The following is a 56,537-nucleotide window of genomic DNA, read 5'->3' as shown; positions in this document are numbered from 1 at the left end:
ATGCCGGTGAAGCTGGTGCGCCGGTTGTTGCCCCAGGCGTCGTGCAGCCGGTTGCCGGAGAACTCGTCGTGCCAGAAGACGGTGACGATGGGCGGCGCATGCACCTCGGGCAGGATCTTGACGAGTTGGAACAGCTTGTCGGTCTGCGCGGTGACCGAGGTCGCGCCCAGGCCCATGCCCGACTCGGTGCTGTCGCAGAACAGCTCCAGCGTCAGCTTCTCGGCGTTGCCGCGGATGAACTGCGACAGCGGCGCGTCGAGCCCGGGCACCGCGATCTCGGCGAGCTGCACGCCCTTGTCGAAGGTCAGCTCGGTCGGGTTGAACGCGACGACGTGCTCTTCGTAGGCGTTGGGCCCGACCTGCACCATCAAGGTGAGTTTTGCCGGAATGGTCATGACGTCCCCCTCGTCACCCGGTCCAGCGGGCTGTCGTGCATCGACAGTTCGCGGCGCACGCGGCCCTCGTGTTCCAGCATCTCGCGCACCAGCGGCAGCAGCGCGCCGGCCAGCGCGCGCAGCATCGCGGCGTCCTGCCAGCCGCCGCCGTCCCAGGCCTGGACGTGGCTGGTGAGCTGGCCGATGCGCAGGTCGGTCTCGTCCATCAGAAGAGCCTCCGGACGGCGCCCGCCGCGCCGGCAACCGCGTTGGCCAGGGCCGCGGCGCCGCCGAGCGGCGTCAGCCCCTCGTGCACCAGCGTCAGCGACTCCATCGCGACCAGCGACTGCTGCGCGTTCAGCGACGGTCCGCTCCACTTGACGGGCAGCGCGCGGCGGAAGCTCCAGACCATGAACGGCCGGTGCTCCGCGTCGCGCAGCGTGATGACGCCGTCCTTGCGCCTGCCGATGCCCTGCGCGAAGCCGGCGCACCAGTCGTAGAGGTCGGTGCGCTTCGTCACGCCTTTCTTCAGCGTGATCTCCCCGTACTTCATGCGCTTGGGGAACTTCAGCACGAGGCCGTTGTTGCCGCCCTCGGGAAAGTCGTCGGTCTCCAGCTGCATCTCCAGGCCGCTGCATTCGGCGAAGCCGGCCAGCGGGTCGGCGACCAGCGGCGACAGCGCGACCGTCGTCAGCAGCCGGCCGGTGCCGGCCGCGGCATCGGTCAGCGAGAGCTGGAAGTTGCACCCGAGCACCGGGTCGACGCGGCCGGCCATTCAGGTCTCCCCGCTGCGGGCGTACAGCTCGAGCTGGCGCGTGCCCGCCTGGCGGCCCACACGCAGCACGATGAACTCGGCCGGCGCCGCCGGCGCGATGCCGACCTCGGCGACGAGCCGCCCGTGGTCGCGCTCCGCCGGCGGGTTCAGCGATTCGTCGCAGCGCGCGTAGAAGCTCGTCGCCTCGCTGTCGCCGGCGAACGCCCCCTGGGCGTGGAAGAGCCGCAGGATGGCGAGCAGCGTGGCCTCGATCTGCGCGCGCAGCGCGGCGTCGTGCGGCTCGGAGACCGTCCAGCGCAGCGCCACGTCGCAGGCCTTGCGGATCGTCAGGATCAGCCGCACGACGTTGATGAAGCGGTACGACGCGTCGTGCGAGAGCGTGCGCGCGCCGCAGAGCGCGGCGCCCGGTGCACGCTCGACGCGCAGCGTGTTGACGGCGGCCTCGTTCCACAGCGCGTGCGTGGGGTCGTCGACGGCGCGCGACAGGCCGACGACGTCGGCCAGCGTGCGGATCGCCGGCGCGCGCTGCACGCCTTCGGCGAGGTCGGTCGCGGCGATGACGCCCAGCACGTGGCCGCAGCCGGGCACCAGCCGCGTCGTGCCGCCCGGCCGCGGGTCGGCCACGCGCAGCCACGGCGCATACAACGCGGCGACCCGGCTGTCGAAGCGTGCGCGCCAGGCGATGGTGTCGCTGCGCGAGCGCTCGGGCAGCGCGAGCGGCTGCGGCACGCCGAGCAGCACGAAGCGGTCGCCGGCGGCCTCGGCGAGCGCGACCAGCGCCGACTGCACACGTGCCACATCCTCGTCGGCGAACGGGCCGGGCACCTCGCCGGCCACCGGCGCCAGCGGCGCGCGGCGCGGCGGTGCCGGTGGCGGGCAGCCGGTGCAGGGGTCGGGCGGCGGCGGTTCGGGCAGCCACCGGCCGGGCAGCGGTGCGGGCCGGATCAGCAGGTCGGGCATCGCGACCAGTGCGATCTCGTCGATCGCGGCCAGCGCACGCAGCCCGCGGGTCTTGCGGCGGCGGACGAAATCGCTGTCGGCGGGCGCGGCCTCCTCGCCGACGAACTCGTCGGCCAGCAGGTCGGCCAGGCCGTCGCTGCCGCCGGCGAGCGGCAGCGTCTGGCCGGGCACGACGGCCAGCGGCAGCGGCGGCTCGCCGGCATCGCCGAACGGCAGCGCGACGACCGGCGGCGGCGGCCGCGGCACGTCGGCCGTCCCCGTGCCGGCGGGCGCGGGCGGCAGGCGCAGCACCGCGCCGATCCAGCGCGGATGCCAGGGCACGGCGTGCAGGTCCGCATGGCTCGCGACGACCTCGCCGCGCTCGCGCACGACGAGCCCGTAGGCCACGCGCACGAGCCGCAGCGGCTGCGCCGGGTCGATGCCCGACAGTGCACGGTGGCCGGGCCGCCGCAGCGCGGCGTCGGGGTGGATCCAGTGCAGCGTGCGGGTGTCGGCGTCGAGCCGCGCGACCACCCGGTGCAGCACCACCGGGCCCTGCTCGATGCGCACCAGGTCGGCTTCGCCGAAACCCGCCACCGAGCCGGCCACCGTGGCGCGGCCGGCGTCGACGGCCCGGCCGGCGGTCACCACCGCGCCGGAGGCCAACCACTGCAGCGTGAGCGTGTTGCCCCAGCCGCCGGGCGACGAGGCGGCCAGGCGCAGCGCCGGCGTGCCGGCCGCGTCGGCGAGGTCCGCGGACGCGGCGCGGGCCGTGTTCGGCGCCTCGGTGCCGTCGTCGCCGAAGCCGCGGTGCGCGACGCGCACCACCCACAGCCGCCGGCCCCCGTTCTCGAAGAAGCCGCGGGCGGCCCAGGCGAGGTAGCCGCCCTCGACGAAGCCGCCGAAGTGGGCATGGAACTGGCGCATCGACTCCACCGGCAGCGGCGTGTCCAGCGGGCCGCGCTCGGCGATGCCGACGAGCGCGGCGACGTCGGTGCGCAGCACGACCGGCGGCACGCGCGCGGCGTCGCCGTGCTCGAGCGTCACGCCGGGGCGCAGCAGCGACTGCATGGCGGGCCTTGCGCGGTGGGGGTCAGGCGCCCTGCGACTCGAGTTCGAGCGTGAGGCCTTCGTGCACCACGTCCATTGCCTCGATCGCGACCTCGTTGCCCGCGGCCTTGAGCATCGGGCCGTCGATCTTGTTGATCCATGCGTTGACGAAGTTCCAGCGCATCACCGCCTCGCGCGCCTCGTTCAGCAGCACGATGCTGCCGTTGTAGCGCTCGTCGGCGCCGTTGGCGATGCGCGCGTACCACTGCCAGAGGCGGTCGTCGGGCGTGTAGCCGCGGCGCATCGTCAGGTTGCCGTTCTTGCGCAGGCCGGCGAGGCGGCGCACGTGGTTGAAGCGCTCGTTGCCCTCGCGGTACTCGACGACGTCGCCGTCGACGGCGATGCCGCTGACCTCGCTGAAGCCGACGACGGCCAGGCCGATGAAGTGCACCTCGAAGTTGAAGGTGCGCAGCGGGTCGATGCGGATCGTGGCCATGGCCGGCCCTCCTTCAGCGCTGTGCGTCGGCCGTCCACAGGCCGATGCGGAAGATGACGAACTCGGCCGGCTTGACCGGCGCGACGCCGATCACGCAGACGAGCCGGCCGTTGTCGATGTCGTCGCGGGTCATCGTCGTCTCGTCGCACTTGACGAAGAAGCCTTCCTCGGGCTTCGTGCCCTCGAGCGCGCCGTCGCGCCACTGCGTGGTCAGGAAGTCGGTGATCGCGCGGCGCAGCGCCGACCACAGCGGCGGGCCGTTGGGCTCGAACACCACCCATTGCGTGCCGCGCTCGATCGAGTCCTCGATGCGGATCAGCAGCCGCCGCACGTTGACGTACTTCAGTGCGCCGTCGCTGGTGATGCAGCGTGCGCCCCAGACGCGGATGGCGCGGTTCTGCGGCCGGAAGTCGCGGATGACGTTGATGTTGACCGGGTAGGGGTTGAGGATGTCCTGCTCCGCCTTGGTGAAGTAGCGCGACAGCCCGGTGATGCCGCGCACCACCTCGTTGGCCGGCGCCTTGTGCACGCCGCGCTCGTTGTCGCTGCGGGCGTAGATGCCGAGCACGTGGCCCGAGGGCGGCACCGGCAGCTGCCGCGCGACCGCGGCCGAGGCCGGGTACGGGTCGGGGATCAGCGGCCAGGGGTGGTACAGCGCCGCGTACGAGCTGTCGAACTGCTGGCGGTGGTTCTGCACGTCGACCAGCGTGTCGGCATGCGGCGCCGGGCCGTCGAGCACCGCGAAGCGGTAGCGCATCAGCTCGCAATGGTCGATGACCGCCTGCTGCAGCAGGGCGCCGGTCTGCCCCGGCACCGCGACGAGCGACACCGTGAGCAGGTTGCGCAGGGTCTGCAGGCCGGTGCGGCGCGTCGGCTCGTTGCTGTCGGCGCCGACGTACATCGCGTCATCCATCGCGGGCACCTGGTCGTCGCCGAGCGAGAGCGCCAGCCGCGCCGGCCGCACCAGGCCGGAGGGCAGGCGGTCCTCCAGCGGCTCGGGGCCCAGGCGGATCGCCTCCCGCGCCGCCGAAGGCGCCGGCGCCGCGAGGTCGCGCACCCGCACGTAGGCGGAGCCGCCCTCGCTGCGGCGGTCGGCGCGGCGCACCGGCTCGCCCGCGTCGTCGGTGTCGCTGCCGGGCGTGAAGGTGATGCCGACCAGGCGCTCGACGTAGCGGCTGTGCCGCGGGTCCATCGACACGTTGCGGAAGACCTCCTGGTCGAGCAGTTCGTCGTCGCGCGAGGGCGTCGTCGGATCGGGGCGCCGGCGCAGCATCACGAACAGCGCGAACTCGCGCGACTGCACGCGCACCCGATGGCCGAGCAGCGCCGCGGCGCCCACCGCGGCCATGTGCGCGGCGGCGAGCCCCGGCGCGTCGAGCAGCGCGAGGCGCGTCGCCCGGTCGACGCGCCGCACCTTCAGCAGGCCCGGCACGGCGCTGCCGTCGGGCTGGTGCATCTCCAGCACGGTGCCGGGCTCGACGCCGGTGATCGAGGTGAGCTGCAGCGACGAGAACATGCCGGGGCCGGGCGGGGGGTTGGCGTTCAACACCTCGGTGCTGGCGGCGAGGCCGGCGGCCTCGTCGCGCGCGCCGATCAGCAGGCGGTTGCCCCAGGCGCCGGGGTCGATCGCCTGGATGTCGAACAGCGGCTGGCGCTCCAGCACCGGCAGCCCGGCGGCATGGCTGAAGGCCAGCGGCGCGGCCAGCGTGATCTCGCGCGGGGCGGCGGCCGCGAAGGCGGCACCGGTGCGGGCATGGGCGCGGCTGCCGTCGGGCAGCGTGAGCCGCAGCACGTCGCCGGCCGCGAAGCCGGTGCCGTTGCTGACGAGCAGCGCCTGGGCGCCGGCGGGCGCGTCGAGCACGACGATGACGGCCTGGCGTGCCGGGTCGACCTGCACCACCTGGCGCCGCAGCGGGGTGCCGGCGGCGTGGGCGGACGCGAGCGGGCGTTCGAGCAGCACCGCGCCGGCGTCGGGCGCCGGGCCGCGCTCGCCGGGCAGCGCGCGCACGGCGACGACCTCGTCGGTGCCGAGGACCAGCACGTCGCCGGGTTCGAGGCCCTGGCGGTCATCGAGCGCGAGCGCCACCGCGCCGGGGCCGGCGGCGGCGGTCAGGGCCTTGGCGGCGAGGGTCACCGTGCCGACCGGCGCCCAGGGCAGGGCGCTGCGCAGCGTCACTTCGGCCGCGGCCGTGTCGATCGCATCGACGAAGCGCGTCTCGAACGCGACGCCGTCGCTGAAGGTCAGCGCCATGCCCGGCGCGAGGTGGCCCACGTCGTCGAGCTGGACGGTCTGGTTGCCCGGCTGGACGGCCACGACGCTGCGGTCGTCGGCCGCGAGCGTCACGCGCTGGCCCAGCGTGCCCGCGGCCGCGGCGGCCTGCAGCGGCGGCGACAACGGCAGCGTGGCGAGCTGGCCGATGGAGGCCGCCTCCTGGTTGTCGTTGCCGAGGTCGACGATGACGGCGTTGCTGCCGGTGGTGAAGGCGGCCGGCAGCGGGGAGACCGCCGGGTAGGCCAGCACGTCGCCGACGTTGGCGGGCACGGCCAGCGTGCTGGCGCTGCCGCCGGCGGTGTCGACGAAGATCGCCGCGGTGCCGGCCGGCACGTCGGTCTGCAGCGCACGGGCGAGCCAGACGCGTGTGGCCGTCGCGCTCTCGGCGGCGGCGCGGCGCACGAAGACGAAGTCGGCGACCCCGGCGGCGCCGACCTGCAGCAGCCGCCAGTTCGCGGCGGGCGAGCCGTCGGGCAGCAGCCCCGCGAGCGTGGCGACGTCGCCCGCTTCGAGCACCAGCTCGGCCGTTCCGGCGGCCGCGTCGCCGACGGTGGCGAAGGTGGCCTGACCCGCGGCGGGGAAGGCGGCGTCGTCGGCCGCGGGCGCGAGCGCGACGATCGCCGCGCCGGCCGCATGGCCCTGGCGCAGCGGCGAATCCAGCGCGACATGCCGCGCCGCGGCACCGATCGACTGCACCTGCAGGTATTCGCTGCGGCTGCCCTGGCCGATGCGCACGGTGTCGCCCACGGCGAAGTTGGCCGGGGCCAGCGCGTACAAGGCCGGCGGCGTCGCGGCGCTCGCGCTGCCCTGCTGCGCGGCGCGCAGCAGCACCGTGTCGCCCGGGGTGGCGGCGGCCGGGTCGGCGAACATCATCGTGCGGCGCGCGCCGGCGGCGCCCTCGGGCAGCACGCGGGTCACCCACAGGCGCTTGCCGCCGTTGGTGAAGAAGGCCTCGACGGCGTGCGGCAGGTGGTGGTGGGTGTGCCCGGCATCGGTGAACTCGGCCGCCGGCAGCGTGCCGCCGAACACCCGCGCGAACTCGCCATTGCTCGTCACCAGCTGCGGCGTGTGGAGCGGCCCGCGTTCGGTGACGCCGACGACGCCGGCGGTGCTGGTGCTGACGCCTTCGATCGGCTTGGGGCCGGCGACCTCCTCGACATAGACACCGGGGGACAGGTATTCGGCCATGGCGGGCTCCGTGGGTCTCGGTGGGGCGTCAGTCGAGCGCCAGCGCCAGCGCAGGCGCGGCGCGGTCGACGGCGAAGAGGGGCCGGGCGTCGGCGACCGCCGCGTGCCGGACGAGCAGCCGCACGAGCGCGATGCGGCCGAGCGGGGGCAGCGCGAAGTAGCCGTCGGCGTCGGTCGTCGCCTGCGGCAGCGCGGCCCGGCCGTACTCGGGGACGGCGGCGCCGTCGTCGATCTCGATCCAGGCGCCGTCGGCCATCGGCGGTGCGGCGGCGGTGAAGAGCGTGTCGTCGTGCGGCTGCGCATCGCGTGCCAGCACGGCCGTGCTGGCCGGCGGCTGCGGCACGGCGGCGGCGCAGCGCACGCCGTCGCGGTGCAGGCGCGCGGCGGGGTGGGCCAGCGTCACCCAGGCCGGCAGGTCGGGCGCGCTCACGGGCTCGACCGCGGCGATCGTGATCAGCTCGGTCGCCGCGGCGGCGTCGATGTCGATCGCCAGCAGCCCGCCGGCCGCGAGCCCGTCCGCGTCGGCGAGCCGCAGGCGCACGGCGCCGGGAACGAGCGGCGCCAGCAGCGCCTTGGCGGCCGGCTGCAGGACCACCGTGCGTTCGCGCAGCGCGGTGCCGGCGGCGCGCGGCGCGGCCAGCGGCGGTGCGACGGCGAACAGGTTCGGCGGCTCGGCCAGTGCCGGCGCGATCCAGAAGGGCGGCGGCGGGTGCGGCCAGATCGCATCGACCTCCACCGTCGCGCCCGCCAGCGGCAGCGGCTGCGGCGCGGTGTTGTGCATCACCCGCCCGGTGATGGCCACTGCCGGCCGGTGCAGCGCGACGTCGCCCAGGTCGACCGGCGCGAAGTCGGCCGGGAAGCCGGCGACGGGCCCGAGCATCACGCGCAGCGTGCGCGGCAGGTAGCCGGCGCCGCGCACCTCCAGCGTCAGTTCGGCCGCGGTGGCGGCCAGGCCGGGCAACACCCGCGCCGGCTGCGCGACCAGGCCGACGAGGCCGTCGGCGGCGGCGCGCACCGCGATGTCGGCCCGCGGCGTGCGCAGCGACAGCGGCACCGCGACCGGCTGGCCGTCGATGTCGTCGACCAGCCGGGCCCGCAGCAGCGCCCGCGTGCGCTCGCCGGGCAGGCCGCTGCGGTCGGGGCTGAAATGCCAGCCGCGGCCGTCGGCGCTGACGAGGCGCCCGGCCATCACGCCCCCTCGCGCCGCGCCACGCCGATCTCGCCGAGCAGCGAGTCGACGGGCACTGTCGGGACCGGATCGAGGCCGGCGTGCACCGGCACGACGCTGACCTCGTACGAGACGCAAAGCTGGTAGGGCACCTCCAGCGCGTCCCACACCCGCGTGATGTGGTCCAGCGGCAGCGGCTCCAGCCGCACGAAGAACTCGTGCGTGCTGCCCGCGAGGCCGTCGATCAGCAGGTGGCCGGCGAGCCGCGGCGCGTCGTGCAGCACCTGCAGCGCCTTGCCGAGGATGAGCTGCTCCAGGTCGCTCGCCTGCGTGCGCTGCACATGGTCGACCCGCGGCGTGAGCAGGTAGTGCAGGCGCAGCGGCAGCGGCCGCGACGGCAGCCGGTCGGGCGCGGTGCGGCGCACCGGCTGGTTGAGGGTGTCGGGATCGCGCTCGACGAGGTAGAGCCACAGCGAGATCCCTTCCTGCTCGCGCCCGGCGAATTCCTCCGGGTTGTGCAGGCCCACGACGAAGGTGCCGATGGCCTGGGGCGACGGGTCGAGCGGATCGAAGAAGGGGGACAGGTCGACGTCGTCGCGCAGCGCGCGCTCGAGCAGCGTGCGCAGGCTGTTGCTGCAATCCCGCAGGGCCGACTTCATCGTGCGGCTCCGTCACGGGGCGTCCTGCGGCCCGTACCACAGGCGCTCGCCGGAGGGCAGCGCACGCCACGCGAGCAGGCCTTCGCCGGCCAGGCGCTCGAGCGCGCTGTCGAGCACGTGCGGGGGCAGCGCCGGGAAGGTGCCGCCCAGCCACCACTCGGCGATGCCCTGCGCCGTGTCGGCCGCACGGGGGTGCTGCCGCAGATGGCCCCGGAGGGCCTCGCAGACGGCATCGACGAGGTCGGGGGCGGCAGGGGAAGGCGGGGCGCAGGGGTCATCGGCCATCAACGAAAAAGTGTTCGTGGCCGTCCTGCTCTGCCAGGACCGTGCCAGCGCGCGGCGCCACGCGGCCGCCGAGGGAGCGGCGTGCCGCGGGCGTTGCCGGGGCGGGGCGGCGGCGACCCGGGTGCGGGAGGGCTGCGCCGGCCGGCGCCGGGGTGGCGTGGGCGGGCGGGATGCAGCCCGGGGGCGGGGCGGCCGCGGCCCGGGCTACAGTGCCGCGCCGCCTTGCCGCTCCTGCCCCGTCCCATCTCCATGACCCTCGCCGACGTGCGTGCCGCGCTGGACGCCGAACTGGCGGCCACGCCCGAGTTCTACGACTTCAAGGTGCTGCGCACCGAGCGCGACGGCGCGCTGTGGCGTGTGACGCTCGAGCCGGGCTACGTCTACGCCGAAGGCCAGCGGCCGGGCCAGGCCTCGGCGCAGGCGCTGCTGGACGACAGCCTCGACGGGGCCTCGGCCTGGTGGGGCGCGCCGGCCAAGGGCGGCGCCAGCGTGCTGGCCGTGCTGCCCGAGGACGACCAGCTCGTACTGCAGAACGCCAGCGCGCCGCCGCCGGGCCCCGACCACCTGATCCGGCTCTATCCCACCCGCTTCCTGAAGTCCGTGGCCGACGCCTGGTGGGACACGCCCTGGGCCGAGCGCGCGGCGGCCTGCCTGCCCGACCTGTCGCGCCCGCAGCCGGTGGACGACGGCCCGGCGCTGAGCGGTGCGCCCTTCCGCTGGCTGCGCCCGGCGCAGCGCGCGGCGCTGTCGCTGGTGCGGCACAGCAGCGCCTTCCTCTGGGGCCCGCCCGGCACCGGCAAGACCACCACCCTGGGCGTGCTGCTGGCCGAGTACCTCGATGCCCGGCCCGAGGCGCGGGTGCTGCTGCTGTCCACCACCAACCAGGCGGTCGACCTGGCGACGATCGCGGTCGACAAGGCGCTGCAGAAGGGCCGGCGCGAGCGCTGGCGCGGCGGCGTGCAGCGGCTGGGCACCCGCTTCGACGCGGCGTCCTACGCCGGCCGCGAGCACCTGATCCCGAGCGACGACCAGGGCCTGATCGACCGGCTGGCCCGCGCCGAGGCGGCCCGTCCCTCGCCGCGCGATGCGGTGGCGCTGAAGGCCTGGGCCGACCGGGTGGCGGCGCTGCGCGACGCGCTGCGCGCCGCCTCGCTGCAGGTGCTGCGCCGCTGCCGGCTGGCGAGCATGACGACCACGCGTGCCGCCTTCACGCTGAAGACGCTGCGCGAACTGGCGCCCGACGGCGGGCCGCCCTTCGACCTGCTGGTCTTCGACGAGGCCAGCCAGGTGAGCCTGGCGCATGCGCTGGCGCTCATGCCGCTGGGGCGTGCGCGGCTGTTCGCCGGCGATCCGCAGCAGCTCTCCCCGGTGGTGCGTAGCACCGACCGGCTGGCCCGGCGCTGGCTGGGCCGCTCCGCCTTCGCCGAGCAGCCGCGCGGCGGGCCGTCGGTGGCGCTGCTGGACGAGCAGTCGCGCATGGCCGGGCCGATCTGCGAGCTGGTCAGCGACCTGTTCTACGACGGGGCGCTGCGGGTCGCCGACGATGCCCGGGCCTCGGCCGGCTGGCAGGCGGCGCGCGCGCGGGCGCTGGACGGCATCGGCGCCGCGACCCACGTGCACGTGCACCGGCTCGCGACGGACGGCGCCTGGTCGGCGGCGGAGCGCGGCCCGGTGCGCCGCGAGTCGGCCGAGGCCATCGCCGCGGCGGTGGCCGCCGCGCTGGCCGGCGGCGAGGACGGCCAGGCGCCCTGGCAGCCGCACGAGCTGATCGTGCTGACCCCGTTCCGTGCCCAGCGGGCGCGGATCCGCCAGCGGCTGCGCGCGCTTGGCGTGAGCGACGATGTACGTGTGAGCACCGTGCACCGCGCCCAGGGCAGCGAGGCGCCGGTGGTGCTGTTCGATCCGGTGGACGGCGCCCAGCCCTTCCTGCAGACCGAGGATGCGCGCCGGCTCGTCAACGTGGCGCTGAGCCGCGCGCAGGCCAAGGTGGTGGTCTACCTGTCGCCGGCCGACGCGGCCAACCCGCTGCTGGCGCCCCTGCTGCAGCGGCTGCGGCTGGCCGGCGATGCGCGAGCGGCCGTGCCGCTGCTGGAGCTGGCCCGGCAGCCCAACTTTCCCGCCAACGCCCTGGGCCGGCGCGTCAGCACCGGGCGGCACGTGGGGGAGGTGTCGCGCCTGGCGCCGGACGGCCGCCAGTTCTGGCTGGTCAACGAACGCACGGGCGCGGAGCAGTTGTTCGACGTGGGGTTCTGGCGGGCGCGGGCGGGGCGTTGAGAAGGCGGGGCGCCGCACCCAGGACGTGCGCTGCAGACGGCGCAAGCGCAGCCGAAGCGACGACAGGCACGCTCAGGGTTTCCTCGGGGCTGCGGACGCGGCGGTGCAGCCCCGGCAGTGCGCGCTGTCAGAGGGGTGGAAGGTTGGACGGCCATGAAAGTGCTCGAAGGCAAGAGGGTGCTCGTCACGGCCGGTGCGGCGGGCATCGGCCGCGCGATGGCGCTGGCGTTCTGCGATGCCGGCGCCCGGGTGGAGGTGTGCGGCATCGGCGGGCCCACGGCCCGGGTCGAGCAGATGGACTTCGATGCCTGGTAGGCGGTGCTGCGCCTCAACCTCACCGGCACCTTCGCCGTGCCGCGGCCAGCGGCCGCAGCGCCGAGGAGGAGCGGATGCTGGCGCTGGCCAACCAGTCGATGAAGGCCTTCACCACGGCCGAGCAGGTCGCTGCCACGGCCGTGTTCCTCGCGTCGGATGCCGCGCGTTCCATCTCGGGACAGGCGATCCCGGTCGACGGCGACTCGCAGAATGCCTCCTGAGCGGCGCGGCGCGATGGAAGCGGGGGGGCACTGACGCTTTTTATGCCTTTGAGGGCACGCTTCCAGCGTGATACTCCCCGCGATGGGGAGCCGCCTGGTCATCGTGCGTTGCACGCCCTGCTTTTGATGTCTCGAGAGGAACGGTCTGTGCAAGAGGAGTCCGCGTCGGTGGGGGTCGGTTATGCGCGGCATGCGGACGCGAAGACGGTCGCGCGCAGCGCCGCGCGGCAGGCGCGCGAGCAGCTCGGCGCGGACCGCAGGCCGGGCTGGGTGCTGGTCTTCGCGGGCGGGCAGCACGATGCCGCCGAGCTGCACCAGGGCCTGCAGCAGGAACTCGGCGCGCTGCCCGTCGTGGGCGGCTGCGGCGCGGGCGTGATCTCCGGCGAGGCCGCGGGCACCTCGGGCTACGAATGCGGCGTGATGCTGTTCCCGGACACGCTGGCACCGCAGGCCATCGTCGGCGTCGACGGCCTGGACCGCGACGAAGCCGAGGCCGGGCGCCGGCTCGGCGCCGAGCTGCGGGCGCTGGAGCTGAGCCCCGACACCACGCTGCTGCTCTTCTACGACTCCGTGCACAGCGCGCCGCCGCCGGTGCTGCACGTGGGCAGCCGGCTGCTGGACGGCCTCTACGAGGGCCTGGGGGACTGTGCGCCACAGGTCATCGGCGCCGGCACGCTGACCGACCTCGGCCTGTCGGGCAGCTACGTGTTCGACGGCCGCCGTGCCTGCCGGCACACTGCCGTGGCGGTCGTGCTGCCCCGGGCGCTGCAGGGCCACGTGGCGGTGATGCACGGCTGCACGCCGGCGAGCGACTTCCTCGAGATCACGCGCCTGGAAGGCCCGCGCGTGCTCGAGCTCGACGGCCGGCCGGCGCTGTCGGTGGTCGAGGAGCGGCTGGGCATCCCGCGCAGCGAGCTGATCGCGCGCCAGCCGCTGCCCTCGCTGACGCTGGGCGAGAAGCACAGCGACCCGTACGCCCCGTTCAACGAGAGCCAGTATGTCAACCGGCTGGTGATCGCGGTGGACCCTGCCGACGAGGCGCTGGTGCTGTTCGAGGCCGACTTCCACGCCGGCTCGCGGGTGCAGCTGATGTCGTACGAACCGTGGCGGATGATCGAGTCCGCCCAGGAGCAGACGCGTGGCCTGCTGGCCGGCCTGCCGCCGCAGGCGCCGGCCTTCGGGCTGTACATCGACTGCGCCGGCCGCTCGATGGCCTTCAGCGGCATGGAGGAGGACGAAGCCGCCCCGGTACGCCAGCAGGTGGGCGCCCTGTGCCCGTTCCTCGGCTTCTATTCCGGCGTGGAGATCGCACCCTTCCTGGGCCGCGCACGCCCGCTGGACTGGACGGGCGTGCTGGTCGTGTTCACCCACCGCCCCTAGCAGCGCCGCGATGCGTGACCCGGCCCGGGAGCTCGACTTCTACCGGCATCAGTGCGACGAGCTGGGGGGCCGGGTCTTGCGCCTGCAGGGCGAAGTCACGCAGGCGCGGCGCGATGCGCACCGCAGCCGCTCGCTCGCGCTCATCGTCCAGCAGCTGTACGGCTATGCGCACGACAGCGAGGCCTCGGGCGGCACGCTCGAAGAGGTCCTGCTGATGGCGATCGTCGACCGCCTGCAGGTGGATGCGGCCGGGCTGGCGCGCCGGCTGCCGGGCGGGCAGGCCTGCGAGGTGGTGCACGGGATCGGCCTGTCGGCGGGGCTGCGGCTGCCCGCGCCGCCGGCCGGCGCCGCCGCAGGCGGCGAGGGCCTCCTGGGCGCCGTCGGGCTGGCGGCCGGCCTGTGCGTGTCGGCGCCGCCTTCCCCCTGGGTGCTGCTGCTGGGCGACCGGCTGCCGCGCGGCGGGGCGCACCGGCTGGAGGCGGCGGACCAGGCGATCGTCGAGGCCGCGCTGAAGGTCTATGTCGGGCTGGTGGCGAGCATGGAGGCGCAGCGCACGCTGCGCGCCTCGGAGGCCAACTACCGCATGCTGTTCGAGGGCGCGCTCGACGCGATCCTCGTGCTCAAGGGCGACGACCTCACGCTGATCGACGCCAACCAGCCGGCGCTGGAGCTGTTCTCCTGCACGCTGGAGGAATTGGGCGCGCGGCCGGCCAACGCGTGGCTCGTGCCGGCCGACCCGGCGGTGTGGCGGCCCGTGTGGCGGGCGGCGCTCGCGGGTCGCTCGCGTCGCGTCGAGGCCCGGGTGCGCACCGCGACGGGCCGGCTGCTGTGGACCGAGATCCACCTGAAGCGCGTCGCGTCCAGCCACCGGCACCTGCTGGCCGTGGTGCGCGACATCTCCGACCGCAAGCGGGCCGACGATGCGCTCAAGCGCATCCAGGAGCGCCTGGACCTGGCTCTGGAAGGCGCCGAGATCGGCCTGTACGACTTCAACCTGCTGTCGGGCGAGGTGGTGGTCGACGAGCGCTACCAGCGCATGCTGGGCGGCGGCGACTGGCCGATGCCGATGACCAAGGACCAGTGGCTCGAACGCATCCATCCCGAGGACCGGCAGACCGTCATGCGCATCGGCGACGAGACGCGCAGCGGCCGCCGCCTGAAGATCGAGATGGAGTACCGCATGCGCCACCAGTCCGGCGACTGGATCTGGGTGCTCGACCGCGGCAAGGGCTTCGATTGGGATGCCAACGGCCACCCGCGCCGGGCCGCCGGCACCTGCGTCGACATCACCGAGCGCAAGATCAACGAGGCGTCGATCCACCGCCTGGCGTTCTTCGACCCGCTGACCGACCTGCCTAACCGGCGGCTGTTCCTCGACCGGCTGGCCAACGCGCAGGCCTCGGCGCAGCGGGGCGGCTACCACGGGGCGGTGCTGTTCGTCGACCTCGACCACTTCAAGCACATCAACGATGCACGGGGGCACGAGGCCGGCGACCACCTGCTGCAGGAGGCCGCCGCGCGGCTGCTGCCGCTGCTGCGTGCGGAGGACACGGTGTCGCGCTTCGGCGGCGACGAGTTCGTGATCCTGCTGGTCAACCTCACCCGCTCGGGCGCCGAGGCGCCGCAGTTCGCGCACATGGTGGCCGAGAAGGTGCGGCAGGCGCTCAGCGAGCCGTTCCGCCTGCCGGAGGGCGAGTTCGTCATCGGCGCGAGCATCGGGGTAACGCTGTTCACCGGCACCGCGATCAGCGTGCACGACATCCTGCGCGAGGCCGACACCGCGCTCTACCGGGCCAAGGCCAGCGGGCGCAACTGCGTGCGCTACTTCGAGCCCTCGATGCACGCGGCGGTGGCCGCGCGCTTCGACCTGGAGGTCGAGCTGCGCCATGCGGTGGACCGGCAGCACCTGCGCGTCTTCCTGCAGCCGCAGGTGGATTCGCTGGGCTACATCGTGGGCGCGGAGGCGCTGCTGCGCTGGGACCATCCCAGCCGGGGCCTGATCTCGCCGGCGGCCTTCATCCCGCTCGCCGAGGAAACCGGGCTCATCGTGGCGATCGGCCAGTGGGTGATGCAGGAGGCCTGCCGGCTGCTGGCGCGCCTGGTCGCCGCGGGGCGGGTGATGCGGATGTCGGTCAACGTCAGCCCGCGGCAGTTCCAGCAGGCGGACTTCGTCGACGGGGTGCGCAATGCGCTGGCGGCCACCGGCGTCGAGCCGTCGCTGCTGGTGCTGGAGATCACCGAGGGGCTGATCATCGACGACACCCAGGGCACGGTGGTCAAGATGAAGGAGCTGAAGTCGCTGGGCGTGCAGATCTCGATCGACGATTTCGGCACCGGGTATTCGTCGCTCTCGTACCTCAAGCGCCTGCCGATCGACGAGCTGAAGATCGACCGCAGCTTCGTGCGCGATGCACTGCGGGACTCGAACGACGCGGCGCTGATCGAGGCGATGCTGGCCGTGAGCCGGCACCTGGGGCTGATCGTGGTGGCCGAGGGCGTCGAGACGCTGGGGCAGCACAAGTTCCTGAAGGCACGCGGCTGCAACTGCTACCAGGGCTACTTCTACGGCATGCCTGTGCCGGCGGAGGAATTCATCGACGAGATGCTGCGGCGGGGCGGCCTGCCGATCGCCGACTGCGCGCGGGTGACGGAAAGCAGCTCCCGGCTCTGAGCACCGCGCCGGCGGGCCGTCAGTGCACGGGGTCGTGCTCGGCGGTCGTGCCGGTGGCCGGGCCGGCCTCTACGCCGTGCGCCCCGGCGGTGCAGGCGGCGGCGGGCGTCGAGGGGGCCGGGACACCCTCCGGCCGTACGCAGTTGCGGCCCTGCGCCTTCGCGGTGTAGAGCGCCTGGTCGGCGCGTTCGTACACCGACTCCCAGGCCTCCCCGTCCACGTCCGCGACGGCCCACCCGACGCTGACGGTGACGCCCTGGTCCGTGCCCAGCACGGGCGTGGCGGCGGTCGCGCGGCGCAGGCGCTCGGCCACCGTGGCGGCGTTGGCCGCGCTGGTCTCGGGCAGCAGCACGCAGAACTCCTCGCCGCCCAGGCGGCCCAGCACGTCCTGGTCGCGCAGCGCCGCCTGCCAGCGCGAGGCGCACACCCGCAGCACCAGGTCGCCGCCGGAGTGGCCGTACCGGTCGTTGATGTGCTTGAAGTGGTCGATGTCGAGCGCGAGCACGGCGGCCGTGGCGCCGCGGCGCTTCGCCCGGTCCAGCTCGCCGCGTGCCGTCTCGATGAAGGCGCGGCGGTTCACGACGCCGGTCAGTTCGTCGGTGGCGGCCAGGCGGCGCAGGTGGTGCTGCGCCGCCTCCATCGCGCGCCGCGAGCTTTGGGCGCGGAGCAGGAAGGCCGTGACGCCGAGCACCACCAGGCTCAGCAGCCCGCTGAGCACCAGCACGATGCGCAGGCGCGCGTAGTAGGCACCGAAGATCTCGTCCAGGCCGCGGGTGACCAGCACCGTGACCGGGAAGTCGTCGAGGCGCTCGTAGCTCACGAGGCGGGCGACGCCGTCGGTGGCCCCGCCGTCCGATACATAGGCGCCGCGAGCCTGCCGGCCGTAGTGCGCGTTGAACTGGGGCGTGTGGGACAGGTCCAGGCCGAGGTAGGCCGGGACCAGCGGGGCCCGCGACAGCAGGATGCCGTCGGTGCGCATCAACACGATCGAGCCGCCGTCCTTGAAGCGGATCCGCTCGTGCTCGGCGGCCATGCGCTCGATGTCGACCGCGGCGAAGACGACGGCCATGCGCGGCCCGGGCAGGTGGTCCGCGGCGGGGTGCGGGGGCGCGGTCAGCGCCCGCGACACCGGCACGTCCCGGCGCTGCGTGACGCGGCTCGTGACGGGGGCGCCCACGTGCAGGCCGTCGGCCGACAGGCCCTGGCCGAGGGTGTGCGCCGTGACGTAGCTGCGATCGGCGACGTTCGCCCGCGGCCGGCCGTCGGGGGAGGGCAGGTAGTGGAGGCCGCCCGCTTCGTCGACCAGCCGCAGGTCCATCGCGCCGCGCGATGCACGGCGCATCTCGTCGACCAGCGTCATCAGCCGCGGATCCCGCAAGGGGTCGGCGGTGGGGTGCGTCTGCAGCCAGAGGTCGATCGTGCGCAGGTCGCTGTCGATGGTGCGCAGCACGCCGGCCGACTGCTCGGCGACGGCGCCGGCCATCAGCGCCAGCTCGGCGCTGCGGTCCGCCAGCAGGTGCCGCTTCTGTTCCGCGATGAACCAGAGCGACACCGCCCAGGACCAGGTCAGCAGCGCCAGGATCACCAGCAGCATGCCGTGCCGCTGCAAGCGGGCGAGCAGCCGCGCCGCGGCGCGGCGCGCGGACGGTACGGAGGGCATGCTCGGGAGGGGAATCGCCACGGAACGACGTGCGATGGACTTCGACTTCCCCCGTATCGGCATCTTCCCTGGGCGGGCGCAGGGGGGGATTTGCCCATTCGTGCGTAGGCGTTCGCCCCGTGCCCACCCGCCGGGCGGCGGCACCGCCCTCCCGGCGGACCGCCGGCAGGATCGTCAGTCCTGCTTGCGGATGCGGACCGGGCCGCGCTTGGGGGCCGCGGGCGCCGCCGGCTCGGCCGCCGCGTCGAGGCCCAGGCTGGCGGCCAGCGCCTGCTCCGGCGTGGCCTCGGCGCCGGCCGAGGCGGCCTCGGCGGCGGCCTCGTCGGCCTTGATCACGCGGGTGTAGGGCGCCAGGATCTGCACCAGCTGCGCATAGACCTTGGCGTTGCCGGCGACGACCTCGCGCTGGTAGAGGTAGTCCGACTCGCCGGTGAAGTTGCCGATCAGGCCGCCCGCCTCGGTGATCATCAGCGAGCCGGCCGCGATGTCCCAGGGGTTCAGGCCGGTCTCGAAGAAGCCGTCGTAGTAGCCGGCGGCCACGTAGCAGAGGTCGAGCGCGGCAGCGCCTGGGCGGCGCACGCCCGCGCAGCTCTGCATGATCTCCTCGAACATCTTGATGTAGCGCTTGAAGTTGTCGCCGCGGCGGAACGGGAAGCCGGTGCCGATCAGCGCGTCGGACAGCCGGGTGCGGCGCGAGACGCGCAGGCGCTTGTCGTTCAGGAAGGCGCCGCGGCCCTTGGAGGCGTAGAACAGGTCGTTGCGGCTCGGGTCGTAGACCACGGCCTGCTGCACCACGCCGCGGTGGGCCAGCGCGATGGACACCGCGTAGACCGGGAAGCCGTGGATGAAGTTGGTGGTGCCGTCGAGCGGATCGATGATCCAGACGAACTCGCTGTCCTTCGCGCCCTGCGAGCGGCCCGATTCCTCGGCCAGGATGCCGTGGCCGGGATAGGCCTGCAGCAGCGTGTCGATGATGACCTGTTCCGCCGCCTGGTCGACCTCGGTGACGAAGTCGTTCGGACCCTTGTGGTTGATCTTCAGCAGTTCGAGGTCGAGCGAGGCCCGGTTGATGATGCTGCCCGCCGCGCGTGCCGCCTTGATGGCGATGTTGAGCATGGGGTGGAGCGTTTGCGACATGGGCGACCTATCGGAATCGTGGCGGAAGACGTGGGGACGTCGAAGGGGGCGGCAGCGGGGGCAAAGAGCGGCGCAGCGCGGACAATCCAGCCCCCGCTGCGGGAAAACCCGTCGATTTTAGCTGCGTGCCCCTGCCGATGACCACCGACCCGACCCGTTTCATCCTCGTCAACACCAGCCATCCCGGCAACGTGGGCGCGGCCGCGCGGGCGATGAAGGTCATGGGCTTCTCCGACCTGGTGCTGGTGCAGCCCCGGTTCGGCGACGTGCTGAGCCAGGAGGAAACGGTCGCGATGGCCAGCGGCGCGGCCGACATCCTGGTGCGCGCGCGCATCGTGGCCTCGATCGACGAGGCGCTCGACGGCATCGACCACCTCTGCGCCACCGCGATGACGCCGCGCGATTTCGGCCCGCCGACCCATGCACCGCGGGCGCATCTTCCGGCGCTGGCCGCGCGCGGCGCGCGGCTCGGCTTCGTCTTCGGCAGCGAGCGCTACGGGCTGCCCAACGAGGTGGTCTACCGCTGCCACGCCTGCCTGAGCATCCCGACCGACCCGGCCTACGGCTCGCTGAACCTCGCGCAGGCGGTGCAGGTGATCGCGTACGACTGGCGGCAGGCGCTGGGCGGCTTCGGCGTCGTGCCCCGGGCGCCCGCGGCGGCGCCGGCCGACGCCGCCGCCGTGCAGGGGCTGCTGTCGCACTGGCGGGAGGTGCTGGAGGCCATCGGCTACCTGGATCCGGCGGCCCCCAAGAAGCTGATGCCGCGCCTGAACCAGGCGGCCAACCGGCTCGACCTCACCGCCGACGAAGTGCACATCCTGCGGGGCATCGCCAAGACCGTGGCGCGGCTTGTCCCTCCCGCCGGCTGATATTCGCCGCACGCATACACTGGCTCGATTTCCACCTATCCGACGCCCATGTTCAGCCGATTGCGTGAAGACATCGCCTGCATCCTCGAGCGCGACCCCGCGGCGCGCTCGACGTGGGAGGTGCTCACCTGTTACCCCGGCCTGCACGCGCTGGTGCTGCACCGGCGGGCGAACTGGTGCTGGCACCACGGCTTGAAGTGGCTGGGGCGCTTCGTGTCGCACATCGGCCGCTTCCTGACGGGCATCGAGATCCACCCCGGCGCCACGGTGGGCCGGCGGGTGTTCATCGACCACGGCATGGGCGTGGTGATCGGCGAGACCGCGGAGATCGGCGACGAATGCACGATCTACCAGGGCGTCACGCTCGGCGGCACCTCGCTGTCGCGCGGGGCCAAGCGGCACCCGACGCTGGGCCGGGGCGTGATCGTCGGCGCCAATTCTCAGGTGCTCGGGGGGTTCACGGTGGGCGACGGGGCCCGCATCGGCTCGGGCGCGGTGGTGGTCAAGCCGGTGCCGCCGGGTGCCACCGCGGTGGGCAACCCGGCGCGCGTGATCCAGGCCGACGCCGAGGCCGCGCGCGAGGCGGCGGCCGCGCGCATGGGGTTCTCGGCCTACGGCGTGACGCAGGGCGACGATCCGGTGGCGCAGGCGATGAAGGGGCTGATCGACAACGCTTCGGGCCACGAGCACCAGATCGCGCTGCTGTGGCAGGCGATCGAGAAGCTGTCTTCGCGTTCGCGCGAGCTGCCCGGCGCCGACTGCGTGCCGCAGGACGCCCAGACCACCGAGCGTTTCGACGCCGACGGCCTCAACCGGCTCGTCAAGTGACCCGGGGCCCGGCGCCGCCGGGCCCTTCCGCTGCGCCTACAGCACGAACAGCAGCGGCACGCCCAGCAGCCACAGGCCTCGCCAGTCGCGCTCGATCTCCAGCTTCAAGGTGCCGCTGAATGGCGTGACGAAGCCGTCGGGCTCGACGCTGCGGTAGCGGAAATAGTAGGTGCCGGGCTGCTCGGGACGCGGCAGCGTCCAGTTCGGCGCATCCAGCTCCGCCCGCACGACGCCCTGCGTGAAGCCCTCGTCGCGCGCGAGTTCGACCTGCTGCCGGTCCTCGGGGCGGCCGGTCCAGCGCAGGTCGAGCTGCCGCCCGTCCGACGACAGCCCGCCGCCCGCGGCCGGCGGGGCCGCGCGCACCGTCAATGCCTGCGGGTCGCTCCACGGGCCCTGCGTGCGGCGCTCGCCCTGGGGCGGCCGTACGCTGGCGATGCGCCAGTGGTAGTTGCCGGCCTGGGGCAGGTGGACGGCGATGCGGGGCCCGACGATCTGCGGATCGGCAAAGACGAGCTGGGTGAAGGCCGCGTCGCGGGCCACCTGCAGGTGGTAGTGCTGCGCCTCGAGCGATTCCGCCCAGGTGAACCACACGGTGCCTGCGCCGACCTGGCCGCCTGCGCGGGGTGCCGAGGGGGCGGGCGGCTCGGGCCGGGCGGCCAGTGTGAAGCGGTGCGTGCTGTCGAGCCCTTCGATGCCCGACGCGTCGACACGCCGCACACGCAGCGACCAGTCGCCGTCGGGCAGCCCGGCGATGCGGACCTCGGCGCCGGCGGGCAGGCGTTCGTCGCTGACGATGCGCTCGAAGCGCTCGTCGTGCGCCACCTGCACGCGCAGCGCCGTCGCCTCGCCGGGCACCGCGAAGCGCACGACAGGGCGCTCGAAGGTGCCGGGCAGCTCGCCCAGCGCCGGGCCGGGCGGCAGCGGCCGCAGCACCGCGGCCGCTGCGGGGCCGCCCACGGCGGCGCCGTAGTGCATGGCGACGTCGACGCCGGCCTCCGGCCGGCCGGCCGGATCGGCGCGCACGAGGCCTTCGAGCACCTCGGTGCGGGTGCCGAGGTCGTCGCCGTGGTGCACGCGGTACTCGGTGCCGCGCACGCCGATCACGGCGGTCGGCGATTGCACTTCGAGCGGCTTGGCGCGCAGCAGCCGGGCGGCCAGCACTTCGAGCGACCCGCGCACCAGGCGCATGGTGCCGGCGAAGAAGCCGTCGTCGTCGGGGCGGGCCCCCACGCGGGCGCTCTGCGCGAGCCCTGCCTCGCTGGCCGGCTGCACCCGCACGCGGGAGCCGTCGTCCAGTTCGACGACGGCGGAGGCGTTGCCCGCCGTGGTCAGCGCCTGGCCGGCGCCCAGGATGGTGCCGGCCGAGGCGGGGCGGCCGTCGACGCGGACATCGCCCTCGACGCCCACGAGCCGGGCCGCCACCGGATCGGTGCGCAGCAGCCGCTGCGGCACGTTCAGCACCTGGCCGGGGTAGATGCGGTTGCCGTCGGGCAGGCGGTTCAGCCGGGCCACCTCGCGCCAGGCCGCGGGGCCGGCAAACACCTCGTTCGACAGGCGCCACAGCGTGTCGCCCTCGCGCACCTCGATCGGCAGCGTCGCTTCGGCGGCCGCGGCTGCCAGCGGCAGCAGCGCCAGCGCCAGGATCGGCAGGGCGCGCCTCATGCGGCGGTGCCTGCCTGGCGCAGGGCCGACTTCGGGCGGAACGCGCGGCACACGGCCGGATCGGTCTCGATGTACGGACCGCCGATCAGGTCGACGCAGTAGGGCACCGCGGCGAAGATGCCCGGCATCGGTGGCTCGGCCTGCGGCAGCCCTTCGAGCGTCTCGGCGATGGACTTGGGCTGCCCGGGCAGGTTGATGATCAACGCCTGCTTGCGGATGACGGCGACCTGGCGCGACAGGATCGCGGTGGGCACGAAGCGCAGGCTGATCTGGCGCATCTGCTCGCCGAAGCCCGGCATCACCCTGTCCGCGACGGCCAGCGTGGCCTCGGGCGTGAGGTCGCGCGGCGCGGGGCCGGTGCCGCCGGTCGTCAGCACCAGGTGGCAGCCGCGGTCGTCGACCAGCTCGCGCAGCGCGGCGCTGACGGCGGCCTCTTCGTCGGGCACCAGCCGCGTTTCCCAGTCGATCGGGTTGCGCAGCGCGCGGCCCAGCCAGTCGCGCAGGGCAGGAATGCCCTTGTCTTCGTAGACGCCGGCCGAGGCGCGGTCGCTCACCGAGACGAGGCCGATCTTGATGCTGTCGAACGAGGTCATCGCAGGGTGCTCCTCAAAGGCATGGGATTCGCCGTGCTGCGCGAGCGCCGGCGGCGGCGGATCAGTCGTCCTGCGCGGAGCGCTGCGTCTTGACGAACTGGAAAAGCTCGCGCCAGGCCTTGCCGTGCCGTTGCTCCGGCGGCAGCACCGCCTCCTTGCGGGCAGCGCGGATCAGGCTGCGCAGGTGCTGCAGGTCGGTGCCCGGCGACTCGGCCATCCAGCGCGTCAGCGCCTCGTCGTCGTTGACCAGCTCGAGGCGCCACTGCTCCAGCCGGTGCAGCTCCAGCGTGCTCTGGGCGCTGCCGAGCTGGGCCGCCGCCACGGCCTCGCGCAGCGGCTCGGTGTCGGTCCGGCGCATCAGCTTGCCGACGTACTGCAGGTGGCGCCGCCGGCCTTCATGCGACCGGATGCGGCGGGTCTCGCGCAGGGCCTCCAGCAGGGCCTCCGGCATCGGCACGCCGGCCAGGCGGTCGTCGGGCAGCGCCGCCAGGGCCTCACCCAGTCGTTGCAGCTCGTGCGCCTGCTTCTTGAGCAGCGTCTTGCTGGGGCGCTCGTCGGCGTCGGAAAGGTCGGTCGTGTTCGGTGGCATGGGCAGGCAGGAAGCGGCCTCTATGATAATTTGCGACCACCCATCCTCCACACACCTCATGTCCGATCACCGCGCCACCACCGCCAAGGGCTTTGCCTACACGCGAGAACAGTTCCAGCAATGCGTGGAGGATGCTTTGGCGATGGCGCGCAAGCTGGGCGCCAGCGACGCGGGCGCGGAAGCCTCGGAGGGCACGGGCCTGTCGGTGTCGGTGCGCAAGGGCGAGCTCGAGAACGTCGAGCGCAACCGCGACAAGTCGCTGGGCGTGGCGGTGTACCTCGGCCGCCGGCGCGGCAACGCCAGCACCTCCGATTTCTCCCAGGCCGCGATCGAGCGCACGGTGCGTGCGGCCTACGACATCGCGCGCTTCACGGCGGAGGACCCGGCGGCCGGCCTGCCCGACGAAGCCGACCTCGCCACCGCGCAGGAGGCGTCGCGCGACCTCGATCTCTTCCACCCGTGGGATGTCGACGCCGAGGCGGCCGCCGAGCTCGCCCACCGCTGCGAGGCCGCGGCGCTGGCCACCGACCGGCGCCGGATCACCAACTCCGAGGGCGCCGGCGTGTCGGCGCAGCAGTCGCACTTCTTCGCCGGCAACTCGCGCGGCTTCCGCGGCGGCTATGCCAGTTCGCGGCATTCGCTGTCGGTGGCGCCGATCGCCGGCCGCGGCGACGGCATGCAGCGCGATGCGTGGTACACCTCGATGCGCTCGGCCGGCGAGCTGGCGTCGCCCGAGGCCGTGGGCCGCTACGCCGCCGAACGTGCGCTGTCGCGGCTCAAGTCCCACAAGATCCCCACCTGCGAGGTGCCGGTGCTGTTCGAGTCGCCGCTGGCCGCCGGCCTGCTGGGCGCGTACGTGCAGGCGACCAGCGGCGGTGCGCTCTACCGCAAGGCCAGCTTCCTGGTCGACTGCCTGGGCAAGCCCGTGCTGGCCGACCACCTCGACGTGCGCGAGGATCCCTTCATCCTGCGCGGCAAGGCCAGCGCCCCCTTCGACGACGAGGGCGTGCGCACCCGGGCGCGCACGGTGGTGGAGGCCGGCGTGGCGCAGGGCTACTTCCTGTCGAGCTACTCGGCACGCAAGCTGGGCATGCGCACCACCGGCCATGCCGGCGGATCGCAGAACCTCACGCTGACCAGCCGGCTCACCCGTCCCAAGGACGACCTCGACGCCATGCTGCGCAAGCTGCACCGCGGCCTGTTCGTGATCGAGCTGATGGGCCAGGGCGTCAACTACGTGACGGGCGACTACTCGCGCGGCGCGGCCGGCTTCTGGGTCGAGAAGGGCAAGATCGTGCACCCGGTGGAAGAGGTGACGATCGCCGGCCACCTGCCGCAGATGCTGCGGCAGATCGTGGCGGTGGGGGCGGATGCCTACACGATGGGTGGCAAGACCACCGGCTCCATCCTGATCGAGAAGATGAAGGTCGCCGGCAGCTGACGGCGGCCGGGGCGCGTGGCGCGCCCTGCCGCCGGCCGCGCTCAGCCCAGGGCCTGGGCCTGCAGGAAGAGCCGGGTGCTGCGGGCGCCGCTGCGGCAGAACGCGAGGATGGGCCGCGGCAGCTCGGCCAGCAGCGCGGCGAAGGCCGCGATCTCCTCGGGCGACTGGTAGCCGCCGTTGACCGGCAGGTAGCGGTACTCCAGCCCCGCGGCACGCGCGGCAGCCTCGATGGCGGCGCTGGTGGGCTGGTCGGCACCGCCCTCGAAGTCGGGGCGGTTGTTCACCACGCTGCGGAAGCCGGCCTGGGCGGCCTGCGCCATCGCGTCGGGCGTGAGCTGGGGCGCGACGCAGACGTCGGGCGCCACGGGGGATGCGGGCAGTGTCATGGGGCCAAGCTTACTTGCTCAGCGCGGCTTTGACAGCCGCGGACACCAGTCCCATGTCGGCCTTGCCGGCCAGCCGGGCCTTCACGGCGCCCATCACCTTGCCCATGTCGCCGGGGCCCGCGGCACCCAGCTCGGCCACGATCGACCCCACCTCGGCGGCGATTTCCTCGGCCGTCAGGCGTTCGGGCAGGTAGGCCTGCAGCACCAGGATCTCGGCGCTTTCCTTGTCGGCCAGGTCGGCACGGGCCGCCTGCTGGTAGGCGGCGACCGAATCCTTGCGCTGCTTGATCAGCTTGTCGACCAGCGCGACGACCTGGGCGTCGTCGGCGACGATGCGCTCGTCGACCTCCTTTTGCTTGATGGCCGCGAGCAGCATGCGGATGGTGGACAGCCGGTCGGCTTCCTTCGCGCGCATCGCGCTCTTCATGTCTTCGGTGATGCGGTCCTTGAGGCTCATGGCGGTGCTTTCCTGAAGAGGGTGTCCCAGAAACGACAAAGCCCGCAGCGGCGTCCCGCGCGGGCTTGTGGCTTGCAGCGAGCAGCTCAGTAGAGCTTCTTCGGCAGCTGCATGCTGCGAACGCGCTTGAAGTGACGCTTGACGGCGGCTGCCTTCTTGCGCTTGCGTTCGGAGGTGGGCTTTTCGTAGAACTCGCGTGCGCGCAGTTCGGTCAGCAGGCCGAGCTTTTCGATGGTGCGCTTGAAGCGGCGCAGTGCAACGTCGAACGGCTCGTTCTCTTTGACGCGAATCGTGGTCATGTAACGGTGAATCCTGGTTTGTGCGCTCGGTGCCCGACGAGGTGCTTGAGTTCCGGAATCCGGTTTTCCGGCACACCAGGCGGATCGAGGCGCGGGTTTGCAGCAAAGACGGCGAGTATAGCGTGAAATTGGCGTTTGTCACATCGGCGCAAGCGCGGCCGCGCAGGCCGCGGCGCTGGCCCAGGCCCACTGGAAGTTGTAGCCGCCGAGCCAGCCCGTCACGTCCACCACCTCGCCGATGAAGTGCAGCCCGGGCTGCAGCCGGCTCTCCAGCGTCTGCTGGTTCAGCTCGCGCGTGTCGACGCCGCCGGCCGTCACCTCCGCCTTGCGCCAGCCCTCGCTGCCGTCCGGCAGCAGCTGCCAGGCCTGCAGGCTGGCGCCGAGGGCGTCGAGGTCGCGGTCGCGCACCTGTGGCATCGCCTGGGTCGCGTCGAGCCCCAGGCGGGCGAGCCAGGTGTCGGCCAGGCGCTGCGGCAGGTGCTGCGCCAGTTCGTTGCCGAGCTGCCGCTTCGACCGGGTCTTGGCGGCCTTGAGCAGCGCGGCCAGGTCGCGCCCGGGCGCGAGGTCGATCGTGACGGGTTCGCCGGGGCGCCAGTAGCTGGAGATCTGCAGCACCGCCGGCCCGCTCAGGCCGCGGTGGGTGAACAGCAGGTCCTCGAGGAAGCGCGTGCGGCGCTTGCCGCTGCCCGCGTCGATGTGCACCTCGAGCGACAGCCCCGCCAGCGCGGCGAACGGGGCCCAGGTGTCGGCCGCGAAGGTCAGCGGCACCAGCGCCGGCCGCGGCTCGACGATGCGGTGGCCGAACTGCCGCGCGAGGCGGTAGCCGAAGTCCGTCGCGCCGATCTTCGGGATCGACAGCCCGCCCGTGGCCACCACCACCCGCGGCGCGGCGGCGGGGCCCCGGTCGGTCTCGACCTCGAAGCCGCCTTCGCCGCGGCGCACGCCGCGCACCGCGCAGGGCTGCCAGCGCTCCACGCCGCCGGCCTCGCACTCGGCCAGCAGCATCTCGATGATGCGTTCGCTGCCCTCGTCGCAGAACAGCTGGCCGCGGTGCTTCTCGTGGAAGCCGATGCCGTGGCGCTGCAGCAGCGCGATGAAGTCCTGCGGCGTGTAGCGGGCCAGCGCCGAGCGGCAGAAGTGCGGGTTCTCCGAGAGGAACTGCGCCGGTGTCGCGTCGCGGTTGGTGAAGTTGCAGCGGCCGCCGCCGGAGATGCGGATCTTCTCGGCGAGCTTCGGGGCGTGGTCGATCAGCAGCACGCGGGCACCGGCCTGGCCGGCCATGGCGGCGCAGTGCAGGCCGGCCGCGCCCGCGCCGATCAGGATGGCGTCATATCGCAACATGGGGCGGCATCATAGGGGGGCGCCCCCTCTACACTGCCCCGCCATGAACATCCTGATCATCGGTGCCGGCCGCGTGGGGGAGAGCGTGGCCGAAAGCCTGGTCTCGGAGCGCAACGACATCACGGTGGTCGATACCGATCCGCGCCGCCTGGCCGCCCTGCAGGACCGGCTCGACCTGCGCGGCGTCGCCGGCAACGGCATCCAGCCCTCGGTGCTGCGCGAGGCGGGCGCCGACGACTGCGACATGCTGATCGCCTGTGCCGCCGCCGACGAGACCAACCTCGTCGTCTGCAAGGTGGCGCACGACGTGTTCAACGTGCCCACCACGATCGCCCGGCTGCGCTCGCCGGAGTTCGAGGGCGGCTCCGCGCTGCTGTCCAAGGACTCGGGCTTCGCGGTCGACGAGGTGATCTGCCCCGAGGCCTCGGTCACCAGCTACATCCGCAAGCTGGTCGACTTCCCCGAGGCGCTGCAGGTGCTGGAGTTCGTCGGCGGCCTGGTCAGCCTGATCACCGTGCGCGCCGTGCGCGGCGGGCCGATGGTGCAGCACAGCCTGGCCGAGCTGCCGCAGCTGGTGCCCGATGCCGACATGCGCATCGTCGCCATCTACCGCGGCAACGAATCGGTGCCGCTGGAGGGCAGCACGCGCATCGCGGCGGGCGACGAGGTCTTCGTGCTCGCCGCCACGCAGCACGTGCGCCACGTGCTGGGCGCGCTGCGCCAGATGGACAAGCCCGCCCGCCGCGTGATGATCGCCGGCGGCGGCCGCGTGGGCCTGCGCCTGGCGCGCGAGCTGGAGGCCGGCTACGACATCAAGCTCATCGAGTTCAACCGCCAGCGCTGCGACTACCTCGCGACCCAGCTCTCCGGCCGCACGCTGGTGCTGCACGCCGATTCCACCGACGAGGACCTGATGGAGGACGAGAACGTCCGCGAGATGGACCTCTTCGCGGCGCTCACCAGCGACGACGAGGACAACATCATGGCCTGCCTGCTCGCCAAGCGGCTGGGCGCGCGGCGCGTGCTCGCGCTGATCAACCGCCGCTCCTACGCCGACCTGGTGCAGGGCACGCAGATCGACATCGCGATTTCGCCGGCGCACGCGGTGATCGGCGAGCTGCTCACCCACATCCGCCGCGGCGACGTGGAGGCGGTGCACAGCCTGCGCCGCGGCGCGGCCGAGGCGCTGGAGATCGTCGCCCGCGGCGACGAGCGCAGCTCCAAGGTGGTCGGCCGCTGCGTCGAGCAGATCGCGCTGCCGAAGGGCGCGCAGATCGGCGCCCTGGTGCGCGGCCTGCACGGGGAGGGCGACGGGAAGCCCGGCGCGCCCCAGGTGCTGATGGCGCACCACGACACCGTGATCGAGACCGACGACCACGTGATCGTCTTCCTGCCGCACAAGCGCATGGTGCGGGACGTCGAGCGCCTGTTCCAGGTCGGCGTCACCTTCTTCTGACGATGCGTCCGCGAACCTCCCGGCGCCGTTCGAGGCGCGCCACCGCGTGGGGCGTCAGCGTGCTGCCGCTGGTGCCCATCATCGGCTTCATCGTGCTCGTCTTCGCGCTGACCATGCTGGTGCCGCTGGCCTTCGCATGGGGCGGCATGGACGAGGCGCGCTTCGCCTACGACGACGCCATCCTCGTCACCGCGGCCAGCGGCCTGGTGCTCTGGGCGGGCGGGCGGCGCTTCAAGCGCGAGCTGCAGCCGCGCGACGGCTTCCTGCTCGTCACGCTGGTGTGGACGGTGCTGCCCGCCTTCGCGACGCTGCCGCTGATGCTCTACCTCCCGGGCCTGAGCTTCACCGATGCCTACTTCGAGGCGATGTCGGCCTTCACCGCCACCGGCGCAACGGTGTTCACGCAGCTCGAGATGCTGCCGCTGTCGATCAACGTGTGGCGCTGCTTCCTGCAGATGGTCGGGGGGCTGGGCATCATCGTGCTGGTGGTGGCCGTGCTGCCGCTGCTGGGCGTGGGCGGCTCGCAGCTCTTCAAGGCCGAGACGCCGGGGCCGATGAAGGAGGCCAAGCTCACGCCGCGCATCGCCGAGACGGCGCGCGGGCTGTGGGTCGTCTACTTCGTGCTGTCGGCGGCCTGCATGCTGGCCTACCGCGCCGCGGGCATGAGCTGGGCCGATGCATTCATGCACAGCTGCGCCACGGTGGGGCTCGGCGGCTTTTCCAGCTACGACAACGGCTTCGGCCACTGGAACTCCCCGCTGCTCGACACCGTCGCGATGGTCTTCATGCTGCTGGCCGGCATCAACTTCGCGCGTTACTTCGTCGTCTGGCGCACGCGCTCGCTGCGCCCGCTGCTCACCTGCACCGAGGCGCGCTGGTACCTCGGCTGGATCGCCGCGACCATCGCCGTGATCGCGGTGTACCTGTCGGTCAACCGCACCTTCTCCGATCCGTGGCAGATGCTGCGCCACGTCTCGTTCCACGTCGTCTCGCTGGCCACCACCACCGGCTTCGTGTCGGCCGACTACGAGCAGTGGCCGCTGTTCGCCCCGGTGCTGATGTTCATGCTCGGCTGCTTCGCGAGCTGCGCCGGCTCCACCGGCGGCGGCATCAAGATGGTCCGCATGATCCTGCTGCTGAAGCAGGCGCAGCACGAACTGGTGCGCATCGTGCACCCGCGCGTCGTCAACCCCGTGCTGCTCAACGGCCAGGTGGTGCCGCAGACCGTGCTGGCCGCGGTGCTGGCCTACATGCTGATCTACGGCGGCTCGCTGATCGGGCTGACGCTGCTGCTGCTGCTGTCGGGGCTCGATCTCGTCACCGCCTTCTCGGCGATCGTTGCCTGCGTCAACAACATCGGCCCGGGCCTGGGCGAGGTGGGGCCGTCGGTCAACTTCCAGGGCCTGACGGACTACCAGACCTGGATCTGCACCTTCGGCATGCTGCTGGGCCGGCTGGAGCTGCTGACCGTGATGGTGCTGTTCACCCCGCAGTTCTGGCGAAAGTAGCCCGAAGATCGGGCAATTTTTGCAATCACAAAACGTCAAGTTCGCGCACAGCGCTCCGATACATCCCTGCACAAGCCTCGGCAGCCGGCTCTCCGGGCGGCTACCGAAACACACGTCGATTGGGCGCGCGGCCACCAGGCCGTGCATCACCGGGGTATTGCAGTATGGATGTAACCAATGCGCAGGGAGCGGCCTCGACGGCCGCCCGCGCCAGCCAGCGCTTCGTGATGCTGGCAGCCGCCGCGCCCGGCGCGGCAGGGGCCCTGGCCCTCCTGGCCCTGGCCCCGCTGGGCTGGACGAGCGGCGCCGCCGCCGGCCTGCTCGCCGCCGCCAGCGTCGCGGCGGCCCTGGCGGTGCGCCGCGCCGTCGGCCGCGAGACGCAGGCGCTCGACGCCTACGTCCAGAGCCACCAGCAGCTGGGTGAAGACCTGGCGCCGGTGTGGACGGGCCACATCGAGAACTCGCGCCACCAGATGGAAAACGCCGTGTCGGCGCTGACCGGCCAGTTCGCCGGCATCGTCGACAAGCTCGACCGCGCGGTGAAGGTGTCCGACACCTCGGCCGGCACCAGCGGCGAAGCCGGCCTGCTGGCCGTCTTCAACCGCAGCGAGGAGCAGCTCTCGTCGGTGGTGACCTCGCTGGAGGCCGCCAACCAGGGCAAAGCCGAGCTGGTCGAGCGCGTGCAGCAGCTGAGCCAGTTCATCCAGGAGCTGCAGCAGATGGCGACCGACGTGGCCGCCATCGCCGCGCAGACCAACCTGCTCGCCGTCAACGCCGCCATCGAGGCGGCGCGCGCGGGCGACGCGGGCCGCGGCTTCGGCGTGCTGGCGCAGGAGGTGCGCAAGCTGTCCTCCATGTCCGGCGACACCGGCAAGCGCATCGCCGACAAGGTGCGGCTGGTCAGCGAGGCCATCGTCGCCGCCAGCGAGGCGTCGCGTGCGTCCAGCAGTGCCGACGAGGCCTCGATGCACGGCGCGCGCGATGTGATCGCCCGCGTGCTGCACGACCTGCGCGCGGTGACCGACGGCCTGCTGCATTCCACCGAGGTGCTCAAGAGCGAGAGCATCGGCATCCAGGGGGAGATCTCTGGCGCGCTGGTGCAGCTGCAGTTCCAGGACCGCGTGGGCCAGATCCTCAGCCACGTCAAGCAGAACATCAGCCGCCTGCCCGACACGCTGGCGGAGAACCGCCGGCAGTTCACCGACACCCGCGTGCTCGCGCCCGTCTCGGCCGCCGCGCTGCTGGCCGAGCTGCAGAGCACCTACGCGATGGCCGACGAGCACCACGTGCACCAGGCCCAGGGCCAGGCGACCGCCCAGGCCACCGAATCCGAGATCACCTTCTTCTGAGCACCGCCATGTCCAAGACCATCATGATCGTCGATGACTCCGCCTCGCTGCGCCAGGTGGTCGGCATCGCCCTGCGCAATGCCGGCTACGACGTGCTCGAAGGCTGCGACGGCAAGGACGCGCTGTCCAAGCTGAAGGGCCAGAAGGTGCACCTGATGATCAGCGACGTGAACATGCCCAACATGGACGGCATCAGCTTCGTCAAGGCGGTGAAGCAGAACCCGTCCTACAAGTTCACGCCCATCGTGATGCTGACCACCGAGACGGCCGACGGCAAGAAGGCCGAAGGCCAGGCCGCGGGCGCCAAGGCCTGGGTCACCAAGCCCTTCAAGCCCGAGCAACTGCTCGGCGTGGTCCAGAAGCTGGTCCTGCCCTGAAGCCGCCGGGCCATCCGCCCGGTCCCCCCTTCGGCAACTACGGAGTGTTGCGATGACGACGAACCCATCCTCGGACGAGGCGGGCAGCGCCTGCCTGCGCCTCGACGGCGAACTGACGATCTACCGCGCGGCCGAACTCAAGCCCGTGCTGCTCGACGCCGTGCGGCGCAGCCCCGCGCCCTGCATCGATCTCTCCGGCGTGAGCGAGATCGACACCGCCGGCGTGCAGCTGCTGCTGCTGGCGCGGCGCGAAGCCGCCTCGCTGGCGCGCACGCTGCAACTCGGCACGCCCAGCGATGCCGTGCGCGAGGCCTTCGGCCTCTTCGAGCTGGCGCTGGACGCGCCCGCCGAGGCCGCCGCCGCGGCCTGATCCAGGACAAGCAAGGAAACCGCCCATGAACCTCGACCAGGCCCTGCAAACCTTCATCGCGGAAAGCCGCGAGCTGCTGGAGCAGATGGAAGATGCGCTGCTGTCGCTCGGCCACCTGCAGGACGACGACGCCACCTCGGAAGCCGTCAACGCGATCTTCCGCGCGGCGCACACCATCAAGGGCTCGTCGGGCCTCTTCGGCCTCGACGCGATCGTCGAGTTCACCCACGTCGTCGAGAGCGTGCTCGACGAGGTGCGCGCCGGCCGCATCCCGGTCGACCCGACCCTGGTGGCGCTGCTGCTCGGCTGCGGCGACCACATCGGCGCGCTGGTCGCGGCGGTCGATGCCGGCGGCGATGCGCCCGATCCGGCCCTGGTGGCCCGCGGCAAGCCGCTGTGCGACCAGCTCTGCGTCTACCTCGGCGGCACCGGGCGTGCCCACGCCGCCGCCGAAGCCACCGCGCAGGCCGAGCCGGCCGCCGGCGAGGCCGAGAACTGGCACATCTCCGTGCGCTTCGGCACCGGCGTGCTGCGCAACGGCATGGACCCGCTGGCCTTCATCCGCTACCTCGGCACGCTCGGCCGCATCACCCGGCTGGTGACGCTGGACGACGCGCTGCCCGAGGCCGACGAGATGGACGCCGAGTGCTGCTACCTCGGCTTCGAGATCGCGCTGCACACCACGGCCGACAAGGCCGCGATCGAGGCGGTGTTCGAGTTCGTGCTCGACGACTGCCAGCTGCGCATCCTGGCGCCGCAGCGCCGCATCGACGAGGTCGTCGCGCTGATCCGCTCGCTGCCGGAGTCGCCCGAGCGCCTCGGCGAGATCCTGGTGCGCTGCGGCACCGTCACCGCCCACGAGCTGGCGCGGGCGCTGCAGACCCAGGCGAGCGAGCAGCCGTCGACGCCGATCGGCCGCATCCTGGTGGAGCAGAACGGCGTGCCGCCGGCCGTGGTCGATGCCGCGCTCGACAAGCAACAGCGCTCGCGCGAGGCGCGCAGCACCGAGAGCCAGTCGATCCGCGTCGATGCCGCCAAGCTCGACCAGCTGATCGACCAGGTCGGCGAACTCATCATCGCCGCCGCGGGCGCGAACCTGGCGGCCCGCGCGGCGCGCGACGCCGAGCTGGTCGAGCTCAACAGCGCGGTGTCGCAGCTGGTCGAGCAGGTGCGCGACAGCGCCCTGCAGCTGCGCATGGTGAAGATCGGCGCCACCTTCAACCGCTTCCAGCGTGTGGTGCACGACGTGGCGCGCGAGCTGGGCAAGGACATCGCGCTCGAGGTGAGCGGCGAGGACACTGAGCTCGACAAGACGGTCGTCGAGCGCATCGGCGATCCGCTGACCCACCTGGTGCGCAACTCGATGGACCACGGCATCGAGCCGGCCGAGCTGCGCGCGGAGCGCGGCAAGCCGGCGCGCGGCGTGGTACGGCTCAACGCCTTCCACGACTCGGGCAGCATCGTCATCGAGGTCAGCGACGACGGCGGCGGGCTCAACCGCGAGAAGATCCTGGCCAAGGCCGTCGAGCGCGGCCTGGTCGAGCCCGGCAAGGTGCTGTCGGACGGCGAGATCTACAACCTGATCTTCGAGCCGGGCTTCTCGACGGCCGAGCAGGTCACCAACCTGTCGGGCCGCGGCGTCGGCATGGACGTCGTCAAGCGCAACATCACTGCGCTGCGCGGCAGCGTCGACATCGGCAGCCGGCCCGGCGAGGGCACCACCGTCACGGTGCGGCTGCCGCTCACGCTGGCGATCATCGAAGGCTTCCAGCTCGCGATCGGCAAGGCGGTGTTCGTCGTGCCTCTCGACGTGGTGGAGGAGTGCGTGGAGTACGAGGCCGACGCCGGCAACGACTACACCGACCTGCGCGGCGAGGTGCTGCCGCTGATCCGTTTGCGCGAGCTGTTCGAGCTGGGCGGCGAGCCCGGCCGGCGCCAGAACATCGTGGTCGTGCGCCACGGCAGCCAGAAGGTCGGCCTCGTCGTCGACACGCTGCTGGGCGAGTTCCAGACCGTCATCAAGCCCTTGTCGAAGATGTTCGCGCAGGTCAAGGGCATCAGCGGCTCCAGCATCCGCGGCAGCGGCGACGTGGCCCTGATCCTCGACGTCCCGGCCCTGGTGGGCCAGGCCCTGAACGCCAGCCACCGCAATGTCGACCGGCCGGCTTCCGCCGCGGGCGCGCAGCCTGCTTCGCATTCCTGAAAGGACACGCTCCATGTTCACCAACGTCAAGATCGGAACGCGGCTGATCGCCGGGTTCCTCATCGTCGCCGGCATCAGCGCGGTGGTCGGGGCGGTGTCGCTGACGAACGCCGCCAAGATGAACGACCTCGCCGAAGGCATGTACAGCCGCGAGCTGATGGGCCTGTCGCACATCAAGGAGGCCAACATCCAGCTGGTGGCCGTCGGCCGCGCCCGCTCCAACTTCCTGCTGGCCACCTCCGCCGAGGAGCGCGAGCGCCACCTGGCGTCGATCGCCAAGAGCAGCGCGCAGGCGAAGGAGTCGATCGACAAGGCCCGCCCGCTGTTCGTCAGCGACCGCGCCAGGGACCTGTTCAGCTCGGTCGGCAAGACCTGGGACGACTACCAGCGCGACATGCAGCATGCGCTCGGCGTGGCCGCCAAGAGCGCGCTGGCCGAACGCAACGACGAGCTCGCGCAGTCGATGGGCCGCGTGCGCGAGCGCGCCGATGCGCTGGACACGATGCTCGGCGAGCTGACGACCCAGAAGCAGCAGCGCGCCGAGGCCGCCTACGGCGAGGTCGAGGCGCTCTACCACGACAGCCGCAGCGTGATGGTCGCGCTGGTCACCGGCGGCGTGCTGCTGGGCATCGCGCTGGGCTTCTTCATCAGCCGCAGCGTCACCCGGCCGCTCAGCCGTGCCGTCAAGGCCGCCGATGCGCTCGCCGAGGGCGATCTCACCGTGGCGCTGGAGGTCAAGGGCCGGGACGAGACGGCCGCGCTGCTGAAGTCGATGCAGCACATGGTCGACCGGCTGTCGCGCGTGGTGCACGAGGTCAACAGCGGCGCGCAGGGCCTGGCCAGCGCGTCCGAAGAAGTGAGCGCGACGGCGCAGTCGCTGTCGCAGGCGTCGAGCGAGCAGGCCGCGGGCGTGGAAGAGACGAGCGCGTCGATCGAGCAGATGACGGCCTCGATCGCGCAGAACACCGAGAACGCGAAGGTGACGGACGGCATGGCCACCAAGGCGGCGAGCGAAGCGGCCGAAGGCGGCGAGGCGGTGAAGGCCACGGTGGTGGCGATGAAGCAGATCGCGCAGAAGATCGGGATCATCGACGACATCGCGTACCAGACGAACCTGCTGGCGCTGAACGCGGCGATCGAGGCGGCGCGAGCGGGCGAGCACGGCAAGGGCTTCGCGGTGGTGGCGGCGGAGGTGCGCAAGCTGGCCGAGCGCAGCCAGGTGGCGGCGCAGGAGATTGGCACGGTGGCGTCGAGCAGCGTGGAGCTGGCCGAGCGCGCGGGCAAGCTGCTCGACGAGATGGTGCCGAGCATCAAGAAGACCTCGGACCTGGTGCAGGAGATCACCGCGGCATCGGAAGAGCAATCCTCGGGCGTGGGCCAGATCAATGCGGCGGTGGGGCAGCTGAGCACCACGACGCAGCAGAACGCGTCGAGCTCGGAGGAGCTGGCGGCCACGGCCGAGGAGATGAGCGCGCAGGCCGAACAGCTGCAGCGCACGATGGCCTTCTTCCGCCTCGACGAGCAGAACGCACCCTCCGAGGCCGCCGCCCCCGCGCGCCGGGCCGTGAGCGCCGCGCAGGCCGCGTCGCGCCGTTCCGCATCGCCGGCGCGCCCGGCTGCCCGGCGCGTGGCCGTCGCCGACCCGGTCGACGAAGCGAATTTCACGTCGTTCTGACGACAGCCCCTGATCCCCGAGAAAGACGACGATGAACTGGTTCCTGCGATTGAAGCTTGCCCACAAGCTGCTTCTGACCTTCCTGACCTGCTCGGTGCTCACCGCGGTGGTGGGCGGCTACGGGCTGCTGCGCATCGGCGAGCTGAGCGGGATGCTGCGCCACACCTACACAGGCACCGTGCTGCCCGCCCAGCATGTGGCGGAAGCGTCGGCGCGGCTCAGCGCCCACTCCCGCGCCTACGTGCGGCTGCCCGCGCTGAAGGATCCCGCCGACGTGAAGGACGCCGTCGGCCGTGCGCAGGCGCACATCGACAAGTTCCGCAAGGCGATCGACAGCTACCGCGCCGCCAACCTCGGCGACAAGGAAAAGGCGCTGCTCGCCCAGCTCGACAAGCAATTCCCCAATTACCTGGCCCAGAACGACAAGGTGGCCGAACTGGCCGCCGCCGGCAAGTTCGACGAGGCGGCCGAGCATAGCAACGAGGCGACCCGCAAGGCCGTCAACGCGCTGGAGGCGGTGATGTCCGAAGTGATCGACGAGCTGAGCGCGCAGGCCGCCGCCACCAACGAGGCAGCCGATGCCGCCGCGCAGAGCGCGCGCACCGTGCTGCTGGCCGTGGTCATCGGCTCGGTGGTGCTGGCGGTGCTGATGGGCCTGGGGGTCACACGCATCATCGGCCGCCAGCTCGGCGGGGAGCCCAGCCACGCCGCCGACGTGCTGCGCCAGGTGGCCGACGGCAACCTGCAGGCGAGGATCGACCTGCGTGAAGGCGACACCAGCAGCCTGCTGTACGCGGTGCGGCAGATGATCGGCCGGCTGCAGCAGGTCATCGAGGGCCAGCGCCGCGTGGTGGAAGCGGCCAACCGCGGCAACTTCACCGAGCGTGTCGAGCTGGCCGGCCTGCAGGGCTTCCAGCAGGAGATGGGCCAGGGCGTGAACCAGCTCGTCTCGACCGTCGGCACCAGCATCGACGACGTGGCCGAGGTGATGGGCGCGCTGTCCGACGGCGACCTGACGCGCCAGATCGAGCGCGAATACGACGGCAGCTTCGCGGAGATGAAGGACCATGTGAACCGCACGGTGTCGCAGCTGGCGCAGGTGGTGGCCGATGTGAACAGCGCGGCCGAGGCCTTGTCCGGCGCGTCCGAAGAAGTGAGCGCGACGGCGCAGTCGCTGTCGCAGGCGTCGAGCGAGCAGGCCGCGGGTGTGGAAGAGACGAGCGCGTCGATCGAGCAGATGACGGCGTCGATCGCGCAGAACACCGAGAACGCGAAGGTCACCGACGGCATGGCCACCAAGGCGGCGAGCGAAGCGGCCGAAGGTGGCGAGGCGGTGAAGGCGACGGTGGTGGCGATGAAGCAGATCGCGCAGAAGATCGGGATCATCGACGACATCGCATACCAGACGAACCTGCTGGCGCTGAACGCGGCGATCGAGGCGGCGCGAGCCGGTGAACACGGCAAGGGCTTCGCGGTGGTGGCGGCCGAGGTGCGCAAGCTGGCCGAGCGCAGCCAGGTGGCGGCGCAGGAGATCGGCACCGTGGCGTCGAGCAGCGTGGAGCTGGCCGAGCGTGCGGGCAAGCTGCTGGACGAGATGGTGCCGAGCATCAAGAAGACCTCGGACCTGGTGCAGGAGATCACCGCGGCGAGCGAGGAGCAGTCGTCGGGCGTGGGCCAGATCAACGCGGCGGTGGGGCAGCTGAGCACCACCACGCAGCAAAACGCGTCGAGCTCGGAGGAGCTGGCGGCCACGGCCGAGGAGATGAGCGCGCAGGCCGAACAGCTGCAGCGCACGATGGCCTTCTTCACGCTGGCCGCCGGCGGCCGGCGCACCGAAGCCGAGGCCGCGGCACCCGCCCGCCATGCCATCGGCCACGCGAAGGCGGCCGCACGTCGTGCCGCCCGCAGCGAACCGGCACCGGCGCCGCGGCGCGCCCGCCCTCTGCCGGCCGGCGCCGGCAACGTCGACGAGTCGAACTTCACATCGTTCTGACGCGGTCCGCCCGTGAGGGAGCGGGCGCGCGGTGTCACATCAACACATCGAGAGGGATTCCATGCTCAACGATTTCAAGATAGGCACCCGCCTGATCGCAGGGTTCGTCCTGGCGGCGCTGATCGCGGCTGTGGTCGGTGCCGTCGGCATCCGCAACTCGTCGCAGATGAGCGATCTGGCGGAGGTGATGTACACGCGCGAACTCCTCGGGCTGTCCTACATCAAGGAAGCCAACATCAACCTGATCTACCTCAGCCGCGCGCGCGGCAACATGTTGCAGGCCACGACTCAGCAGGAGCGTGACGCGGCGCAGGGCGCTGCGGAGCGCAGCATCAAGGCGACCAAGGAATACATCGAGAAGGCCCGGCCGATGTTCGTGAGCGAGCGCGGCAAGGAGATGCTGGCGTCCTTCGACAAGAACTGGGATGCCTACCAGCTCGACATCCAGCGCTGGATGACGGTGGCGACGGCCACCAGCCTGGCCGACCGCAACGAAGCGCTGCAGCAGGTCAGCCGCGCCGTGTCCGAAGGGACCACCAAGCTCGACGACCTGATGGGCGAACTGACGAAGCTGAAGGAGGCGAACGCCAGCGAAGCCAACGACACCACCACCGCGCTGTACGAATCGAGCCTGGTGATCATGGTCAGCCTCGTGGTGGGCGGCGTGCTGCTGGGCATCGCGATGGGGCTGATCATCAGCCGCAGCGTCACGCGGCCGATGTCGCGCGCCGTCGAGGCCGCCGAGCGCATCGCCAAGGGCGACCTGTCGGTGAAGATCGAGGTGCAGGGCAAGGACGAGACTGCGCAGCTGCTGCAGGCGATGCAGCGCATGGTCGAGGCGACGGGCACCAGCGTCGGCGACGTGGTGCGCGTGATGGGCGCGATGGCCGAGGGCGACCTCAAGCAGCGCATCGACAAGAATTACGAAGGTGTGTACGTCGACCTGAAGACCTATGTGAACGAGACGGTCGACCGCCTCTCGCAGGTGGTGACGGAGGTCAACAGCGCGGCGGAAGCGCTGGCCGGCGCCTCGGAAGAGGTGAGCGCGACGGCGCAGTCGCTGTCGCAGGCGTCGAGCGAGCAGGCCGCGGGTGTGGAAGAGACGAGCGCGTCGATCGAGGAGATGACGGCGTCGATCGCACAGAACACCGAGAACGCGAAGGTGACGGACGGCATGGCCACCAAGGCGGCGAGCGAAGCGGCCGAAGGTGGCGAGGCGGTGAAGGCCACGGTGGTGGCGATGAAGCAGATCGCGCAGAAGATCGGGATCATCGACGACATCGCGTACCAGACGAACCTGCTGGCGCTGAACGCGGCGATCGAGGCGGCGCGTGCGGGCGAGCACGGCAAGGGCTTCGCGGTGGTGGCGGCCGAGGTGCGCAAGCTGGCCGAGCGCAGCCAGGTGGCGGCGCAGGAGATCGGCACGGTGGCGTCGAGCAGCGTGGAGCTGGCCGAGCGCGCGGGCAAGCTGCTCGACGAGATGGTGCCGAGCATCAAGAAGACCTCGGACCTGGTGCAGGAGATCACCGCGGCGAGCCAGGAGCAGTCGTCCGGCGTCGGGCAGATCAACGCGGCGGTGGGACAGCTGAGCCAGACCACGCAGCAGAACGCATCGAGTTCTGAAGAACTCGCCGCAACGTCCGAAGAGATGAGTGCGCAGGCCGAGCAGCTGCAGCGCACGATGTCCTTCTTCAAGGTGGCCGGCGGCCGGCGTACCGAAGCGGAGGCCGCCGCGCCTGCCCGCAAGGCCGTCCAGCGCATGAAGGCGCCGTCACAGGGTGCATCACGCGCCGCACCGCGCCACGCCGCCCACGTCGACCCCGTCGACGAAGCGTCATTCACCTCTTTCTGATGGCTTGAAGCCACCCCAACATGTTCTCTTCCATGAAGATCGGCACGCGCATCGGCCTGGGCTTCGCCGCGGTGATCGTGCTCATGCTCGCGATGGGTGGCTTCGCCATCCTCCAGATGGGCAAGGTCAACGACTCGTCGACCGACATCGCCGACAACTGGCTGCCCAGCATCCGCTACGTCGAGGAGATGAATACCAACACCTCCGACCTGCGCATCCTCGAGCTGCAGCACGTGATCTCGGAGAAGCCCGAGGACATGCAGCGCTTCGAGCGGGCCCATGCCGAGCTGATGAACGTGTTCGGCCGCAACCGCGACCACTACGCCAAGCTCATCTCGACGCCGGAGGAGCGGGCGATCTACGAGACCTTCTCGAAGCAGTTTGACGCCTACCTCGTGGTCCACAACCGCGTGGTCGAGCTGTCGCGCGGGCTGAAGACGCAGGAAGCCATGGCCCTGCTCAACGGCGACGCGCAGCGCCTGTTCGACGAGCTGTCGGGCCAGCTGCAGAAGCTGGTCGACATGAACGTCGCCGGTGGGGCTGCCGCCAGCGAGGCCGGCGACGTGCTGTACGACAGCGCCCGCGGCTGGATCGTCGGCGTGATCGCGCTCTGCGCGGTGCTGGCCGTGGCGATCTCCACCTTCATCGTGATGGGCCTGCTGAAACTGCTGGGCGGCGAACCGGCCTACGTGTCGGAGATCGCGGGCAAGGTGGCGCGCGGTGACCTGGCGCTGGAAGTGCGCACCAAGCCGAACGACGAGACCAGCGCGCTGGCCGCGATGAAGCGCATGGTCGACAAGCTCAAGCAGGTGATCGAAGGCCAGCGCCGCGTGGTGGCTGCGGCCAACGAGGGCCGGTTCGACGTCCGTGTCGACCTGAAGGGCCTCGAGGGCTTCCAGCAGGAGATGGGCGAGGGCCTCAACACGCTGGTGGCCACCATCGGCGGCAGCATCGACGACTCGGTGCGGGTGATGGGCGCGATCGCGCAGGGCGACCTGGGCAAGACGATCGACAAGCCCTACAGCGGCGCCTTCGGCGAGATGAAGCAGTACGTCAACAACACGGTCGGCAAGCTGCAGCAGGTCATCGAAGGGCAGCGGCGCGTGGTGGCCGCGGCCAACCGCGGCAACTTCGAGGAGCGTGTGCCGCTCGAAGGCCTGCAGGGCTTCCAGCGCGAGCTGGGCGAAGGCCTGAACGAACTGGTGGCCACCACGGGCGGCAGCATCAGCGACGTCGTCCGCGTGATGGGCGCGATGTCGGAGGGCGACCTGACGCAGTCGATCACCAAGGACTACCAGGGCGCCTTCGGCGAGATGAAGCAGTACGTCAACAACACCGTGGGCAAGCTGGCCCAGGTGGTGGCCGAGGTCAACAGCGGCGCCGAAGCGCTGGCCGGTGCCTCGGAAGAGGTGAGCGCGACGGCGCAGTCGCTGTCGCAGGCGTCGAGCGAGCAGGCCGCGGGCGTGGAAGAGACGAGCGCGTCGATCGAGCAGATGACGGCGTCGATCGCGCAGAACACCGAGAACGCGAAGGTGACGGACGGCATGGCCACCAAGGCCTCGAGCGAGGCGGCCGAAGGCGGCGAGGCGGTGAAGGCCACGGTGGTGGCGATGAAGCAGATCGCGCAGAAGATCGGGATCATCGACGACATCGCGTACCAGACGAACCTGCTGGCGCTGAACGCGGCGATCGAGGCGGCGCGTGCGGGCGAGCACGGCAAGGGCTTCGCGGTGGTGGCGGCGGAGGTGCGCAAGCTGGCCGAGCGCAGCCAGGTGGCGGCGCAGGAGATCGGCACCGTGGCCAGCAGCGTGGACCTCGCCGAGCGCGCGGGCAAGCTGCTCGACGAGATGGTGCCGAGCATCAAGAAGACCTCGGACCTGGTGCAGGAGATCACCGCGGCGAGCCAGGAGCAGTCGTCCGGCGTCGGGCAGATCAATGCCGCCGTCGTGCAGCTGAGCCAGACCACGCAGCAGAACGCATCGAGTTCTGAAGAACTCGCCGCAACATCCGAAGAGATGAGTGCCCAGGCCGAGCAGCTGCAGCGCACGATGTCCTTCTTCAAGCTGAACCCCGGCCAGCGCGTGGACGCGGAGGCCGCGGCCCCGGCGCGCCGCGTCGTGCGTGCCGCCCAGGCGTCCTCGCGCCGCAGCAGCGCAGCCGCGCCGCGCACGGCGGCGGCCGCGGTGGCGGCGGTCGACGAGGCCCACTTCACGTCTTTCTGAGCGGAGAACCCAGATGAACGCAACGCTTTCGGGCAGCCCCGCTGCTGCCGCCCACCACCCCGGCGCGCTCGCGGGCGAGCCGCAGCAGTACCTGACCTTCATGCTGGGCGGCGAGACCTATGCGCTCGGCATCCTGGCGATCAAGGAGATCATCGAGTACCGCGGCCTGACCGAGGTGCCGATGATGCCGCCGTCGATCCGCGGCGTGATCAACCTGCGCGGCGCCGTCGTGCCGGTGATGGACCTGCAGGCCCGCTTCGGCCGCCCCGCCAGCGAGACGACCAAGCGCACCTGCATCGTCATCATCGAGGTCGAGTCCAACGGCGAGCGCCACGTGCTCGGCGCCGTGGTCGACGCCGTCAACGAGGTGCTGGAGATCCCCGCGGCCGACATCGAGCCGCCGCCGTCCTTCGGCACCCGCATCCGCAGCGACTTCATCCACGGCATGGGCAAGGTGCACGGCAAGTTCGTGATCCTGCTGGCGGCCGAGCAGGTGCTGTCGGTCGACGAGATCGCCGCGGCCGGGCAGGCCGCCGAAGCGGGCCTCGCCCACTGAGGACGGCAGCATGACATCGGCGATCACCGATCGCGAGTTCGAGCGGTTCCAGGGCTTCATCCACGGGGCCGCCGGCATCACGCTGTCCTCCGCGAAGAAGGCCCTGGTGTCCGGCCGGCTGGCCAAGCGCCTGCAGCACCACAAGCTCGAACGCTACACGGACTACCTGGCCCTGCTGGACAGCGGCCAGGCGGCCGACGAGGTGCAGATCGCGATCGACCTGCTGACCACCAACGAGACCTACTTCTTCCGCGAGTCCAAGCACTTCGACCTGCTGCGGCAGATGGCCGCGGACGCCCCGCGTGCACAGACCTTCCGCGTCTGGAGCGCGGCCTGCTCCAGCGGCGAGGAGCCGTACAGCATGGCGATGGTGCTGGCGGACGTGCGCTCCGACCGGCCGTGGGAGGTGCTGGGCTCCGACATCAGCTCCCGCGTGCTGAAGCGCGCCCGTGCGGGCCACTACCCGATGGAGCGGGCGCGGCAGACGCCGCCGGCCTACCTGAAGCGCTTCTGCCTGAAGGGCAAGGACGAGCAGGAGGGCACGCTGCTGATCACGCGCACGCTGCGCGACCGCGTGCGGCTGCTGCACGTCAACCTGAACGAGACGCTCCCGGGCGAGCTGGGCACGTTCGACATGGTGTTCCTGCGCAACGTGATGATCTACTTCAACGCCGAGACCAAGCGGCAGGTGGTCGAGCGCGTGCTGGGCACGCTGCGCCGCGGCGGCATCTTCGTCGTGGGGCACTCCGAGAGCCTCAACGGCATGATGAACGGCGTGCAGCAGGTCTCACCCTCCATCTACCGCAAGCTGTGAGCCTCTGAGGAGATCCTGATGGATGCGGGCAAGCCGGCGCCGCCGGCGCGGCGCGAGGCGGTTCTGGTCGTCGACGACAGCGTCGTGCAGCGCCAGCACGCCGCCGGCCTGTGCCGCGCGCTCGGCGTCGGGGAGGTGCACGAGGCGCAGCACGGCCGCGATGCGCTGGCCCTGCTCGACGCGATGCCCCACCCCCCGTCGCTGATGGTCATCGACCTCGAGATGCCGGTGATGGATGGCTTCGAGCTGATCCAGCAGATGGGCAAGCGCGGCCTGCGCATCCCCTTCCTGGTGGCATCCAGCCGCGAAGGGGCGCTGGTGCGTGCGGTCGAGGTGATGGCGGCGACGCTGGGCATGCCCCTGCTGGGCGGCGTGGCCAAGCCGCTGACGGCCGAGGTGCTGGCCGGCGCGCTGCAGGGCAGCCACGAGGTGGATGCGCGCGCCGTGGCAGCCGCCGTGCCCAATGCGCAGCCGCCCATTGCCCCCGAGCTGCTGGCCGCGGCGCTGCAGGCGGGATCGGTCGTGCCGCACTACCAGCCCAAGGTCGACATCCGCACCGGGCTCGTGCGCGGCGTGGAGGTGCTGGCCCGCTGGACCGATCCGGTGCTCGGCGTGGTGCCGCCCGACCGCTTCATCGCGACAGCCGAGCAGCACGGCCTGATCCACGGCCTCACGCGGTCCATCCTCGACCAGTCGATGGCGCAGGTCGCACACTGGAATGCGCGCGGGCTGGTGCTGTCGCTGGCGGTCAACCTGTCGCCGCTGCTGCTGCAGACGCCCACGCTGGTCGAGGAGATCAGCGCACTCCTGGCCCACCATGGCGTGGCCGCCGGGCAGCTGGTACTGGAGATCACCGAGGGCTCGCTGGTCGGCTACGACGCCGGCACGATGGGCCTGCTGGCGCGGCTGCGCATGCGCGGCGTGGGGCTGTCGATCGACGACTACGGCACTGGCTTCTCGTCGATGCAGCAGCTCGCGCGCATCCCGTTCACCGAGCTGAAGATCGACCGCTCGTTCGTGCACGGCGCGCACCGCCAGGCGCACCTGCGGGTGATCCTGCAGTCGGCGCTGGAGATGGCGGGGCGGCTGGGCCTGGTGTCGGTGGCCGAGGGGGTCGAGACGATCGACGACTGGCGGCTGCTGCAGGAGTTTGGCTGTACCGTGGGGCAGGGCTTCCTGGTCGCGCGGCCGATGGTGGGCGGGGCCTTGCCGCGCTGGATGAAGAGCCACGAGCGCCGCCTGCCGGAGCTGCGCATGCCGCGGACGGCGGCGCGGGCCGCGGCCGAAGAGGAGACGAAATGAAGACGATCAAGGTCCTGGTGGTGGACGATTCCGCCGTCGTGCGCCAGGTGCTGGCGGGCCTGCTGGCCGAGGCGCCGAACATCGAGGTCATCGCCGCCTGCGCCGACCCGGTGCTGGCCCAGGAGCGCATGCGCCAGCAGTGGCCCGACGTGATCGTGCTCGACGTGGAGATGCCGCGCATGGACGGCATCACCTTCCTGCGCAAGATCATGGACGAGCGGCCGACGCCGGTGGTGATCTGCTCGACGCTGACCGAGAAGGGCGCCAAGACGACGCTGGAGGCGCTGGCCGCCGGTGCGGTGGCCATCGTCACCAAGCCCAAGCTCGGGCTCAAGCAGTTCCTCAGCGAGGCGGCGCAGGAGCTGATCGGCACCGTGCGCGCCGCGGCCCAGGCCAACGTGCGGCGCTCGCCGGTGCGCCCCGCGCCACCGCTGACGCCCACCGCCAAGCACAACGCCGACGTGATCCTGCCGCCGCAGGTGCAGGGCACGCGCGCGATGGCGCAGACCACCGAGCGCGTGGTGATGATCGGCACCTCGACCGGCGGCACCCAGGCGCTGGAGGTGGTGCTGACGGAGCTGCCCCGCGTGTCGCCCGGCATCGTGATCGTGCAGCACATGCCGGAGAAGTTCACCGCCGCCTTCGCGGCACGGCTCGACAGCATCTGCCGCATTACCGTGAAGGAGGCCGCTACCGGCGACCGCGTGGTGCCCGGCCAGGCGCTGATCGCGCCGGGCGGCAAGCACACGCTGCTGCGCCGCAGCGGCGCGCAGTACCACGTGGAGGTGGTCGACGGGCCGCTGGTCAACCGCCACCGCCCGTCGGTGGACGTGCTGTTCCGCTCGGCCGCCAAATGCGCGGGCGGCAATGCGCTGGGCATCATCATGACGGGCATGGGCGACGACGGCGCCGCCGGCCTGCTGGAGATGCGCACGGCCGGCGCCGCGACGATCGCGCAGGACGAGCAGAGCTGCGTGGTCTTCGGCATGCCGAAGGAAGCCATCAAGCGCGGCGCGGTGGGACGCACGCTGCCGCTGGGCGCGCTGGCGCGCGAGATCTCGGCGCTGCAGCGGATCTGAGCCTGCCGGCCTGCGGCAGGTTCAGGCCCGCGGGCCGAGCCTGTCCCGGACCACGGCCAGCAGGTCGCGGCTGTTGGTGGTCGAAGGGTGCCGCGGTCCGAGTTGCGGCGAGGCGCACTGCGCGTCGAAGACGGCCTGGATGATCGGGAGCGCTTCGTCATGGCGTCCCAGGAAGTACAGGACCTGGGCCTGCATGTACCGGCAGATCAGGATCGACGGATGGTCCGGCCCGTGGCCCGGCGCGGCGCCCTGCGCGGCGACGAGGGCCACGCTCATGGACAGCGCTTCGTCGTACCGCCCCAGGCTGACCAGGATGCCGACGAGCACGTACCGCGCGGTCAGCGTCGACGGGTGGTCGGGCCCCATGTCCGGCAACGCACTTTTCACCGAGACGACGGCCCGGATGTGTTCCAGCGCTTCGTCGTGGCGCCCGAGGCTTTCCAGGATGTGCGCGAGCAATTGCCGGCTGGTCAGCGTCGAGGGATGTTGCGGCCCGCCATGCGGTGAGGCGGCCTGTGCATCGAAGACGGACTGGATGACGGCGAGGGCTTCGTCATGGCGATCGAGCCGGTGCAGGACGCTCGCGAGCACATGCCGGCTGGTCAGCGTCGACGGGTGGTGGGTGCCGAAGTCCGGCAAGGTGCACCATCCGTCCGCGACGGCCTCGATCTCAGCCAGTGCATCGTGGTAGCGGCCGAGCTGTTCCAGCAAGCCGGCCCGCGTGTGCCGGCAGGACAGGGTGGAGGGGTGGACCGGACCGATGCCGGGCCGTCCGCTCATCGTGCCGACGACGGCCTCGATGTCGGCGAGCGCCTCGTCGAAGCGGCCGAGCCGCATCAGGACCTCGGCGCGCAGCCGCCGGCTGGCGAGCGTCGAGGGGTGGCCGGGTCCATAAGCCGGGGAGGCATGTTGTGAGACGACCACGGCCTGGATGGCGGAGAGTGCCTCGCCGAAGCGCCCCAGCCCCTCGAGGGCCCTGGCGCGCACCTCGCCACAGGCCATCGCGAGTTCGCAGCGGTCGCCCAGATTTGCTTCGATGAGGGGGGCCGCTTCGTCCAGCAGCACCAGTGCCAGCCGATGGCGGCCCCGGCCGGCGAGCGCGCCGGCTTCGTCGACGAGCTGCCGCGCGTGGTCGATGGCCTCGATGCTGACCTGGTGCGGTCCGCTGCCGGGCCCGAGGTGCTGCAGTGCTTCCACGAAGGACCCTTCGGGCTGCGCTTCGAGCGCCATCAGGGTGCGCAGATCCTGTGCGAGATCGATGGCGTCGCGATGGCCGGGGTCGAGGCACCCGGCCGCGGCGGCGTAGCGCAGTCCGACGGTCAATCCGTCGGCCCGGTCGTTCCCGACGGATCGGCCCAGCGCCCAACGGGCCCGCGCATGCAGGATGCCGGCGACATCGGGGCCTTCCTCTTCGAGCCAGGTGGCCAGGACGCCTTGTGCCCGGGCGTGGTTGCGGTCCTTCCATTCCCGCCGCGCCCGGGCGAGCGCGGTGGCCGCGAGACGGGCCTCGAGCGCTGCACGAGCCTCCTCGACCCGGGCGCTCTTCACCTTCTCCTGCGCGAGCTTGGCCTGCGCATCGGCAAGCACTTCCTGCACATGCCTGCGCAGCGCCGCGTCGCGGTCGAAGCGATGCTTCATCCACAGGCCGAAGAACCAGCCGCCGAGGGCGAAGACCGGTACGGCGATCCCGAAGAAATTGGCGGCGGGGCCCATCTGCTCGAGCACCGACCACAGCCCGGCGAGCCATGCCGGCGTGCCGGGAGGAAGCAGCGAACCCTTGACCACGGCGGCCGACGCTGCCGCACTCACCGACTCGACCATTCGCCGTGCTCCCGACCCCTGCGATCGGGCGATGGTCTGCGAGAAGGCCTGGATCGTGCAAGCCGGGGCTGGCCCGGGGCCTGCCGCGTCAGGCCGCCGTGCCGACCCGTCCCGCGCCCTCCATCGCGGCGAGCGACTTCATCACCAGCGCGACCTGCGTCTCCAGCGGATCGGGCGCGGGCTTCTCGCCGCTCATCACGGCCTGGATGTAGAGCGCGGTGGTCGCCGCGTCGTGCGTGCGTGGCAGCAGCGGCATCGTGGCGAGCACGCCTTCCTGGGCCGGACAGCCCAGCTCGGGCCGCGGCTGGCCGTCGATCCAGCTGTCGATGCGGGGCTGGCGCCGCGGATCGGCCACCGCCTCGCCCTCCGTGCCCCGCAGCAGCATCATCGTGGCGCCCGACTGCCGCGCATAGGCCGCCATCAACTCGCCGAACTCCGGGTGGGTGTAGCTGGCCAGGCGCAGCGCCGGTGCGCCGCGCACGGGGTCGATCATCTTGGCCACGGTGTGCCCGGAGTTGCGCAGCCCGATGGTCCAGCGCACGTCGAGCAGCCGCGCGAGCGGCGGGCACAGCGCGTCGATGCACAGGAAGGCCGGCTCGCGCCGTGCCCAGGCCTGCTCGACCTCCTGCACGCTGTGCGCGATGGGCAGGCCGAGGTCGTGCAGCACGTCGGCCGTGCTCACGCGCTTGGGGTCCTGGCGCGGTCCGTGCACCAGCACCCGCACGCCCTCCTGCGACAGGCGCATGGCCAGCAGCGGCGTCAGGTTGGGCAGCCGGCGCGCGCCGTTGTAGCTGGGGATCACCACCACCGGCAGGCGCGAGGGCACGAGCACGCAGCGTTCGTGCACGGCGGCCAGGAAGCCGGTGAGCTCGTCGACCGTCTCGCCCTTCATGCGCATCGCGATCGCGAAGGCGCCGATCTCCAGGTCGGTGGCCTGGCCGTCGAGCACCAGTCCCATCAGGTCCTGGGCCTGCTCGGTGCTGAGGGAGCGTGCGCCGGCGCTGCCGCGGCCGATCTCCTTGATGTAGTGACTGATGGTGCTCATGCGATGTCTCCTGCGCGCAGGTTCGCAAGTTTCGGACCTCCTGCGCCGCCTCCCGGATGGTCGTACATATTCACCGGCCCGGCCCCGGTTCAGGCCGCCGTGGTTTGTGCAACCAGTCGTTTCAGCTCGGGGATGCAGGAGCCGCAGTTGGTCCCGCAGCGCAGCGCGCCCTGCAGCTGGACGAGGCGTTCGTCGGGGCTGCCATGGCATCGGGGCAGGGCCTCTGCGATCTGCGCCTCGCCGACGTTGAAGCAGGTGCAGACCTGCCTGCCGCGCGCTGGCGTGGGCAGCGGTGGCTTGGCGCCGGGCGTGAGCAGCTGGCGGCCGTAGGCCTGCGTCGGCAGCTCGTCCTGCAGCAGCGGCTTGAGCCAGGCCTCGGCCCGCGTGTCGCCGGCCAGCAGGAAGCCTTCGAGGCGGCGGTCGCCGTCGACCTGGCGCATACGCATCGCCCGGCGCTGGCCGCGGCGCGGGTCTTCGTAGTGCAGCACCGGTGCATCGTGGCTGCCGTAGGCCAGGCCCAGCAGCGTCTCGACCTTGCGCACCAGCGAGACCGGCGGCGCGCTGTCGTGTGCAGCGCGGAACAGCACCCCGCCGCGGGCATGGCCGAAGGGCACGCACACCGCGTGGGCGAATTCGCGCATCAGCGGCTGCAGGGCCTGGCGCGCAGGCTGCAGCTCGTCCTCGGGCAGCCAGGCCATCGCCACCAGCCGCCACGGCAGCTCGGCCTTCAGCAGCTTGACCGCGCAGTGCTTCAGCTCGGGCTGCATCGAGCGCGGGCAGTAGCGCGGCGTGGTCAGCGCGTTGACGCCGGCCAGCGGCACGCCGCGGGCGCTGCGGCCCGACAGGAACTCCTCGCCCCAGTGCATCGCGATGAAGGCCTGCGCCGGCGCGATGCCGTCGTCGGCCGCGGCGGGCAGCACGATGGAGCCCCGGCGCGAGGTCACGTGCACCAGGTCGCCCGGCTGCAGGCCCAGGCGCTGCAGCTCCTGCGGATGCAGGTCGACCGTGGGTTCGGGCACCTGGCCGAAGAGCCGGCCCAGCGTGCCGGTGCGGCTCATGCCGTGCCACTGGTCGCGCAGGCGGCCGGTGTTGAGGCTGAACGGGTAGCGCACGTCGCGCGGCTCCGCCACCGGCTCGAACGGCGTGTCGAAGAAGCGGGCGCGCCCGTCGGCCGTGGGGAAAACGCCGTCTTCGTAGAGCCGCGCCCGGCCGGTGGCGGCGCCTTCGGGCAGCGGCCACTGCTGCGGGCCCTCGGCCTCCAGCCGCGCATAGCTGAGGCCGGTGATGTCGAGGTCGCGGCCCCGGGTGCTTTCGCGGTGCTCGATCCACACGGACTCGGGCGTCGGGTAGTCGAACAGGGAAGGGCGGCCGCAGCGCAGCCGGGTCTCCAGGCGCTGCGCGAACTCGGTGGCGATGTGCCAGTCGTTGCGCGCCTGGCCGGGGGCCGGCACGGCCGGCCGCACGCGGCTGATGCGGCGCTCGCTGTTGGTGACGGTGCCTTCCTTCTCGCCCCAGGTGGTGGCCGGCAGCAGCAGGTCGGCGTACGGGGTGGTGGCGGTGGTGGCGAAGGCCTCCTGCACGACCACGAACTCGCAGCGCGCCATCGCCTCGCGCACCAGCGCCTGGTCGGGCATCGACTGGGCCGGGTTGGTGCAGGCGATCCACAGCGCCTTGATCTGGCCGTCGGCCGCGGCGCGGAACATGTCGACTGCGCTCTTGCCGGGCGCCGCGGGCACGTCGTCGACGCCCCACAGGCGCGCCACTTCGGCGCGGTGGCCGGGGTTGGCCAGGTCGCGGTGGGCCGACAGCAGGTTGGACAGGCCGCCCACCTCGCGCCCGCCCATCGCATTGGGCTGGCCGGTGAGCGAGAAGGGCCCCGCGCCAGGCTTGCCGATCTGTCCGGTGGCCAGGTGCAGGTTGATCAGCGCGGCGTTCTTCGCGGTGCCGCTGGCGCTCTGGTTCAGGCCCTGGCAGTAGAGCGACAGGGTCGGCGTGCGTGCCGCAACCGGGGCGCCGGCGCCGGGTTCGTCGAGCCCCGCGAACCACGCCGCGGCCTGCACGATCCTGTCTTCCGGCACGCCCGTGAGGCGGCTCGTCTCGCGCGGGGTGTACTCGCGCACCCGGGCCTTCAGCGCGTCGAAGCCGGTGGTGTGCGCGGCGATGTAGGCGGTGTCGACCAGGCCGTCCCACAGCATCAGGTGCAGCAGGCCGTGGTACAGCGCCACGTCGCTGCCGGGCAGCAGCTGCAGGTGCAGGTCGGCCGCGGCGGCGGTGTCGGTGCGGCGCGGGTCGACGACGATCATGCGCAGCGCCGGGTTGGCGCGCTTGGCATCCTCGATGCGGCGGAACAGGATGGGGTGGGCGTAGGCGGTGTTCGAGCCGGTGATGAAGAGGGTGCGCGCATGCGCCAGGTCGTCGTAGCACGCGGGCGGCGCATCGGCACCGAGCGTCGCCTTGTAGCCGGCCACCGCGCTGCTCATGCACAGGCGCGAGTTGGTGTCGACGTTGTTGGTGCCGATCAGGCCCTTGGCCAGCTTGTTGAAGACGTAATAGTCCTCGGTCAGCAGCTGGCCCGAGAGGTAGAAACCCACGGCATCGGGGCCGTGCTCGGCGATGACCTGCGCGAAGCGTTCGGTCGCCTCCGACATCGCTTCGTTCCAGCTCACCGGCCGCGGCTCGGCGCCGCGTGTGGCGCGGCGCATCGGGAACAGCAGCCGCGCGTGCTGGGTGACGGCGGGCGCCGCCGTGAGGTGCAGCGTGCTGCCCTTGCTGCACAGGCGGCCGAAGTTCGCGGGGTGGTCCGGGTCGCCGCGCACGCCGGTGATCTGCGTGCCTTGCGACTCGATGATCACGCCGCAGCCGACGCCGCAATAGGGGCAGGTGGATCTGGTTTCGCGCAGCGCTGTGCTCATGCTCGGGGGCAGGGGTGAGGGGCGATGGTCGCCAGTTCGTCCAGGTCCAGGGCCACCTCGCCGTTCTCGACCTTGACCGAGAAGGTCGGCGTGCAGCCTTCGTCGGGGGCGCGGGCGCGGCCGTCCTCGAGGCCGATGGTCCAGTTGTGCAGCGGGCAGGCCACGCTGGTGCCGAACACGATGCCCTGGCTCAGCGGGCCCTTCCTGTGCGGGCACTGGTCGAGCAGCGCGAAGACCTGGTCTTCGGTGTTGCGGAACACGGCCACCTCGGGGCCGTTGGCACGCGCCACGCGCCGCGCGCCGAGCACGGGGATGTCTTCCACGCGGCACAGGGTCTTCCAGGTCGCCATCCTCACACTCCCAGCGTGGCGAACTGGCGCAGGTCCACGCCGGCCCGGTCGAACTCGAACCACGGGTCGGGCTCGCCGTCGAGCGAGAACACCAGCCGGTCGTACAGCGCCTTGCGGTTCCCGGCGTCGTCCAGCACCCGGGCCTTCACGTGGTCGAGGCCCACGCGGCCCACGTAGTGCACGGTGCGTTCCAGGTACCAGCCTTCCTCGCGGTAGAGCTGCAGGAAGGCGGCCGCGTGCTCCACCACTTCGGCGGCCGTCTTCAGCTTGCAGAAGAAGTGCGCCACCTCGGTCTTGATGCCGCCGTTGCCGGCGATGTAGATCTCCCAGCCCGAGTCGACGCCGATCACGCCCACGTCCTTGATGCCGCTCTCGGCGCAGTTGCGCGGGCAGCCGCTGACGGCCAGCTTCACCTTGTGGGGCGCGTACATGCGCCACAGCACGCGTTCGAGCTCGATGCCGAGCGCCGTCGAGTCCTGCGTGCCGAAGCGGCACCATTCGCTGCCCACGCAGGTCTTCACGGTGCGCAGGGTCTTGCCGTAGGCGTGGCCGCTGGGCATGCCGAGGTCCTTCCACACGCCGGGCAGGTCTTCCTTCTTCACGCCCAGCAGGTCGATGCGCTGGCCGCCGGTGACCTTCACGCTGGGGATTTGGTACTTGTCGACCACGTCGGCAATGCGGCGCAGCTCGCCGGCATTCGTGGTGCCGCCCCACATGCGCGGCACGACGCTGTAGGTGCCGTCCTTCTGGATGTTGGCGTGGCTGCGCTCGTTGATGAAGTGGCTCTGCGGGTCGTCCTTCGCTTCCTTCGGCCAGGTGCTGATCAGGTAGTAGTTGACGGCCGGGCGGCAGCTCGCGCAGCCGTTGGGCGTGCGCCAGCCCAGGGCCTCGTACACGTCGGGGATGGCCAGCAGGTGCTGGGCGCGGATGGCGTCGCGCACCTCCTGGTGGCTGGCGTCGGTGCAGGCGCAGATCGCCTTCTTCTTGGGCGCGGCGGAGTAGTCGCCGCCCGCGGTGAACATCAGCAGCTGCTCGACCAGGCCGGTGCAGGAGCCGCACGAGGCGCTGGCCTTGGTGTGCTTGCGCACCTCCTCGATCGTGAACAGGCCTTTGTCCTGGATGGCCTTGCAGATGCTGCCCTTGGTGATGCCGTTGCAGCCGCAGACCTCGGCGTCGTCGGGCATCGCCGCGGCCCTGCTGTGGCCTTCGTGGCCGGTGTCGCCGAGGTTGGATTCGCCGAACATCAGCTTGTCGCGGATGTCGTGGATGGTGCGGCCTTCGCGCAGCAGCTTGAAGTACCAGCTGCCGTCGACCGTGTCGCCGTACAGGCACGCGCCGACCAGCTTGTCGCCCTGGATCACCAGCTTCTTGTAGACGCCGCCGAAGGGGTCGCTCATCACGATCTCCTCGGTGTCGCCGCCGCCCATGAAGTTGCCGGCGCTGAAGAGGTCGATGCCCGTGACCTTGAGCTTGGTGCTGGTCTGGCTGCCGGTGTAGCGGCCGATGCCGAACTCGGCCAGGTGCGTGGCGCACACCTTGCCCTGCTCGAAGAGGGGCGCCACCAGGCCGTAGGCGATGCCGCGGTGCGCGGCGCATTCACCGACCGAGTACACACGCGGGTCGGTCACGGTCTGCATGGTGTCGGTGACGACGATGCCCCTGTTGCAATGCAGGCCGATCTGTTCGGCCAGCGCGGTGTTGGGGCGGATGCCGGCGGACATCACCACCAGGTCGGCCGGGATCTCGGTGCCGTCCTTGAACTGCACGGCCCGTACGCGCCCGTCGTCGCCGCCGATGAATGCCTGCGTCTGGCCGTTGAGGACGAACCGGAGGCCGCGGTTCTCAAGCTCCTTTTGCAGCAGCCGGGCGGCCGCCTCGTCGAGCTGGCGTTCCAGCAGCCAGGCCCCGATGTGCACCACCGTCACCTGCATGCCGCGCAGCATCAGGCCGTTGGCCGCCTCCAGGCCCAGCAGGCCGCCGCCGACCACGACCGCGTGCCGGTACTTCGTCGACGCGTCGATCATCGCCTCGGTGTCGGCGATGTCGCGGTAGGCCAGCACGCCCTGCAGGTTCTTGCCCGGCAGCGGCGGGATGAAGGGGTTGGAGCCGGTGGCGATCAGCAGCCGGTCGTATCCGGCCTCGGTGCCGTCGTCGGCGCGCACGATGCGCTTGCGGCGGTCGACGTCCACCACCTTGCGGCCCAGGTGCAGCGTGATGCCGTGCGCCTCGTACCAGGAGAGCGGGTTCAGGATGATGTCGGGGATCGTCTGCTCGCCGGCCAGCACCGGCGACAGCAGGATGCGGTTGTAGTTCGGATGCGGCTCGGCGCCGAAGACGGTGATGTCGTACAGGTCGGGCGCGATCTTCAGCAGCTCCTCGAGCGTGCGCACGCCGGCCATGCCGTTGCCCACCATCACGAGTTTCATCTTCTTCATGCGCATGCGTCCTTGTGGTCCAAAAGCAAGCGAGGTGCCACCGTGGGGCGGTGGCACGCCGGTGAGGTTGGCGCCGAGAATGGGCCATGAGCTTCGACGTCGATATCGGCCTGGCCAGCGAATGCGGGCGCCGCCGCAGCAACGAGGATTTCGCGGGCGTGCGGCGCGGCGATCCCCTGGGCCTGATCGCGGCGGTCGCCGATGGCGTATCGACCGGCGGCGGCGGGCAGGAGGCGGCGCAGACGCTGGTGCGCAGCCTGCTGTCCGACTACTTCGCCGCGCCGCCCACGTGGGAGACCACCGTGGTGCTCGATCGCCTGATCCAGGCGCACAGCCAATGGCTGGCCGACCACAACCGCCGCCGGCAGGGGCTGAGCGAGCAGGCCGGCGAGCCGCGCACCGGGCTCACCACCATCACCGCGCTGGCGGTGCACGGCCACAGCTACACGGTGGCGCACGCGGGCGACAGCCGGGCCTGCCAGCTCGTCGACGGCGAGCTGCGGCCGCTGACGGCCGACCACGTGTTCGGCGGCCTGCAGCGCAACCGGCTGACACGCGCCGTCGGCCTCGACGACGTGGTGCGCGTCGATTTCGCGCAGGGCGAGGTGCGTGTCGGCGACTGCTTCGTGCTGACGACCGACGGGGTCCACGGCGCGCTGGAGCCGGCGCGCATCGCGGGCCTGGTGGGCGCGGCGGCCGACGCCCAGGCCGCGGCCGACGCGGTGGTGGCCGCGGCCCTGCAGGCCGGCAGCTTCGACAACGCCACCGCGATCGTGCTGCGCATCCGCGGGCTCGACGCGGCGCGTTTCGAGGATGCGCTGCTGCGCGGGCGCCGCCTGCCGCCGCTGCCGCCGCTCAAGGTCGGCGACGTGGTCGATGGCTTCACCGTCACCGCGCTGGTGGCCGATACCGGCGTGCACCGCCTCTACCAGGCGCGCACGCCGGCGCGCGCGCTGGTGGCGTTGAAGACCCTGCACGAGGCCCGGGCGAGCGACCCGCAGGAGCGCACGATGCTGGCCCACGAGGCCTGGCTCGGCCTGCGGGTGGGCGAGAGCGGCGTCCCCGGCTTCGTGCGGGTGCACGAGGTGATCGACCCGAGCGCCCTCTACACCGTCTTCGACTGGCATGGCGGCCAGACGCTGGAGCAGCTGCTGGCCGCGGGCACCGCCTTCAGTGTGGCCGAGGTCGTGCAGGCGGGGCTGGAGATCGGCCGTGCGCTGGGCCGGCTGCACCGCCTCGGCGTGGTGCACCGCGACGTCAAGCCGGGCAACCTGCACCGGGGCGACGACGGCTGCTGGCGGCTGCTCGACCTCGGCGTGGCCATCTCGGGCCGCGAGCCCGCCGCGCAGCGGCAGCTGCATGCGGGCACGCCCAGCTACATGAACCCGGAGCAATGGGACGGCGCCCCGGCCGACGCCGGCAGCGACCTCTTCGCCCTGGGCGTCGCGCTGTACCGCTGGCTGGGCGGGCGTTTGCCGTACGGCGAGGTCGAGCCCTGGCAGACCGGCCGCTACCGCCACGATCCGCGCCGCCTCTCGCGGCTGCGGCCCGACGTGCCGGTATGGCTCGACCACCTCGTGCTGAAGGCCGTGGCACGCGATCCGCGCCAGCGCTTCGAGACCGCCGAGGAGCTCGTGCTCGCGTTGGAGCGCGGTGCCTCGCGTGCGCTGGCGGCGCTGCCCGCCACGCCGCTGGCCCGGCGCGACCCGGCCGCGCTGTGGATGGCCGCGTTCTGGGTCTCGGCGCTGTTCAACGTGGCACTGGTCCTGTGGCTGCTGTACCTGCCGCGCTAGCCGTCGCCGGGACGATGTCATGCCGTGCCCCGGCGGCTGCGGCCGGCCGGCACGGCGGCGCGGCGCGGCCCGGCGGCGCCCGGGCCGGCGGGCGGC

Annotated in this window: 46 protein-coding genes (1 of these 46 running past the window's edge); 23 read left to right on the top strand and 23 right to left on the bottom strand. The window is 72.0% G+C overall.

All coding sequences use genetic code 11. The features are described 5' to 3' along the window. The 9 genes in view from V4F39_RS20740 to V4F39_RS20700 are tightly spaced (at most 28 nt apart) and all read right to left on the bottom strand, a layout consistent with a single transcriptional unit that may run on beyond the window. A protein-coding gene (locus tag V4F39_RS20740) for a CIS tube protein (protein WP_332291824.1) crosses the window boundary here: on the bottom strand, positions 1–395 show its 5' portion. The gene continues 301 nt to the left of window position 1, outside the view; 395 of the gene's 696 nt are visible here — the first part of the coding sequence; it begins with the start codon at positions 393–395; its stop codon lies off the left edge, out of view. After that, positions 392–601 (bottom strand): hypothetical protein, encoded by a 210-nt coding sequence (locus V4F39_RS20735; protein WP_332291823.1) that lies wholly within the window; start codon positions 599–601, stop codon positions 392–394. The genes V4F39_RS20740 and V4F39_RS20735 overlap by 4 nt, the downstream gene beginning before the upstream one ends. After that, complete coding sequence (locus V4F39_RS20730) at positions 601–1,149, bottom strand: phage tail protein (protein WP_332291821.1); 549 nt, start codon at positions 1,147–1,149, stop codon at positions 601–603. Before V4F39_RS20730 ends, V4F39_RS20735 begins: the two co-directional genes overlap by 1 nt. Beyond that, a complete protein-coding gene (locus V4F39_RS20725; RefSeq protein WP_332291820.1) occupies positions 1,150–3,159 on the bottom strand; it encodes a phage tail sheath family protein in 2,010 nt (669 codons plus the stop codon). A gap of 22 nt (positions 3,160–3,181) precedes the next feature. After that, positions 3,182–3,634: a phage tail protein gene (locus tag V4F39_RS20720; protein WP_332291819.1), complete on the bottom strand. Its 453-nt coding sequence runs from the start codon at positions 3,632–3,634 to the stop codon at positions 3,182–3,184. A gap of 13 nt (positions 3,635–3,647) precedes the next feature. Further along, positions 3,648–7,094, bottom strand: a complete 3,447-nt coding sequence (locus V4F39_RS20715) for a phage tail sheath C-terminal domain-containing protein (RefSeq protein ID WP_332291818.1) — start codon at positions 7,092–7,094, stop codon at positions 3,648–3,650. Between the two features lie 28 nt (positions 7,095–7,122). Further along, positions 7,123–8,283: a hypothetical protein gene (locus V4F39_RS20710; RefSeq protein ID WP_332291816.1), complete on the bottom strand. Its 1,161-nt coding sequence runs from the start codon at positions 8,281–8,283 to the stop codon at positions 7,123–7,125. Continuing rightward, a complete protein-coding gene (locus V4F39_RS20705; RefSeq protein WP_332291815.1) occupies positions 8,283–8,921 on the bottom strand; it encodes a Pvc16 family protein in 639 nt (212 codons plus the stop codon). The genes V4F39_RS20710 and V4F39_RS20705 overlap by 1 nt, the downstream gene beginning before the upstream one ends. A 12-nt stretch (positions 8,922–8,933) precedes the next feature. Further along, positions 8,934–9,206, bottom strand: a complete 273-nt coding sequence (locus tag V4F39_RS20700) for a hypothetical protein (protein ID WP_332291813.1) — start codon at positions 9,204–9,206, stop codon at positions 8,934–8,936. 249 nt (positions 9,207–9,455) lie between these two features. Between V4F39_RS20700 and V4F39_RS20695 the strand changes: the two genes are divergently transcribed. The 5 genes from V4F39_RS20695 (at position 9,456) to V4F39_RS20675 (ending at position 16,067) form a co-directional block, all read left to right on the top strand. Next, the gene (locus V4F39_RS20695; RefSeq protein WP_332291811.1) at positions 9,456–11,480 is read left to right on the top strand and encodes an AAA domain-containing protein; all 2,025 of its coding nucleotides are present in this window, start codon (positions 9,456–9,458) and stop codon (positions 11,478–11,480) included. Positions 11,481–11,633: 153 nt separating this feature from the next. Next, positions 11,634–11,795 carry a hypothetical protein gene (locus V4F39_RS20690; RefSeq protein WP_332291809.1) on the top strand — a complete coding sequence of 54 codons (162 nt, stop codon included), beginning with the start codon at positions 11,634–11,636 and terminating at the stop codon, positions 11,793–11,795. Positions 11,796–11,869: 74 nt separating this feature from the next. Then, positions 11,870–12,016 carry an SDR family oxidoreductase gene (locus tag V4F39_RS20685; protein ID WP_332291808.1) on the top strand — a complete coding sequence of 49 codons (147 nt, stop codon included), beginning with the start codon at positions 11,870–11,872 and terminating at the stop codon, positions 12,014–12,016. 147 nt (positions 12,017–12,163) lie between these two features. Further along, positions 12,164–13,396 (top strand): FIST signal transduction protein, encoded by a 1,233-nt coding sequence (locus V4F39_RS20680; protein WP_332291807.1) that lies wholly within the window; start codon positions 12,164–12,166, stop codon positions 13,394–13,396. Positions 13,397–13,406: 10 nt separating this feature from the next. Continuing rightward, complete coding sequence (locus V4F39_RS20675; protein WP_332291806.1) at positions 13,407–16,067, top strand: putative bifunctional diguanylate cyclase/phosphodiesterase; 2,661 nt, start codon at positions 13,407–13,409, stop codon at positions 16,065–16,067. Positions 16,068–16,086: 19 nt separating this feature from the next. Here V4F39_RS20675 and V4F39_RS20670 read toward each other — a convergent pair whose 3' ends face one another. Together V4F39_RS20670 and V4F39_RS20665 are read right to left on the bottom strand one after the other, a co-directional pair. Then, positions 16,087–17,727, bottom strand: coding sequence for a GGDEF domain-containing protein (locus V4F39_RS20670; protein WP_332291805.1), 1,641 nt, complete (start codon positions 17,725–17,727; stop codon positions 16,087–16,089). Between the two features lie 174 nt (positions 17,728–17,901). Further along, positions 17,902–18,864, bottom strand: coding sequence for an inositol monophosphatase family protein (locus tag V4F39_RS20665; RefSeq protein WP_332291804.1), 963 nt, complete (start codon positions 18,862–18,864; stop codon positions 17,902–17,904). Positions 18,865–19,001: 137 nt separating this feature from the next. Between V4F39_RS20665 and V4F39_RS20660 the strand changes: the two genes are divergently transcribed. Both V4F39_RS20660 and cysE read left to right on the top strand, forming a co-directional pair. Beyond that, the gene (locus V4F39_RS20660; RefSeq protein WP_332291803.1) at positions 19,002–19,733 is read left to right on the top strand and encodes an RNA methyltransferase; all 732 of its coding nucleotides are present in this window, start codon (positions 19,002–19,004) and stop codon (positions 19,731–19,733) included. 48 nt (positions 19,734–19,781) lie between these two features. Beyond that, positions 19,782–20,561 carry a serine O-acetyltransferase gene (gene cysE, locus V4F39_RS20655; RefSeq protein ID WP_332291802.1) on the top strand — a complete coding sequence of 260 codons (780 nt, stop codon included), beginning with the start codon at positions 19,782–19,784 and terminating at the stop codon, positions 20,559–20,561. A 36-nt stretch (positions 20,562–20,597) separates the two neighbouring features. On the opposite strand, the gene V4F39_RS20650 is transcribed toward cysE, so the two are convergent. The 3 genes from V4F39_RS20650 to yjgA form a co-directional block, all read right to left on the bottom strand. Beyond that, on the bottom strand, positions 20,598–22,223 hold the full coding sequence (locus V4F39_RS20650; RefSeq protein WP_332291800.1) for a FecR family protein: 1,626 nt from the start codon (positions 22,221–22,223) through the stop codon (positions 20,598–20,600). Then, positions 22,220–22,816 (bottom strand): molybdopterin adenylyltransferase, encoded by a 597-nt coding sequence (gene mog / locus V4F39_RS20645; protein ID WP_332291799.1) that lies wholly within the window; start codon positions 22,814–22,816, stop codon positions 22,220–22,222. Before mog ends, V4F39_RS20650 begins: the two co-directional genes overlap by 4 nt. 61 nt (positions 22,817–22,877) lie before the next feature. Then, the gene (gene yjgA / locus V4F39_RS20640) at positions 22,878–23,405 is read right to left on the bottom strand and encodes a ribosome biogenesis factor YjgA (RefSeq protein ID WP_332291798.1); all 528 of its coding nucleotides are present in this window, start codon (positions 23,403–23,405) and stop codon (positions 22,878–22,880) included. Between the two features lie 58 nt (positions 23,406–23,463). On the opposite strand from yjgA, the gene pmbA reads away from it, so the two are divergent. Further along, positions 23,464–24,846, top strand: coding sequence for a metalloprotease PmbA (pmbA, locus tag V4F39_RS20635; RefSeq protein WP_332291796.1), 1,383 nt, complete (start codon positions 23,464–23,466; stop codon positions 24,844–24,846). Positions 24,847–24,887: 41 nt separating this feature from the next. Here pmbA and V4F39_RS20630 read toward each other — a convergent pair whose 3' ends face one another. From V4F39_RS20630 to V4F39_RS20615, 4 genes are all read right to left on the bottom strand, one after another. Then, a complete protein-coding gene (locus tag V4F39_RS20630) occupies positions 24,888–25,232 on the bottom strand; it encodes a protein tyrosine phosphatase family protein (RefSeq protein ID WP_332291795.1) in 345 nt (114 codons plus the stop codon). Between the two features lie 10 nt (positions 25,233–25,242). Further along, on the bottom strand, positions 25,243–25,689 hold the full coding sequence (locus V4F39_RS20625; RefSeq protein WP_332291794.1) for a GatB/YqeY domain-containing protein: 447 nt from the start codon (positions 25,687–25,689) through the stop codon (positions 25,243–25,245). 86 nt (positions 25,690–25,775) lie between these two features. Continuing rightward, positions 25,776–25,988, bottom strand: coding sequence for a 30S ribosomal protein S21 (gene rpsU, locus V4F39_RS20620; protein ID WP_046115624.1), 213 nt, complete (start codon positions 25,986–25,988; stop codon positions 25,776–25,778). A 138-nt stretch (positions 25,989–26,126) separates the two neighbouring features. Next, positions 26,127–27,329, bottom strand: coding sequence for a BaiN/RdsA family NAD(P)/FAD-dependent oxidoreductase (locus V4F39_RS20615; protein WP_332291791.1), 1,203 nt, complete (start codon positions 27,327–27,329; stop codon positions 26,127–26,129). 43 nt (positions 27,330–27,372) lie between these two features. On the opposite strand from V4F39_RS20615, the gene trkA reads away from it, so the two are divergent. From trkA to V4F39_RS20545, 14 genes are all read left to right on the top strand, one after another. After that, positions 27,373–28,785: a Trk system potassium transporter TrkA gene (gene trkA, locus V4F39_RS20610; protein WP_332291790.1), complete on the top strand. Its 1,413-nt coding sequence runs from the start codon at positions 27,373–27,375 to the stop codon at positions 28,783–28,785. 113 nt (positions 28,786–28,898) lie between these two features. Next, entirely contained in the window at positions 28,899–30,293 is a 1,395-nt protein-coding gene (locus V4F39_RS20605; protein WP_332291840.1) for a TrkH family potassium uptake protein, read from the top strand. 164 nt (positions 30,294–30,457) lie between these two features. Further along, positions 30,458–31,642 carry a methyl-accepting chemotaxis protein gene (locus V4F39_RS20600; protein ID WP_332291789.1) on the top strand — a complete coding sequence of 395 codons (1,185 nt, stop codon included), beginning with the start codon at positions 30,458–30,460 and terminating at the stop codon, positions 31,640–31,642. Between the two features lie 8 nt (positions 31,643–31,650). Then, positions 31,651–32,019 (top strand): response regulator, encoded by a 369-nt coding sequence (locus V4F39_RS20595; RefSeq protein ID WP_332291787.1) that lies wholly within the window; start codon positions 31,651–31,653, stop codon positions 32,017–32,019. 52 nt (positions 32,020–32,071) lie between these two features. Continuing rightward, on the top strand, positions 32,072–32,389 hold the full coding sequence (locus V4F39_RS20590; RefSeq protein WP_332291786.1) for an STAS domain-containing protein: 318 nt from the start codon (positions 32,072–32,074) through the stop codon (positions 32,387–32,389). 25 nt (positions 32,390–32,414) lie between these two features. Continuing rightward, positions 32,415–34,592, top strand: a complete 2,178-nt coding sequence (locus V4F39_RS20585) for a chemotaxis protein CheA (protein WP_332291785.1) — start codon at positions 32,415–32,417, stop codon at positions 34,590–34,592. Positions 34,593–34,605: 13 nt separating this feature from the next. Then, a complete protein-coding gene (locus V4F39_RS20580; RefSeq protein WP_332291784.1) occupies positions 34,606–36,267 on the top strand; it encodes a methyl-accepting chemotaxis protein in 1,662 nt (553 codons plus the stop codon). Between the two features lie 31 nt (positions 36,268–36,298). Then, positions 36,299–38,260 carry a HAMP domain-containing methyl-accepting chemotaxis protein gene (locus V4F39_RS20575; protein WP_332291782.1) on the top strand — a complete coding sequence of 654 codons (1,962 nt, stop codon included), beginning with the start codon at positions 36,299–36,301 and terminating at the stop codon, positions 38,258–38,260. 61 nt (positions 38,261–38,321) lie between these two features. Next, positions 38,322–40,112, top strand: coding sequence for a methyl-accepting chemotaxis protein (locus tag V4F39_RS20570; RefSeq protein ID WP_332291781.1), 1,791 nt, complete (start codon positions 38,322–38,324; stop codon positions 40,110–40,112). A gap of 20 nt (positions 40,113–40,132) precedes the next feature. Further along, entirely contained in the window at positions 40,133–42,334 is a 2,202-nt protein-coding gene (locus V4F39_RS20565) for a methyl-accepting chemotaxis protein (protein ID WP_332291780.1), read from the top strand. Between the two features lie 13 nt (positions 42,335–42,347). Continuing rightward, entirely contained in the window at positions 42,348–42,890 is a 543-nt protein-coding gene (locus V4F39_RS20560) for a chemotaxis protein CheW (RefSeq protein WP_332291779.1), read from the top strand. Between the two features lie 10 nt (positions 42,891–42,900). Beyond that, complete coding sequence (locus V4F39_RS20555) at positions 42,901–43,704, top strand: CheR family methyltransferase (RefSeq protein ID WP_332291778.1); 804 nt, start codon at positions 42,901–42,903, stop codon at positions 43,702–43,704. An 18-nt stretch (positions 43,705–43,722) separates the two neighbouring features. Continuing rightward, on the top strand, positions 43,723–45,006 hold the full coding sequence (locus V4F39_RS20550; RefSeq protein ID WP_332291777.1) for an EAL domain-containing response regulator: 1,284 nt from the start codon (positions 43,723–43,725) through the stop codon (positions 45,004–45,006). Next, complete coding sequence (locus V4F39_RS20545; protein ID WP_332291776.1) at positions 45,003–46,085, top strand: protein-glutamate methylesterase/protein-glutamine glutaminase; 1,083 nt, start codon at positions 45,003–45,005, stop codon at positions 46,083–46,085. Before V4F39_RS20550 ends, V4F39_RS20545 begins: the two co-directional genes overlap by 4 nt. A gap of 21 nt (positions 46,086–46,106) precedes the next feature. Here the strand turns inward: V4F39_RS20545 and V4F39_RS20540 are convergent, their stop codons facing one another. The 5 genes from V4F39_RS20540 to nirB form a co-directional block, all read right to left on the bottom strand. Then, positions 46,107–47,906, bottom strand: a complete 1,800-nt coding sequence (locus V4F39_RS20540; RefSeq protein ID WP_332291775.1) for a tetratricopeptide repeat protein — start codon at positions 47,904–47,906, stop codon at positions 46,107–46,109. Between the two features lie 88 nt (positions 47,907–47,994). Beyond that, positions 47,995–48,951, bottom strand: a complete 957-nt coding sequence (gene ybiB, locus V4F39_RS20535) for a DNA-binding protein YbiB (protein ID WP_332291773.1) — start codon at positions 48,949–48,951, stop codon at positions 47,995–47,997. An 89-nt stretch (positions 48,952–49,040) separates the two neighbouring features. Continuing rightward, entirely contained in the window at positions 49,041–51,863 is a 2,823-nt protein-coding gene (locus tag V4F39_RS20530; protein WP_332291772.1) for a nitrate reductase, read from the bottom strand. Then, positions 51,860–52,213, bottom strand: a complete 354-nt coding sequence (gene nirD, locus V4F39_RS20525; protein WP_332291771.1) for a nitrite reductase small subunit NirD — start codon at positions 52,211–52,213, stop codon at positions 51,860–51,862. The genes V4F39_RS20530 and nirD overlap by 4 nt, the downstream gene beginning before the upstream one ends. Positions 52,214–52,215: 2 nt before the next feature. After that, complete coding sequence (gene nirB / locus V4F39_RS20520; protein WP_332291770.1) at positions 52,216–54,648, bottom strand: nitrite reductase large subunit NirB; 2,433 nt, start codon at positions 54,646–54,648, stop codon at positions 52,216–52,218. An 86-nt stretch (positions 54,649–54,734) separates the two neighbouring features. Between nirB and V4F39_RS20515 the strand changes: the two genes are divergently transcribed. Next, positions 54,735–56,441 carry a bifunctional protein-serine/threonine kinase/phosphatase gene (locus V4F39_RS20515; RefSeq protein ID WP_332291768.1) on the top strand — a complete coding sequence of 569 codons (1,707 nt, stop codon included), beginning with the start codon at positions 54,735–54,737 and terminating at the stop codon, positions 56,439–56,441. The last annotated feature ends 96 nt before the right edge of the window (positions 56,442–56,537 follow it).

This window comes from Aquincola agrisoli (assembly GCF_036621135.1).
Taxonomy (GTDB): Bacteria; Pseudomonadota; Gammaproteobacteria; order Burkholderiales; family Burkholderiaceae_C; genus Aquincola; species Aquincola agrisoli.
Note: the sequence above shows the minus strand (reverse complement) of the source record. Positions and strands in the feature narration are given on the sequence as shown.

Excerpts from the sequence above, each read along its gene's own strand:
- V4F39_RS20540 (WP_332291775.1), bottom strand. The coding sequence starts at position 47,906 with ATGGTCGAGTCGGTGAGTGCGGCAGCGTCGGCCGCCGTGGTCAAGGGT.
- trkA (WP_332291790.1), top strand. The coding sequence starts at position 27,373 with ATGAACATCCTGATCATCGGTGCCGGCCGCGTGGGGGAGAGCGTGGCC.
- V4F39_RS20515 (WP_332291768.1), top strand. The coding sequence starts at position 54,735 with ATGAGCTTCGACGTCGATATCGGCCTGGCCAGCGAATGCGGGCGCCGC.
- pmbA (WP_332291796.1), top strand. The coding sequence starts at position 23,464 with ATGTCCGATCACCGCGCCACCACCGCCAAGGGCTTTGCCTACACGCGA.
- rpsU (WP_046115624.1), bottom strand. The coding sequence starts at position 25,988 with ATGACCACGATTCGCGTCAAAGAGAACGAGCCGTTCGACGTTGCACTG.
- V4F39_RS20595 (WP_332291787.1), top strand. The coding sequence starts at position 31,651 with ATGTCCAAGACCATCATGATCGTCGATGACTCCGCCTCGCTGCGCCAG.
- V4F39_RS20590 (WP_332291786.1), top strand. The coding sequence starts at position 32,072 with ATGACGACGAACCCATCCTCGGACGAGGCGGGCAGCGCCTGCCTGCGC.
- V4F39_RS20725 (WP_332291820.1), bottom strand. The coding sequence starts at position 3,159 with ATGCAGTCGCTGCTGCGCCCCGGCGTGACGCTCGAGCACGGCGACGCC.
- cysE (WP_332291802.1), top strand. The coding sequence starts at position 19,782 with ATGTTCAGCCGATTGCGTGAAGACATCGCCTGCATCCTCGAGCGCGAC.
- V4F39_RS20675 (WP_332291806.1), top strand. The coding sequence starts at position 13,407 with ATGCGTGACCCGGCCCGGGAGCTCGACTTCTACCGGCATCAGTGCGAC.
- V4F39_RS20530 (WP_332291772.1), bottom strand. The coding sequence starts at position 51,863 with ATGAGCACAGCGCTGCGCGAAACCAGATCCACCTGCCCCTATTGCGGC.
- V4F39_RS20560 (WP_332291779.1), top strand. The coding sequence starts at position 42,348 with ATGAACGCAACGCTTTCGGGCAGCCCCGCTGCTGCCGCCCACCACCCC.
- V4F39_RS20570 (WP_332291781.1), top strand. The coding sequence starts at position 38,322 with ATGCTCAACGATTTCAAGATAGGCACCCGCCTGATCGCAGGGTTCGTC.
- nirB (WP_332291770.1), bottom strand. The coding sequence starts at position 54,648 with ATGAAGAAGATGAAACTCGTGATGGTGGGCAACGGCATGGCCGGCGTG.
- V4F39_RS20625 (WP_332291794.1), bottom strand. The coding sequence starts at position 25,689 with ATGAGCCTCAAGGACCGCATCACCGAAGACATGAAGAGCGCGATGCGC.
- V4F39_RS20555 (WP_332291778.1), top strand. The coding sequence starts at position 42,901 with ATGACATCGGCGATCACCGATCGCGAGTTCGAGCGGTTCCAGGGCTTC.
- V4F39_RS20550 (WP_332291777.1), top strand. The coding sequence starts at position 43,723 with ATGGATGCGGGCAAGCCGGCGCCGCCGGCGCGGCGCGAGGCGGTTCTG.
- V4F39_RS20605 (WP_332291840.1), top strand. The coding sequence starts at position 28,899 with ATGCTGGTGCCGCTGGCCTTCGCATGGGGCGGCATGGACGAGGCGCGC.
- ybiB (WP_332291773.1), bottom strand. The coding sequence starts at position 48,951 with ATGAGCACCATCAGTCACTACATCAAGGAGATCGGCCGCGGCAGCGCC.
- V4F39_RS20685 (WP_332291808.1), top strand. The coding sequence starts at position 11,870 with ATGCTGGCGCTGGCCAACCAGTCGATGAAGGCCTTCACCACGGCCGAG.
- V4F39_RS20585 (WP_332291785.1), top strand. The coding sequence starts at position 32,415 with ATGAACCTCGACCAGGCCCTGCAAACCTTCATCGCGGAAAGCCGCGAG.
- V4F39_RS20670 (WP_332291805.1), bottom strand. The coding sequence starts at position 17,727 with ATGCCCTCCGTACCGTCCGCGCGCCGCGCCGCGGCGCGGCTGCTCGCC.
- V4F39_RS20715 (WP_332291818.1), bottom strand. The coding sequence starts at position 7,094 with ATGGCCGAATACCTGTCCCCCGGTGTCTATGTCGAGGAGGTCGCCGGC.
- V4F39_RS20700 (WP_332291813.1), bottom strand. The coding sequence starts at position 9,206 with ATGGCCGATGACCCCTGCGCCCCGCCTTCCCCTGCCGCCCCCGACCTC.
- V4F39_RS20735 (WP_332291823.1), bottom strand. The coding sequence starts at position 601 with ATGGACGAGACCGACCTGCGCATCGGCCAGCTCACCAGCCACGTCCAG.
- V4F39_RS20575 (WP_332291782.1), top strand. The coding sequence starts at position 36,299 with ATGAACTGGTTCCTGCGATTGAAGCTTGCCCACAAGCTGCTTCTGACC.
- V4F39_RS20580 (WP_332291784.1), top strand. The coding sequence starts at position 34,606 with ATGTTCACCAACGTCAAGATCGGAACGCGGCTGATCGCCGGGTTCCTC.
- mog (WP_332291799.1), bottom strand. The coding sequence starts at position 22,816 with ATGACCTCGTTCGACAGCATCAAGATCGGCCTCGTCTCGGTGAGCGAC.
- V4F39_RS20665 (WP_332291804.1), bottom strand. The coding sequence starts at position 18,864 with ATGTCGCAAACGCTCCACCCCATGCTCAACATCGCCATCAAGGCGGCA.
- nirD (WP_332291771.1), bottom strand. The coding sequence starts at position 52,213 with ATGGCGACCTGGAAGACCCTGTGCCGCGTGGAAGACATCCCCGTGCTC.
- V4F39_RS20545 (WP_332291776.1), top strand. The coding sequence starts at position 45,003 with ATGAAGACGATCAAGGTCCTGGTGGTGGACGATTCCGCCGTCGTGCGC.
- V4F39_RS20600 (WP_332291789.1), top strand. The coding sequence starts at position 30,458 with ATGGATGTAACCAATGCGCAGGGAGCGGCCTCGACGGCCGCCCGCGCC.
- V4F39_RS20630 (WP_332291795.1), bottom strand. The coding sequence starts at position 25,232 with ATGACACTGCCCGCATCCCCCGTGGCGCCCGACGTCTGCGTCGCGCCC.
- V4F39_RS20615 (WP_332291791.1), bottom strand. The coding sequence starts at position 27,329 with ATGTTGCGATATGACGCCATCCTGATCGGCGCGGGCGCGGCCGGCCTG.
- V4F39_RS20565 (WP_332291780.1), top strand. The coding sequence starts at position 40,133 with ATGTTCTCTTCCATGAAGATCGGCACGCGCATCGGCCTGGGCTTCGCC.
- V4F39_RS20705 (WP_332291815.1), bottom strand. The coding sequence starts at position 8,921 with ATGAAGTCGGCCCTGCGGGATTGCAGCAACAGCCTGCGCACGCTGCTC.
- V4F39_RS20660 (WP_332291803.1), top strand. The coding sequence starts at position 19,002 with ATGACCACCGACCCGACCCGTTTCATCCTCGTCAACACCAGCCATCCC.
- yjgA (WP_332291798.1), bottom strand. The coding sequence starts at position 23,405 with ATGCCACCGAACACGACCGACCTTTCCGACGCCGACGAGCGCCCCAGC.
- V4F39_RS20720 (WP_332291819.1), bottom strand. The coding sequence starts at position 3,634 with ATGGCCACGATCCGCATCGACCCGCTGCGCACCTTCAACTTCGAGGTG.
- V4F39_RS20650 (WP_332291800.1), bottom strand. The coding sequence starts at position 22,223 with ATGAGGCGCGCCCTGCCGATCCTGGCGCTGGCGCTGCTGCCGCTGGCA.
- V4F39_RS20695 (WP_332291811.1), top strand. The coding sequence starts at position 9,456 with ATGACCCTCGCCGACGTGCGTGCCGCGCTGGACGCCGAACTGGCGGCC.
- V4F39_RS20710 (WP_332291816.1), bottom strand. The coding sequence starts at position 8,283 with ATGGCCGGGCGCCTCGTCAGCGCCGACGGCCGCGGCTGGCATTTCAGC.
- V4F39_RS20730 (WP_332291821.1), bottom strand. The coding sequence starts at position 1,149 with ATGGCCGGCCGCGTCGACCCGGTGCTCGGGTGCAACTTCCAGCTCTCG.
- V4F39_RS20690 (WP_332291809.1), top strand. The coding sequence starts at position 11,634 with ATGAAAGTGCTCGAAGGCAAGAGGGTGCTCGTCACGGCCGGTGCGGCG.